Source organism: Faecalibacterium tardum (assembly GCF_040096515.1).
Taxonomy (GTDB): Bacteria; Bacillota; Clostridia; order Oscillospirales; family Ruminococcaceae; genus Faecalibacterium; species Faecalibacterium tardum.
The window spans coordinates 1-57671 of the sequence record NZ_JBBMEO010000004.1 but is presented as its reverse complement, the minus strand read 5'-3'; the positions used below and the strand labels follow the sequence as shown (position 1 = coordinate 57671).

General features: G+C 60.3%; 43 protein-coding genes (1 of these 43 running past the window's edge). 29 read left to right on the top strand and 14 right to left on the bottom strand.

The genetic code is table 11. The annotated features are described in order from the left end of the window. Both WMO44_RS04905 and WMO44_RS04900 read left to right on the top strand, forming a co-directional pair. Nucleotides 1-1323 carry the 3' portion of a TRAP transporter large permease gene (locus WMO44_RS04905; RefSeq protein WP_118657387.1) on the top strand. It extends 18 nt beyond the left edge of the window, so only the last 1323 of its 1341 coding nucleotides appear in the window; its start codon lies off the left edge, out of view; its stop codon occupies nucleotides 1321-1323. 168 nt (nucleotides 1324-1491) lie between these two features. Then, the gene (locus tag WMO44_RS04900) at nucleotides 1492-3198 is read left to right on the top strand and encodes a PASTA domain-containing protein (RefSeq protein ID WP_349151927.1); all 1707 of its coding nucleotides are present in this window, start codon (nucleotides 1492-1494) and stop codon (nucleotides 3196-3198) included. A gap of 76 nt (nucleotides 3199-3274) precedes the next feature. Here the strand turns inward: WMO44_RS04900 and WMO44_RS04895 are convergent, their stop codons facing one another. The 6 genes from WMO44_RS04895 to WMO44_RS04870 all read right to left on the bottom strand — a co-directional run bounded on the left by WMO44_RS04895 (nucleotide 3275) and on the right by WMO44_RS04870 (nucleotide 14250). Then, nucleotides 3275-4753: a glutamate synthase subunit beta gene (locus tag WMO44_RS04895; RefSeq protein ID WP_349151926.1), complete on the bottom strand. Its 1479-nt coding sequence runs from the start codon at nucleotides 4751-4753 to the stop codon at nucleotides 3275-3277. 14 nt (nucleotides 4754-4767) lie between these two features. Next, the gene (gltB, locus tag WMO44_RS04890) at nucleotides 4768-9303 is read right to left on the bottom strand and encodes a glutamate synthase large subunit (RefSeq protein ID WP_349151925.1); all 4536 of its coding nucleotides are present in this window, start codon (nucleotides 9301-9303) and stop codon (nucleotides 4768-4770) included. 334 nt (nucleotides 9304-9637) lie between these two features. Next, nucleotides 9638-9922: an LPXTG cell wall anchor domain-containing protein gene (locus WMO44_RS04885; protein WP_349151924.1), complete on the bottom strand. Its 285-nt coding sequence runs from the start codon at nucleotides 9920-9922 to the stop codon at nucleotides 9638-9640. Between the two features lie 56 nt (nucleotides 9923-9978). Next, nucleotides 9979-11556, bottom strand: coding sequence for a hydroxylamine reductase (gene hcp, locus WMO44_RS04880; RefSeq protein WP_044960262.1), 1578 nt, complete (start codon nucleotides 11554-11556; stop codon nucleotides 9979-9981). A 113-nt stretch (nucleotides 11557-11669) separates the two neighbouring features. Further along, entirely contained in the window at nucleotides 11670-13022 is a 1353-nt protein-coding gene (gene gdhA / locus WMO44_RS04875; RefSeq protein WP_249254200.1) for an NADP-specific glutamate dehydrogenase, read from the bottom strand. Between the two features lie 394 nt (nucleotides 13023-13416). Next, on the bottom strand, nucleotides 13417-14250 hold the full coding sequence (locus WMO44_RS04870; protein ID WP_015537868.1) for an Mrp/NBP35 family ATP-binding protein: 834 nt from the start codon (nucleotides 14248-14250) through the stop codon (nucleotides 13417-13419). Between the two features lie 209 nt (nucleotides 14251-14459). Here WMO44_RS04870 and WMO44_RS04865 point away from each other — a divergent pair, with 209 nt between their 5' ends. From WMO44_RS04865 to WMO44_RS04850, 4 genes are all read left to right on the top strand, one after another. Beyond that, the gene (locus WMO44_RS04865; RefSeq protein ID WP_349151923.1) at nucleotides 14460-16025 is read left to right on the top strand and encodes an oligosaccharide flippase family protein; all 1566 of its coding nucleotides are present in this window, start codon (nucleotides 14460-14462) and stop codon (nucleotides 16023-16025) included. Between the two features lie 149 nt (nucleotides 16026-16174). Further along, a complete protein-coding gene (locus WMO44_RS04860) occupies nucleotides 16175-18073 on the top strand; it encodes a polysaccharide biosynthesis protein (RefSeq protein ID WP_349151922.1) in 1899 nt (632 codons plus the stop codon). 84 nt (nucleotides 18074-18157) lie between these two features. Further along, nucleotides 18158-19444, top strand: a complete 1287-nt coding sequence (locus WMO44_RS04855; RefSeq protein WP_349151921.1) for a diaminopimelate decarboxylase — start codon at nucleotides 18158-18160, stop codon at nucleotides 19442-19444. A gap of 25 nt (nucleotides 19445-19469) precedes the next feature. Next, nucleotides 19470-19868: a hypothetical protein gene (locus WMO44_RS04850; protein WP_349151920.1), complete on the top strand. Its 399-nt coding sequence runs from the start codon at nucleotides 19470-19472 to the stop codon at nucleotides 19866-19868. Between the two features lie 89 nt (nucleotides 19869-19957). Here the strand turns inward: WMO44_RS04850 and WMO44_RS04845 are convergent, their stop codons facing one another. The 4 genes from WMO44_RS04845 to WMO44_RS04830 form a co-directional block, all read right to left on the bottom strand. Then, complete coding sequence (locus WMO44_RS04845; protein ID WP_005923470.1) at nucleotides 19958-20863, bottom strand: SPFH domain-containing protein; 906 nt, start codon at nucleotides 20861-20863, stop codon at nucleotides 19958-19960. A 15-nt stretch (nucleotides 20864-20878) separates the two neighbouring features. Then, nucleotides 20879-21340 carry an NfeD family protein gene (locus WMO44_RS04840; protein ID WP_055185021.1) on the bottom strand — a complete coding sequence of 154 codons (462 nt, stop codon included), beginning with the start codon at nucleotides 21338-21340 and terminating at the stop codon, nucleotides 20879-20881. 171 nt (nucleotides 21341-21511) lie between these two features. Continuing rightward, complete coding sequence (locus tag WMO44_RS04835; protein WP_270563894.1) at nucleotides 21512-23368, bottom strand: glycoside hydrolase family 13 protein; 1857 nt, start codon at nucleotides 23366-23368, stop codon at nucleotides 21512-21514. A 73-nt stretch (nucleotides 23369-23441) separates the two neighbouring features. Then, nucleotides 23442-25847 (bottom strand): glycogen/starch/alpha-glucan phosphorylase, encoded by a 2406-nt coding sequence (locus WMO44_RS04830; RefSeq protein WP_015537872.1) that lies wholly within the window; start codon nucleotides 25845-25847, stop codon nucleotides 23442-23444. Between the two features lie 427 nt (nucleotides 25848-26274). On the opposite strand from WMO44_RS04830, the gene WMO44_RS04825 reads away from it, so the two are divergent. From WMO44_RS04825 to mgsA, 9 genes are all read left to right on the top strand, one after another. After that, nucleotides 26275-26739, top strand: coding sequence for a cell division protein ZapA (locus WMO44_RS04825; protein WP_055185026.1), 465 nt, complete (start codon nucleotides 26275-26277; stop codon nucleotides 26737-26739). A 36-nt stretch (nucleotides 26740-26775) separates the two neighbouring features. Then, nucleotides 26776-28845: a U32 family peptidase gene (locus tag WMO44_RS04820; RefSeq protein WP_349151919.1), complete on the top strand. Its 2070-nt coding sequence runs from the start codon at nucleotides 26776-26778 to the stop codon at nucleotides 28843-28845. 24 nt (nucleotides 28846-28869) lie between these two features. After that, nucleotides 28870-29316, top strand: a complete 447-nt coding sequence (dut, locus tag WMO44_RS04815) for a dUTP diphosphatase (protein WP_349151918.1) — start codon at nucleotides 28870-28872, stop codon at nucleotides 29314-29316. A 126-nt stretch (nucleotides 29317-29442) separates the two neighbouring features. After that, entirely contained in the window at nucleotides 29443-30000 is a 558-nt protein-coding gene (locus WMO44_RS04810) for a Maf family protein (RefSeq protein ID WP_097779661.1), read from the top strand. A gap of 162 nt (nucleotides 30001-30162) precedes the next feature. Beyond that, on the top strand, nucleotides 30163-31185 hold the full coding sequence (locus WMO44_RS04805) for a rod shape-determining protein (RefSeq protein WP_005923497.1): 1023 nt from the start codon (nucleotides 30163-30165) through the stop codon (nucleotides 31183-31185). A gap of 174 nt (nucleotides 31186-31359) precedes the next feature. Further along, entirely contained in the window at nucleotides 31360-32190 is an 831-nt protein-coding gene (mreC, locus tag WMO44_RS04800; protein ID WP_349151917.1) for a rod shape-determining protein MreC, read from the top strand. Nucleotides 32191-32205: 15 nt separating this feature from the next. Beyond that, the gene (gene mreD, locus WMO44_RS04795) at nucleotides 32206-32739 is read left to right on the top strand and encodes a rod shape-determining protein MreD (protein WP_349151916.1); all 534 of its coding nucleotides are present in this window, start codon (nucleotides 32206-32208) and stop codon (nucleotides 32737-32739) included. A 19-nt stretch (nucleotides 32740-32758) separates the two neighbouring features. Then, nucleotides 32759-34996 (top strand): peptidoglycan D,D-transpeptidase FtsI family protein, encoded by a 2238-nt coding sequence (locus tag WMO44_RS04790; protein ID WP_349151915.1) that lies wholly within the window; start codon nucleotides 32759-32761, stop codon nucleotides 34994-34996. Nucleotides 34997-35153: 157 nt separating this feature from the next. Further along, complete coding sequence (gene mgsA / locus WMO44_RS04785; protein WP_005923510.1) at nucleotides 35154-35558, top strand: methylglyoxal synthase; 405 nt, start codon at nucleotides 35154-35156, stop codon at nucleotides 35556-35558. Between the two features lie 86 nt (nucleotides 35559-35644). On the opposite strand, the gene WMO44_RS04780 is transcribed toward mgsA, so the two are convergent. Continuing rightward, nucleotides 35645-36187: a hypothetical protein gene (locus tag WMO44_RS04780; RefSeq protein ID WP_349151914.1), complete on the bottom strand. Its 543-nt coding sequence runs from the start codon at nucleotides 36185-36187 to the stop codon at nucleotides 35645-35647. Beyond that, entirely contained in the window at nucleotides 36184-36648 is a 465-nt protein-coding gene (rnhA, locus tag WMO44_RS04775) for a ribonuclease HI (protein ID WP_015537876.1), read from the bottom strand. The genes WMO44_RS04780 and rnhA overlap by 4 nt, the downstream gene beginning before the upstream one ends. 402 nt (nucleotides 36649-37050) lie before the next feature. Here rnhA and WMO44_RS04770 point away from each other — a divergent pair, with 402 nt between their 5' ends. From WMO44_RS04770 to WMO44_RS04715, 12 genes are all read left to right on the top strand, one after another. Next, on the top strand, nucleotides 37051-38880 hold the full coding sequence (locus WMO44_RS04770) for a ribonuclease J (protein WP_349151913.1): 1830 nt from the start codon (nucleotides 37051-37053) through the stop codon (nucleotides 38878-38880). A gap of 49 nt (nucleotides 38881-38929) precedes the next feature. Beyond that, nucleotides 38930-40927 carry a DHH family phosphoesterase gene (locus tag WMO44_RS04765; protein ID WP_199680536.1) on the top strand — a complete coding sequence of 666 codons (1998 nt, stop codon included), beginning with the start codon at nucleotides 38930-38932 and terminating at the stop codon, nucleotides 40925-40927. 3 nt (nucleotides 40928-40930) lie between these two features. After that, nucleotides 40931-42034 (top strand): UDP-galactopyranose mutase, encoded by a 1104-nt coding sequence (glf, locus tag WMO44_RS04760; RefSeq protein WP_055185047.1) that lies wholly within the window; start codon nucleotides 40931-40933, stop codon nucleotides 42032-42034. Between the two features lie 94 nt (nucleotides 42035-42128). After that, entirely contained in the window at nucleotides 42129-42584 is a 456-nt protein-coding gene (rplI, locus tag WMO44_RS04755) for a 50S ribosomal protein L9 (RefSeq protein ID WP_005923531.1), read from the top strand. Between the two features lie 86 nt (nucleotides 42585-42670). Next, nucleotides 42671-44071, top strand: a complete 1401-nt coding sequence (gene dnaB, locus WMO44_RS04750; protein WP_097779667.1) for a replicative DNA helicase — start codon at nucleotides 42671-42673, stop codon at nucleotides 44069-44071. Then, nucleotides 44071-45507, top strand: a complete 1437-nt coding sequence (gene tilS, locus WMO44_RS04745; protein ID WP_349151912.1) for a tRNA lysidine(34) synthetase TilS — start codon at nucleotides 44071-44073, stop codon at nucleotides 45505-45507. The genes dnaB and tilS overlap by 1 nt, the downstream gene beginning before the upstream one ends. Then, nucleotides 45491-46039 (top strand): hypoxanthine phosphoribosyltransferase, encoded by a 549-nt coding sequence (hpt, locus tag WMO44_RS04740; protein ID WP_015537883.1) that lies wholly within the window; start codon nucleotides 45491-45493, stop codon nucleotides 46037-46039. Before tilS ends, hpt begins: the two co-directional genes overlap by 17 nt. A gap of 30 nt (nucleotides 46040-46069) precedes the next feature. After that, nucleotides 46070-48214 carry an ATP-dependent zinc metalloprotease FtsH gene (gene ftsH / locus WMO44_RS04735; protein ID WP_349151911.1) on the top strand — a complete coding sequence of 715 codons (2145 nt, stop codon included), beginning with the start codon at nucleotides 46070-46072 and terminating at the stop codon, nucleotides 48212-48214. 27 nt (nucleotides 48215-48241) lie between these two features. Next, entirely contained in the window at nucleotides 48242-49300 is a 1059-nt protein-coding gene (locus WMO44_RS04730) for a hypothetical protein (RefSeq protein WP_349151910.1), read from the top strand. Between the two features lie 75 nt (nucleotides 49301-49375). Further along, a complete protein-coding gene (locus WMO44_RS04725) occupies nucleotides 49376-50155 on the top strand; it encodes a hypothetical protein (RefSeq protein WP_349151909.1) in 780 nt (259 codons plus the stop codon). 194 nt (nucleotides 50156-50349) lie between these two features. Next, nucleotides 50350-51342 (top strand): LacI family DNA-binding transcriptional regulator, encoded by a 993-nt coding sequence (locus tag WMO44_RS04720; RefSeq protein WP_055185059.1) that lies wholly within the window; start codon nucleotides 50350-50352, stop codon nucleotides 51340-51342. Between the two features lie 13 nt (nucleotides 51343-51355). Beyond that, nucleotides 51356-52198, top strand: a complete 843-nt coding sequence (locus tag WMO44_RS04715) for an HAD family hydrolase (protein WP_349151908.1) — start codon at nucleotides 51356-51358, stop codon at nucleotides 52196-52198. A 143-nt stretch (nucleotides 52199-52341) separates the two neighbouring features. Here the strand turns inward: WMO44_RS04715 and WMO44_RS04710 are convergent, their stop codons facing one another. Both WMO44_RS04710 and pyk read right to left on the bottom strand, forming a co-directional pair. Further along, nucleotides 52342-52794: an S-ribosylhomocysteine lyase gene (locus WMO44_RS04710; protein WP_249240220.1), complete on the bottom strand. Its 453-nt coding sequence runs from the start codon at nucleotides 52792-52794 to the stop codon at nucleotides 52342-52344. Between the two features lie 22 nt (nucleotides 52795-52816). Continuing rightward, nucleotides 52817-54568: a pyruvate kinase gene (gene pyk / locus WMO44_RS04705; protein WP_249254224.1), complete on the bottom strand. Its 1752-nt coding sequence runs from the start codon at nucleotides 54566-54568 to the stop codon at nucleotides 52817-52819. A gap of 422 nt (nucleotides 54569-54990) precedes the next feature. Here pyk and WMO44_RS04700 point away from each other — a divergent pair, with 422 nt between their 5' ends. Continuing rightward, nucleotides 54991-56169 carry a phosphopentomutase gene (locus WMO44_RS04700; protein ID WP_349151907.1) on the top strand — a complete coding sequence of 393 codons (1179 nt, stop codon included), beginning with the start codon at nucleotides 54991-54993 and terminating at the stop codon, nucleotides 56167-56169. Nucleotides 56170-56207: 38 nt separating this feature from the next. Continuing rightward, a complete protein-coding gene (locus WMO44_RS04695) occupies nucleotides 56208-57527 on the top strand; it encodes a thymidine phosphorylase (RefSeq protein WP_349151906.1) in 1320 nt (439 codons plus the stop codon). The last annotated feature ends 144 nt before the right edge of the window (nucleotides 57528-57671 follow it).

Here is a 57671-nt window from a genome sequence, read left to right as displayed (position 1 = left end):
GCGATCATTGTCCTTCTTGTCAGCTTCTTTGTTATGATCTTCCTGCGCTTCCCCATTGCATACGCCGTTGGTCTGTCCAGCGTGCTGTGCATGCTGGTGCAGGGTCAGGCACTGACCGACGTCTGCCGTCTGATGGTCAAGGGTATCTCTTCCTTCAGCCTGATGGCAGTTCCGTTCTTCATCACCATGGGCGTGCTCATGGGCTCCGGCGGCATCTCTGAAAAGCTGATCGCACTGGCTGACGCCTGCGTGGGCTGGATGCGCGGCGGCATGGCCATGGTCAACATCGTGGCTTCCTACTTCTTCGGCGGCATTTCCGGTTCTGCTTCCGCCGATACCGCTTCCATCGGTTCCATCATGATCCCCATGATGGTGGATCAGGGCTACGGCGCAGACTTCTCCACCGCTGTTACCATTACCTCCTCCTGCGAGGGTCTGCTGGTTCCCCCCAGCCATAACATGGTCATCTACGCTACCACCGCCGGTGGTATCTCCGTGGGCAGCCTGTTCCTGGCCGGCTACCTGCCCGGCGCTCTGCTGGCTATCGTGCTGATGATCGGCTCCTACATCATCTCGGTCAAGCGCAACTACCCCAAGGGCGATCCGTTCAGCATCAAGGCTTTTGTCAAGCAGCTGGGCACTTCTATCTGGGCACTGGCCGCTGTTATCATCGTGGTGTTCGGCGTTGTCGGCGGTGTGTTTACCGCTACCGAGTCCGCTGCTATCGCCGTTATCTACTCTCTGCTCGTTTCCGTGTTCGTCTATAAGGGTCTGGACTGGAAGGGCGTGTGGCACGCTCTGGACGAGTGCGTCAACACCCTGTCCATCGTGCTGATCCTGATCGCTACCTCTGCAGTGTTCGGCAACTGCCTGACCATGCTGCACGTTCCTGATCTGGCAGCAACCGCCATCACCGACCTCACCGATAATCCCTACATCATTGCGCTGCTCATCGACCTGATCCTGCTGGTGCTGGGCATGATCATGGATATGGCTCCCATCATCCTGATCGCTACCCCCATCCTGCTGCCCATCGCCACCTCCATCGGCATCGATCCCATCCAGTTCGGTATCATCGTGGTTCTGAACTGCGGCATCGGTCTGCTCACTCCTCCCGTTGGCTCCGTTCTGTTCATCGGCTCTGCCGTTGCAAAGCGCCCCATGGAGAAAGTGGTCAAGGCAACCCTGCCGTTCTACCTGTGCATGTTCGTTGCACTGCTGCTGCTGACCTACATCCCCGACATCAGCCTTGCTATCCCCAAGCTGCTGGGCGGTTACGTCAGCCCCATCACAAACCCGCTGGGTCCTGTGTTCATCCACTAAGCGCAGCATAAGGAAATAACCTTGCACCCTATAAGACCGAAGCCTGTCAGCCCTTTGGGCTGCGGGCCCCGGTCTTTTTGCGTGTGCACCAAAATGCGGATAGCTTGCACGGCGGGGAACACTATGATACAATAAAGTGTATAGAAGCTGGGAAGGGGAGAGAACACTATGGAGCAAAAACGCCTGTGTCCGTTCTGCATTGGGGAGCTGCCGCCTGCGGCGACCGTCTGCCCCCATTGCGGGAAGATCTTAGAGGGCTGCAACCCGGCGGGCTGCCTGCCGGTGGGCACGGTGCTGGCTGGGCGCTATACCGTGGGCGAGATGCGCAGTCTGGACGGCGAGGGCGTGTTGTACAGCGGCGTGGAGAACCTGGGCGGCTTCCGGGTGACCATCAAGGAGTACCTGCCCGTCACCCTGTCTGCGGAGCGGGGTGCGGACTGCATCCTGCGCCCCAAGCAGGGCAGCGAAGTGCTGTTCAAGACCACCCGCATGGACTTTGCAGACCTGTACCGCGCCATCCAACGCATTACCCCCGCCAGCGGTCTGGAGGCCGTGCTGGACGTGGTGGAAGCCAACAACACCGTGTATGCGGTGCTGGAAAATTTAGGCGGCACCCCGCTGGAGCAGTGGCTGGAAAACCGCTCCGCCCCGGTGCGGGCAGAGGATGCCTGCGCCATGCTGCGCCCGGTGTTTGAGGGTGTGGCAGCCATGCACAAGGCAGGGCTGGTGCACCGCGGCATCTGCCCGGAGAATATCCGGGTAATGGCAGATGGCCGGTGCCGTCTGGCCGGGTATGCCACCGTGGGTCTGCGCACCGCAGGCAGCGGCCTGCACGAGCAGCTGTACGAGGGCTACTCCGCGCCGGAGCAGTACACCACCGCCGAGTTTGAGGGGCGCTACACCGATGAGTACAGCCTTGCCGCCGTCTTTTACCGCATGGTATGCGGGCAGGCACCCATGCCCGCTGCTCAGCGCGTGGTGTCGGACTCTAACCCCCGGGCACGCACCGTAGAGCCTGCCGTACCGGCCTATGTCTCCGATGTATTGCAGCTGGGGCTGCGGCTCAAGGTCATGGAGCGTATCCAGACTGTGCCGCAGCTGTATCAGGCACTTTCTTCCAAAGAATATACCGCCGAGTTGACCCGCACCATGAAGCCGGAGACCCCGATGCATCCGGTGCGGGCAGAGCAGAGCGCGCAGGGCAGGGAGCATCTGCTCAGTTTGAAGGGGCTGCTGGCGGGCATCCTGATCCTGCTTTCCGTTCTGATCTTGCTCACCCTGTGGGGCATTGTGAGCAGCAAGGAGGAACAAACTCCTTCTTCGGAGCCGAGCTCGGAAGCTGCCAGCAGCGAGGAAATGAAGCCCCAGAACCTTGTGCCCAACTTTGTGGGCATCGATTACGAGCAGATCAAGAATAACCGCGAGTACACCAGTATGTACCTGTTCCGCGCGGTGCTGGAGTACAGCGATACCGTGCCCTCCGGGCAGGTCATCCGGCAGGAGCCGGAGGCCGGCGAGGTGATGGAAAACGGCGAGGTGATCCAGATCGTGGTCAGTCAGGGTCCGGAGAAGGTGGAGATGCCCAAGATCATCGGTGCATCGCAGGATAAGGCCATTGAGATATTGAGCAGCCGGGGGCTTGTGGCCAGCTGCTTTATGGTGGTGAACGATGGCTCCTACGCCACGGGCTGTGTGGTCTCTGCCAGCGAGGAAGAGGGCGCTATGGTCACGGTGGGTACGGTGATCACCATATATATCGCCGCAGACCCCAGTGTGCAGATCACCGCCACCCCGGAAGAACCTGCAGCTACCGAGCCTACCACCCCGGAAACGCCCCCGGAGGGCGGCACAGAGCCGGAATACGATACAGATTAAAAAATAAAAGCAGAAGCGGGAGCCTTGCAACGGGCTCCCGCTTCTGCTTGTTTAGGATAGGAAAGAGAATGGCAAATTAAAGATTGGTGTAGCCCATCAGGCAGCGGTCTACTTCGGCGGCGCAATCGCGGCCTTCGCGCAGACCCCACACCACAAGGCTCTGACCGCGGCGCATATCGCCGCAGACAAATACCTTGTCCACGTTGGTCTTAAAGCTGTGGTCGGCCACGTTGCCCCGGGCGGTCAGCTCCACCCCAAAGGCATCGGCTGTGTAGTTTTCGCAGCCGGTAAAGCCTGCGGCGATAAACGCCAGCTGGCAGTCGTAGGTAAATTCCTTGCCGGTGGGCACCATGCTGGTGCGGCCGGTTTCGGGGTCGCGCTCTGGTTTCAGGCAGCTGATGACGGCACCGGTCAGGTTGCCGGCTTCATCCTTCAAAAACTCCTTGACGGTGGTCTGGTACACACGCGGGTCCTTGCCGAACTTGGCAATGCACTCGGTCTGGCCATAGTCCACCTTCAGCACCCGGGGCCACTCCGGCCACGGGTTTGCAGCGGTGCGCTCGACAGGGGGCTGCGGCATCATTTCCAGTGCCATCAGGTCGGTGCAGCCCTGCCGCAGGGCAGTGCCCTGACAGTCGTTGCCGGTGTCGCCGCCGCCGATGACCAGCACGTTTTTACCGGCTGCATTGATGGCCCTGCCGTCCACAAAACCCGAGTCCAGCAGGCTCTTGGTCACGCTGGTTAGGTAGTCCACGGCAAAGTGCACGCCCTTGGCATCCCGGCCGGGCACGTTCAGGTCCCGGGGCTTTTTTGCGCCGCAGCACAGCACCACGGCATCAAAATCAGCCAGCAGCTGCTCGGCAGGCACGGCACCGCCCACATCCATGCCGGTGCGGAACACCACACCCTCGGCCTGCATCAGCTTGATCCGGCGCTCGATGACCGCCTTATCCAGCTTCATGTTGGGGATGCCGTACATCAAAAGGCCGCCCACCCGGTCGGCGCGCTCAAACACGGTAACGGCGTGGCCGCGCTTGTTCAGGTACTCGGCCACCGAAAGCCCCGCAGGGCCGCTGCCCACCACGGCAACGCTCTTGCCGGTACGGGTCGGCGGCGGGGTGGCAGTCAGCCAGTTTTTGGCGTAGGCCGTCTCGATGATGGCGTGCTCGTTTTCGCGCACGGTGACACTGTTGCCGGTCACATCCCCGCAGGTGCAGGCGGCCTCACACAGGGCGGGGCACACCCGGCTGGTAAACTCCGGAAAGCGGTTGGTGGCCATCAGGCGGTGGAGCGCAAGCTCCCACTTGCCATGGTACACCAGATCGTTCCACTCCGGGATGAGATTGTTCAGCGGACAGCCGGAGGCCATGCCGCCGATCATCATGCCTGCCTGACAGAAGGGCACGCCGCAATCCATGCAGCGGGCGGCCTGCGTCTGCTGCTGCTCCCGCGAGAGCCAGATGTGGAACTCGTTAAAATTTTCAAGGCGCTCCAGCGGCGCAACGTCCGTGCTGGTCTTGCGCGCATAATCCATAAATCCTGTTGTCTTACCCATGCTGCTGCCCCTCCTTACTTATGCTTCTGCACTGCATAGAATGCTTCGATCTGTGCCTGCTCGCCGTCCAGACCACGCTCCTCTACCGAGGCGATGACCCGCAGCATACGGTCGTAATCGTAAGGCAGCACCTTTTTGAATTTGGGCAGGAACGCGCTGAAATTATCCAGAATTTCCTTGCCGCGCGGAGAGCCGGTGGCCTCCACATGGGCGCGGATCAGCTCCTTCAGGGTAGCAACATCGTACTTGTGCTCCACCGGCTCAAGGCTGACGGTCTCCTTGTTCACCCGCTGGTAGAAGTCCCAGTTTTCGTCCAGCACATAGGCAATGCCGCCGGTCATACCGGCTGCAAAGTTTTTGCCGGTCTGGCCCAGCACCACCACGGTGCCGCCGGTCATGTACTCGCAGCCGTGGTCGCCCACGCCCTCCACAACGGCGGTAGCGCCGCTGTTGCGCACGCAGAAGCGCTCACCGGCCACACCGGAGATGAACGCCTTGCCACTGGTAGCGCCGTACAGCGCCACGTTGCCGGTAATGATGTTTTCCTCGGGCTTGAAGTCGATGCCCTGCGGCGGGCGCACAACGATCTTGCCGCCGGAAAGGCCCTTGCCCATGTAGTCGTTGCAGTCGCCCACCAGTTCCAGCGTCAGGCCATTGGGGATAAAGGCGCCAAAACTCTGGCCGCCTGCACCGGTGCAGTGCACGGTGTACACATCATCCGGCAGATCGTTGCCGTATTTGCGGGTGATCTCGCTGCCAAAGATGGCACCAAAGGCGCGGTCCACGTTAGAAACATTCAGGCTGACGTTCTGGGGAGCTTTGCTGCCCAGCTTGAACTTCTTCATCAACACCTTCATGTCCAGCGTGTTTTCCAGATGGAAGTCGTAGCTGTCTTCCTTGATAAAGTGAACGTTACTGTTTGCAATGGCGGGGTTGTGCAGGATGCAGTCCAGATCCAGCTCTGCTGCACGGCTGCCCGGGGCGGCGGGCTTGACCCGCAGCAGGTCGGTGCGGCCCACCAGCTCGTCCACGGTGCGCACGCCCAGCTTTGCCATGTACTCCCGCAGCTCCTCGGCCACAAAGGTAAGGTAGTTGATGATGTACTCCGGCTTGCCCTTGAAGTTCTTGCGCAGTTCGGGGTTCTGGGTGCAGATGCCCATGGGGCAGGTGTCCAGATTGCACACACGCATCATCACGCAGCCCTCTGCCATCAGCAGGGTAGTGCCGAAGCCGAACTCCTCTGCGCCCAGCATGCAGCTGATGGCCACATCCCGGCCGGACAGCAGCTTGGAGTCGCTCTCAATGCGCACGCGGGTGCGCAGGCCGTTCAGGATCAGGGTCTGGTGGGTCTCGGCGATGCCCAGCTCCCAGGGCAGACCGGCGTGCTTGATGGAGGTGCGGGGTGCAGCACCGGTGCCGCCGTCATAGCCGGACACCAGAATGACCTGTGCGCCGCCCTTGGCAACACCGGCGGCAATGGTGCCGACACCGGCCTCGCTGACCAGCTTGACGTTGATGTTAGCGCTGCGGTTGGCGTTTTTCAGGTCGTAGATCAGCTCTGCCAGATCCTCAATGGAGTAGATATCGTGGTGGGGCGGGGGAGAGATCAGACCCACGCCGGTGGTGCTGTGGCGGGTCTTGGCAATCCACGGATACACCTTGGCACCGGGCAGATTGCCGCCCTCGCCGGGTTTTGCGCCCTGTGCCAGCTTGATCTGGATCTCCTCGGCACTGACCAGATACTTGCTGGTCACGCCAAAGCGGGCAGAGGCTACCTGCTTGATCTTGGAATTGCTCTCGCTGTGGTAACGCTCCTCAGGCTCGCCGCCCTCGCCGGTATTGCTGCGCCCGCCCAGACGGTTCAGGGCGATGGCAATGGTCTCGTGCGCCTCGCTGCTCAGTGCGCCGTAGCTCATGGCAGCACCCTTGAACCGCTTGACGATGCTGGAGACCGGCTCTACTTCTTCCAGTGGGATGCCGCCGTCTGCGGCATAGTTGAAGTCCAGCAGGCTGCGCAGATGCACGCCCTCGGCACCCATGTTGTCCACCGTCTGGGTGAACTGCTTGAAGGTGGCGTAATCGCCGGTGCGGCAGGCTTTCTGGAACAGGTGGATGGTCTGGGGGTTGAACAGGTGCTCTTCCTTGCCGCTGCGGAACTTGTGGGCACCGCTGTCGGCCAGCTCCATGTTGATATCCAGCCCCAGCGGGTCAAAGGCAGCGTTGTGCAGCGCCTCCACATCGGCCTGAATGTCTGCCATGCTGATGCCGCCCACACGGCTCACGGTGCCGGTAAAGTATTTATCAATGACCTCCTTCGAGATACCCACAGCCTCGAAGATCTGGCTGCTCTGGTAGCTCTGGATGGTGGAAATGCCCATCTTGGAGGCAATCTTCACGATGCCGTTGAGGATGGCGTTGTCGTAGTCCTGCACGGCGGCGTAATAGTCCTTGTCCAGCAGACCCTCGTCGATCAGCTGGCCGATGGTTTCGTGTGCCAGATAGGGGTTGATGGCGCAGGCGCCGTAGCCCAGCAGGGTGGCAAAGTGGTGCACCTCCCGGGGCTCGGCGCTTTCCAAAATCAGCGCCAGTGCGGTGCTTTTTTTGGTGCGGATAAGATACTGGGAAACCGCCGAAACCGCCAGCAGGCTGGGGATGGTCACATGGTATTCATCCACGTCGCGGTCAGACAGGATGATGATGTTTGCACCCTCCTTGTAGGCGCGGTCGACTTCCAAGAATACCCGGTCGATGGCCTTTTCCAGACTGGTGTTCTTATAGTAGTTGATGGACACCGTAGCCACCTTGAAGCCCGGCACGTTCATGTACTTGATCTTCAACAGGTCGGTGTTGGTCAGGATGGGGTTGTGCACCTTGAGCACCTTGCAGTTTTCGGGCTTATCCTCCAGCAGGTTGCCGTGGGCGCCGATGTAAACGCTGGTGGAGGTGACCACCTTTTCCCGGATGGCGTCAATGGGCGGGTTCGTCACCTGCGCGAAACGCTGCTTGAAGTAGTTGAACAGCGGGGGATGCTGGCTGCTGAGCACAGCCAGCGGGGTGTCGGTACCCATGGCACCGGAGGGCTCTGCGCCAGCCCGCGCCATGGCAAGGATCATGGTGTTCACGTCCTCGTACTTGTAGCCGAACACCTTCTGCAGCCGGGTCAGCTGCTCGCCGGTGTAGCTTTCCACCTTCACGTTGGGAATCTTCAGCCCGCTCAGCTGCACCAGATTGCGGTCGATCCACTCGCCGTAGGGCTCGCGGCTGGCGTAAAGCTCCTTCAGCTTTTCGTCGTCCACCACTTCGCCCTTGACGGTATCCACCAGCAGCATTTTGCCGGGGCGCAGACGCTCCTTGACCAGAATGTTCTCCGGGTCGCATTCCAGCACACCCACCTCAGAGGACAGGATCATGCGGCCGTCCTTTGTGATGTAGTAGCGGCTGGGACGCAGACCGTTGCGGTCCAGCACTGCGCCCATCACATCGCCGTCCGAGAACAGGATGGCGGCGGGGCCGTCCCACGGCTCCAGCATGGTGGCGTAGTACTGGTAGAAATCCCGCTTTTTCTGGCTGATGTTCTTGTTGTTCTCCCACGGCTCGGGGATGGTGATCATCACAGCCAGCGGCAGGTCCATGCCGTTCATCACCATAAACTCAAGGGTGTTGTCCAGCATGGCGGAGTCCGAACCGGAGGTGTTGATGATGGGCAGGATCTTGTTCATATCGTCCTGCAAAATGGGGCTGGAGATGCTCTCCTCGCGCGCCAGCATGGCGTCGGTGTTGCCCTTGATGGTGTTGATCTCGCCGTTGTGCAGGATAAAGCGGTTGGGGTGTGCACGCATCCAGCTGGGGTTGGTGTTGGTAGAAAAGCGGCTGTGCACCATGCCGATAGCGGACTCATAGTCCGGGTCCTGCAAGTCGGCATAGAAGCGGCGCAGGTCGTGCACGAGGAACATACCCTTATACACGATGGTGCGGCTGGACAGGCTGGGCACATAGGTGCCGTTGCTGGCCTGCTCGAACACGCGGCGCACAATGTACAGGCGGCGGTCAAACTCGATGCCCTTGCTTACCTTGGCGGGCTTTTTGATGAAGCACTGCCAGATGGCGGGCATGCAGTCCCGCGCCTTCTGACCCACGGCATCGGGGTCCACGGGCACTTCGCGCCATGCCAGAAACTCCAGTCCCTCCTTGCGGGTGACCACCTCGAACAGCTTCATGGCCTGTGCCCGCAGGTGCTCGTTCTGGGGGAAGAAGAACATACCCACGCCGTACTCCCGCTCGTTGCCCAGCCGGATGTTCAGCTCCTCGGCGACCTTGGAGAAGAACTTGTGGCTGATCTGCAGCAGGATGCCCACGCCATCGCCGGTCTTACCCTCGGCGTCCTTACCGGCGCGGTGCTCCAGCCGCTCCACGATGGACAGTGCATCGTCCACCGTCTGGTGGCTTTTACGTCCCTTGATGTCCACCACAGCGCCGATGCCGCAGGCATCGTGCTCGAACTGTGGGTCGTACAGACCAAGGGTGGTTTTCTGCTCTGTAAAGTTTTCCATAGTCTTTCCCATCCTTTTTACTTGTTTACCGGGGGCTGCGGCACCCTCCGCAGCTTTTTATCCCCTGCAAAAAGAAAAAAGCGCCCCGCAAGGGCACAGGATGCCCCTGCGGAACGCCTTTGTTCCGATACCTGATATTATACAGATTCCTGAAAAATTTTCAAGTGACAGCTGCACCAAATATGCTACACACATTGCGCCGCTTCTTGTGCGAAACGCCGCGAGCCCCCGCAGCTGTGCGCGGCATACAAACAAAACCGCCGCACCCGGCGTTGTGCACGCGGGTACGGCGGTTTGGAGGAATTTGCCCTGAGTGATGCGGAACACTCAGGACTCAGGAATGCTTTGATTTGCGGGTGAAGAACCATCCGCAGGCCAGCAGCAGGGAGCCCAGGCTTGCCAGCACACCGGCCATCCAGCCGGTGGTGCCGGTCTGGGGCAGGGTGGGCACTGCCGGGACAGCGGGCTGTGCGGCGGCGGGAGCTTCCGTGTGGGGAGCCTGAGCCGGAGCGTCGGATGCGGCGGCAGCTTCGGTGCCGTTGGTGTCGTCAGAGTCAGCCGGGGCTTCCGGGGCGGAGGCGTCTGCGTCGGGGTCCGGTGCCAGAGAGATCTCTTCCACCGGCAGAACCGCCAATTCTGAGTTGCGGGTTTGTTGTAAAATAACCAAACGAAACCTCACCCGCCCAGAATGGCCTGCAGGTCGGCTTCCGGGGTGGCAATGGGCTTGAGGCCGTACCGTTCCTGCAGGGTGCGCACCACCCCCGGCGAGAGGAACGGGGGCAGGGTAGGCCCCAGCCGGATGTTCCGGATGCCCAGCGCCAGCAGCGCGATGAGGATGCACACGGCCTTCTGCTCAAACCAGCACAGCACCAGCGAGAGGGGCAGGTCGTTGACGCCGCAGCCAAAGGCGTCGGCCAGCGCCAATGCGATGCGGATGGCGCTGTAGGCGTCGTTGCACTGGCCCACGTCCAGGATGCGGGGCAGGCCGGTGCCCGGCACGGTGCCAAGGGGCAGGTCGTTCAGGCGGAACTTGCCGCAGGCCAGGGTCAGCAGGATGGTGTCGGGCGGGGTAAGGCGGGCAAACTCGGTGTAGTAGCGGCGGCTGGGCCGGGTGCCGTCGCAGCCGCCCACCAGAAAGAAGTGCCGCAGCTTACCGTCCCGCACCGCCTGCACGATCTCGTCCGCGTGCTGCAGCACGGCGGTACGGGCAAAACCGGTGGTCACCGTGGAGCCGCCGTTCAGGCCGGGCAGCAGGGTGTCCTGCGCGTAGCCGCCCAGCTCCAGCGCCTTTTCGATCACCGGGGAAAAGTCGCGCCCTTCGTCGATGTGGGGCACGCCGGGGTAAGCCACCACCGAGGTGGTGAACACCCGGTCGGCGTAGCTGGCGCGCAGGGGCATGATGCAGTTGGTGGTGAACAGGATGGGCGCGGGGATGTCCTCGAACTCCCGCTGCTGGTTCTGCCATGCGGTGCCAAAGTTGCCCTTGAGGTGGGGGTAGCGGCGCTTCAGCTCCGGGTAGCCGTGGGCGGGCAGCATCTCCGAGTGGGTGTAGACGTTGACGCCCCGGCCTGCAGTCTGTTCCAGCAGCTGCTGTGCGTCGTAGAGGTCGTGGCCGGAAATCACGATGAACGGCCCCTTTTCAATGGTCAGGGGCACCTGCACCGGTTCCGGATCGCCAAACGCGCCGGTGTTGGCCGCGTCCAGCAGCTCCATGCAGCGGTAGCTGGCTTCTCCTGTGGCCTGCACCAGCTGCCACAGGGCGTCTGTGGTCTGGCCGGGGTCGCCCACGGCCTGCAGGGCGGTACAGAAGAACCGGTCCAGCTCCGGGTCGATGCGGCCCAGCACCCGGGCGTGGTAGTTGTAGGCGGCCATGCCCCGCAGGCTGAACAACACAAAGCATTTCAGGCTGCGCCGGTCGGCATCCGGTTCCCGCCAGAGGGCCTGCATGTCGTAGTCCGGGCCGGTGCCGGGGCTGGCGTCGTGCACCCGGCGGGTCAGCGCGTCCACGGCGGCGGGGTCAAAGTTCACGTTGGTAATGGTGGTGAACAGCCCCTGCATCAGCAGCCGGGCCTGTTCCGGGGCCGGGCCGCGCCCCGCCGCGATGAGCTGCCCGGCAAATGCGATGAGCGCCCCGGTGAGCCGGTCCTGTGCGGCGGCTGTCTCGGCCGACTTGCCGCACACCCCCGCTGCGCCGGTGCAGGCGGTGCAGCCCGCCGCCTGCTCACACTGAAAACAAAACATCTGCTCGTCCATACAAAACTCCCTTTCTGCCATAAGATACTGCCAGTGTGGGCAGAGCGGGGCGGGGTTATACCCAAAAAGAGCCGCACCCCTGCGGGCGCGGCTCTTGGACGATGCAGTATGACTTAGTAGGTGATGCCCTGTGCCATCATGGCGGTAGCAACCTTCAAGAAGCCGGCGCAGTTTGCACCGACCATCAGGTTGCCCTCAGAACCGGCAGCCACAGAAGCGTCGTAGGAAGCGTGGAAGATGCCCTCCATGATGCCCTTCAGCTTGGCATCCACTTCCTCAAAGCTCCAGCTCAGGCGCTCGGAGTTCTGGCTCATCTCCAGACCGGAGGTAGCCACGCCGCCTGCGTTGGAAGCCTTTGCGGGTCCGTACAGGATGCCGTTGGACAGGTAGACCTCGATAGCCTCCGGGGTGCTGGGCATGTTAGCGCCCTCGCAGACCACGGTGCAGCCGCCCTTTACCAGAGCCTCGGCAGACTCCTTGTTGATCTCGTTCTGGGTAGCGCAGGGCAGGGCGATGTCGCAGGGGACAGTCCAAACCTTGCTGCAATCAGCCACATAGGTTACACCCTCGTGGGTCTCGGCGTACTCCTTGATACGGCCGCGGCGCACTTCCTTCAGATCCTTGACGTAAGCCAGATCAATGCCGTTGGGGTCGTAGACGTAGCCGTTGGAGTCGGACATGGTAACCACCTTGGCGCCCATCTGGGTCGCCTTCTCGCAGGCGTAGATGGCCACGTTGCCGGAGCCGGAGATGACCACGGTCTTGCCCTCGAGGCTGTCGTTGCGCATGCACTTCAGGGCCTCAGCGGTAAAGTAGCACAGGCCGTAGCCGGTAGCCTGGGTACGGGCCAGAGAACCACCAAAGGTCAGGCCCTTGCCGGTGAGCATACCGCCCTGGAAGCTGTTGGTCAGGCGCTTGTACTGGCCGAACAGATAGCCAACCTCACGGCCGCCCACGCCGATATCACCGGCAGGGCAGTCCACGAACTGGCCGATGTGGCGGTACAGCTCGGTCATAAAGCTCTGGCAGAAGCGCATCACTTCCATGTCGCTCTTGCCGTGGGGGTCAAAGTCAGAGCCGCCCTTGCCGCCGCCCATGGGCAGGGTGGTCAGGCTGTTCTTGAAGGTCTGCTCGAAGCCCAGGAACTTCAGGATGCCCTGATTGACAGAGGGATGGAAGCGCAGGCCGCCCTTGTAGGGGCCGATGGCGCTGTTGAACTGCACGCGGTAGCCGCGGTTCACCTGCACCTTACCGGCATCGTCCACCCAGGGCACACGGAAGGTGATGATGCGCTCCGGCTCCACCAGACGCTCGATCAGACCGGCCTTCTCGTACTCGGGGTGCTTTTCCACAACGGGCTGGATGCTCTCCAGCACCTCGCGCACAGCCTGCAAAAACTCGGGCTCGTTGGCGTTGCGCTTTTCCAGACCCTCGTAAACACGCTTCAGGTATTCATTCGTCAGCATAATAGAATACTCCTTTTCCCAATTACTCTATAAATTTGAAAAAGCGGAAATGCCTTTGCCCGCCGCACAGCGGGGATATCCTTGCAGATGCCGGGCGCTTCCGGTTCTCCATGCTTGCACGGCACGCCCGCAATGGCGGGCAATGCTTACTTTATTATTATAAAGCTTTGCGGTGGGTTTTACAATAGCAAAAAGCAGAATTTGTTTAAAAAAACAGATAAAAAGTCACAGCTGCTTCACAAAACGAAAATTAAAAGCCGGAATGCGCCGCGAACCTTGTTTTTTAAAGTGCGCTGCCGCTCCAAAGCCCTGCGGAAAAGAATGCCTTTTGCGCGTCGGCGGGCTTATCTAAGCAAAAAGCCCTGTGTCGCAACGGGCACAGGGCGGGATGCAGTTACTTCTTCAGCAGCTTTTCGCAGGCGTCTGCGGCACCTTCCAAGAATTCGCCGCCATAGGTCTCGATCATGCCGGCATCGGAAAGCTCTGCCAGTTTGGGGTCGATGGGGCACTTGGCCAGCACAGGCAGATGATGCTTTGCGGCCACCTCGTCCACATGGCTGTTGCCAAACACATTGATGTGCTTGCCGCAGTCCGGGCAGACGATGTAGCTCATGTTCTCCACGATGCCCAGCATGGGCACCTTCATCATCTCGGCCATGTTCACGGCCTTTGCCACGATCATGCTTACCAGCTCCTGCGGGCTTGCCACCACAACGATGCCATCCACCGGCAGGCTCTGGAACACGGTCAGGGGCACATCACCGGTGCCCGGGGGCATATCCACGAACAGGAAATCCACGTCCTTCCAGACCACATCGGTCCAGAACTGCTTGACCGCGCCGGCAATGACCGGGCCGCGCCACACAACGGGGTCTTCCTCGTTTTCCACCAGCAGGTTGATGCTCATCACATCAATGCCCATGCGGCTCTGGATAGGCCAGCATCCCTTATCGTCCGCCATGGCACGGCCATGAATGCCGAACAGCTTGGGGATGGACGGGCCGGTGATATCGGCATCCAGAATGCCGCAGTGGTAGCCGCGGCGGGCCATGGCACAGGCCAGCAGGGCGCTGGTCATGCTTTTGCCCACGCCGCCCTTGCCGGAAACAACGCCGATGACCTTTTTCACACTGCTGTTAGGGTTGGGGGCATCGTGCTGCGGAGCGGCATCGCGGGAAGAACAGGCTGCACTGCAATTGGAGCAGTCATGGGTACATTCTTCGCTCATTCTCTTTGTCGCGCACGGCAGGGGCAGGACCCGGGCGGTGCGCTTCCTCCTTGCTCAAAATACAGGCAGGGAGCTTGCGCCCTGCCTGACCACTGTTAACTATACCATAAAAAGTGCGCAGAAACAACCCATAGTGCCGCTCATGTTTTGCAAAGCCGCTGCATAGGCTGAACCGTGAACGCCCGTTCCGGGGCAGGGGGAGGTGCAGGGTGCGGCAGAACTACTTTAAAAATGCGGCGCTGCTTACCGGTTCGGACGTGGTGCTGCGGCTGGCAGGCATGGGGCTGCGCATCTGGCTGGCAAACGCTTTGGGCGGGGCGGGTATGGGACTGTACCAGCTGGTGCTGGCGGTGTACGGGCTGTTCGTCACGCTGGCTACGGCGGGCATCTCGGTGGCGGCTACCCGGCTGCTGACCGAGGAGCTCAGCCGGGACAAGGCCGCTGCGCACGGGATGCTGGTGCGGCTGGTGCTGGCAGGGCTGGGGTTGGGCGGGTTTGCCATGCTTGTCCAGCTTGCCACCGCAGGCCTTGCGGCAAAATGGTGGCTGGGGGATATCCGCGCCGCTGCTGCGCTGCGCACCTCGGCGCTGGGGTTGCCGTGGATGGCTGTCTCTGCGGTGCTGCGCGGCTTTTTTCTGGCACGGCGGCGGGTAGAGCCCAACGTGCTCAGCCAGCTGGCAGAGCAGACGGTGCGCATTGCTGCCGTGGTGTGGGCGCTTACCCGCACGCAGGGCTGGCCGGACGGCAGCCGCTGTGCGCTGGTGCTGGCCGCCACCGCCCTGAGCGAGGCCGTATCCACCGTCCTGATGGGCCTGTTTTACCGGCGGGAGGCGGCACGCTGCTTCGGCAGCACAGCGCCGTGCCCGCCAAGAGAGGTGTCCCGGCGGCTGTGGGAGATATTATGGCCGGTGGAGGGCGGCAGGGCGCTTTCCAGCGCGCTGCACACCGCCGAGAATATGCTGGTGCCCGCCTGCCTTGCAGTGTATCTGGGGGCTTCTGGTGGGCGCACCGCTGCGCTGGAGCAGTACGGCACCTTAAAGGGCATGGCGCTGCCGCTGCTCAATTTCCCCTTCGGGCTGCTGGGCAGTCTGGCGGTTTTGCTGATGCCGGAAATCACGCAGGCGCATATCGAGGGGCAGACCGCCCGGCTGAACGCGCTGCTGGACCGGATGCTGCGGCTTACGGGGTACTTCTCCGCGCTGGCGGGTACGCTGTTCTGGGTGTGGGGCAGGCCGCTGGCGCAGCTGCTCTACCATAGCCCGGAGGCGGGGTTCTATCTGGAGACCCTTGCCCCGGCTATGCCGCTGATGTATCTGGAAAGCATGGTGGACGGTGCCATGAAGGGCATCGGGGAGCAGAAAGCTGCCTTCCGGTACAGCGTGTGGGACGCTGTGCTGCGCATTGGCGGGGTGGCGGTGCTGCTGCCCCGGTACGGGATGCGGGGCTTTCTGGCAGTCATCCTGCTTTCCAGTTTTTACACCTGCGCAGCCAACACCGGGCGGCTGCTGCTTTCCAGCGGTACAGGGCATGCTTTCCGGCGGTGGCTGGGTGCGCCGCTGCTGGCGGCTGCCGCCGCCGGTGCGGCAGGGCGGGGTGTGCGCCGGGCGCTGGCGGGCTTTCCGGCTCAAGGGTTGCCGGGGCAGCTGGTCGTACTGACGGCGGGCGGTACGGTGACGGCCCTCGTGTTTTTACTGGCGGCGCTGCCGCTGGGGCTTTGGGAGGAGCTGCGGGCGGTGCTGCGGCAGGCAAAGACCGGGAAAAACAGGGGAAAGTGATAAAAACGTAATTTTTCTGGACACAGGCGGGGATTGTGAGTATAATACAAACGTGTAGTTGTATCCTTCCGGCATATTGCCGGGGAGCACTGCCGAAAAAGCAGCGCAGGGCAAACCCTTGGCGCTGAGAGGAAAAAAGAGGATCGTAAGTGAAAGATAAAACCAAGAATACCCCGCAGGTGCTGCTGCGCCGTGCGCTGCTGGTGCTGATGGATGCAGCCATTGTGGCATTCAGCTTTTATTTTGCTCTGCTGCTGCGGGCAGACGGTGCCGTGGAGGCCGTGTGGTGGCCCCACAACCGCGCCCTGCTGTACGAAAATCTGCCGTGGATCGTGGCGGTGTATATCGTCTGCTTTCTGGCGGGCGGGCTGTACTCAGTGCTGTGGAAGTACGCCGGCGAGCGGGATCTGATCCGCCTTGCCGGTATGATCGTCGTGCCCACCGCCGTGGTGTATGTGGTGAACCGCTGCCTTATCCACGGTGTGCTGTTCAATTCCGCAAACTGCATGGCCTCGGTGCTCATCTTTTTGTTTATCGGCGGCAGCCGTCTGGCTTGGCGGCTGTTTTTGAACCACCCGCTGGGTGAGCAGCTGCGCAAGGTGCCCGCCAAAGACCCCAACCGCCCGGTGATGATCGTAGGCGCGGGCGAAGCCGGTGCATGGGCCATCAACGTGTGCAAATCCAACAAGGAATACGGTCACGCCGTGGTGGCGGTGGACGATGACCCCGCAAAGCTGAACCAGACCATCCACGGCGTGCCGGTCAAGGGCACGCTGGAGGATATCCCGGAGCTGTGCAATCGCTACGGCATCCACAGCATCATCATTGCCATCCCTACCTTAAAGGGCAGCAAGCTGAGCCATGTCATCGACCTGTGCGTCAGCACCCACTGCGCGGTGCAGGTGCTCAGCGACCCGCAGCTGGTGGGCAGCGGTGCACCCCAGCAGGAGGTGTTCCGCGAGCTGAACCCCGCCGACTTCCTCTCCCGCGAGGAGGTCACGCTGGATACCGACAAAATCTCCGGCTACCTCACCGGCAAAACGGTGCTGGTAACGGGCGGTGGCGGCTCCATCGGCAGCGAGCTGTGCCGTCAGGTCATGCGCTTCAAGCCCGGCAAGCTGCTGATCTTTGATATCTACGAAAACTGCGCCTACGAGCTGCTGATGGAACTGCAGCAGAAGTACGGCCGCGATATCCCGGTCACGGTGCTCATTGGCTCTATCCGGGATAAAAAGCGTCTGGACGAGGTTTTTGATACCTACCACCCCACGGTGGTGTTCCATGCTGCGGCGCATAAGCACGTCCCGCTGATGGAGGTAAGCCCTGCCGAGGCGGTAAAGAACAACGTGCTGGGCACCAAAAACCTGCTGGTCAGCGCCAGTGAGCACGGGGTAGAGCGCTTTGTGCAGCTTTCCACCGATAAGGCCGTGAACCCCACCAGCGTCATGGGCTGCACCAAGCGCATCTGCGAAATGCTCATCCAGACCTTTGCGGGCAACACGGATATGAAGTGCGTGGCGGTGCGGTTCGGCAACGTGCTGGGCAGCCACGGCAGCGTTATCCCGCTGTTTGAAGCCCAGATCAAAAAGGGCGGGCCGGTCACTCTGACCGACCCCAACATCGTGCGCTACTTTATGACCATCCCGGAGGCAGCCCAGCTGGTGCTGCAGGCGGGTGCGCTGGCCGAAAGCGGCAATATCTATGTGCTGGATATGGGCGAGCCGGTGCGCATTATGGATCTGGCCAAGCAGCTCATCCGCTTTTACGGCTACGAGCCGGGTGTGAATATGGAGATCAAGATCGTGGGTCTGCGCCCCGGTGAAAAGCTTTACGAAGAGCTGATGATGGACGAGGAGCAGGACAAGATGCGCCGCACCCAGCACAACAAGATCTTTGTGGCAAGCCCCCGCACCATTGATCTGGCCGAGTTCTACGAGCAGCTGCAGGCGCTGGAAGCCGCTGCTGCCCACAACGACGAGGGCGTGGTGCGCCAGCTGGCGGCTATGATCCCCACCTTTACCCCCACCCGGGAGAACCTGAAACTATAACAGCTGGAACTGCGGCACTGGGCCGCATGGGATAGACCGCAGGCCGGAACATGCCGGGCTGCGCAAAACGAGAGGGATGTTATTATGGAAAAGAAACCGTTTCTGACCGAGGCGATGGCACAGCAGATCATCGAGGATGTGCCCACGCCGTTCCACGTCTACGACGAAAAGGGCATCCGGGAGAATGTCCGCCGCATCAACAAGGCCTTCAGCTGGAACAAGGGCTTCAAGGAGTATTTTGCGGTCAAGGCACTGCCGAACCCTGTCATCCTGCAGATCCTCAAGGAGGAGGGCTGCGGCGTGGATTGCTCCTCCCTGACCGAGCTGATGCTCAGCGAGGTCTGCGGCTTTACCGGCCACGACATCATGTTCTCCTCCAACCAGACCCCTGTGGAGGATATGCAGAAGGCCTACGAGCTGGGCGCCTACATCAATCTGGACGACGCCACCATGGTGGAGTTTCTGGAGCGGGTGGCCGGTGTGCCGCAGGAGATCTTCTGCCGCTATAACCCCGGCGGAACCTTCCAGCTGGGCGAGAGCGAAGAGGGCTTTCAGGTCATGGACAAGCCCGGCGATGCCAAGTACGGTATGACCGAGCAGCAGATGATTGACAGCTACAAAAAGCTGATGAAGAAGGGCGCAAAGCAGTTCGGCATCCATGCCTTCTTAGCCTCCAACACCATCTCGGACGCCTACTACCCGGAGCTGGCAGCTATCCTGTTCCAGCTGGCTGTCCGGGTGCAGCAGGCTACCGGTGCGCACATCAGCTACATCAACCTGTCCGGCGGCGTGGGCATCCCTTACCGCCCGGAGCAGACCGAGAACGACATCATGGCCATCGGCGAGGGCGTGCGCCAGAAGTTTGAGGAGATCCTTGTGCCCGCTGGTATGGGCGATGTGGCCATCTTCACCGAGATGGGCCGCTTTACCACCGGCCCCTACGGTGCGCTGGTGTCCACCGTCATCCACGAAAAGCACATCTATAAGGAGTACATTGGTCTGGACGCTTGCGCCGCAAACCTGATGCGCCCCGCCATGTACGGTGCTTATCACCACATCACAGTGCTGGGCAAGGAGAACGAGCCCTGCGACCACAAGTACGACGTGGTGGGTGGACTGTGCGAGAATAACGACAAGTTTGCCGTTGACCGGATGCTGCCCAAGATCGACATCGGGGATATCCTTTACATCCACGATACCGGTGCCCACGGCTCTGCTATGGGCTACAACTACAACGGCAAGCTGCACTGCGCTGAGGTGCTGCTGTGCGAGGATGGCTCTCACCGGCTGATCCGCCGCGCCCAGACCCCGCGGGATTACTTTGCAACGCTGGACTTTTTGCCCTTTATGAAGCCCCTGTTTGAGGACTGATTCTGATAAAAACGAGGTATGACCCATGTTTTTTGGCTTTCAGCTTACCCTTGGCCTGATGATGGCCTTTTACGGTTTTTCGGTGATGAAAAATCCCCGCGTGTGGGGCGATCAGGGGCGCAGGGCGGTCAAGGCCGAAAACTTTGAGGAATACTGCCGCCAGAACGGCCAGTTCTTTTTAAAGGCGGGCTGTGTTGTGGCGGTGATCGGTGCACTGGATGCCCTGATCACGCTGGATGCCCTGCTGTACGCCCTGTTGTACATTTTTGGCTTGGCCTTTGCCTTCTACCCCCTTACCCGCTGGTGCAAGCAGAACGAGGGCTTCTCCTGGCCGTGGCCCCACGTCCGGAGCGAGAAAAAGCGCATCAAAGAGCTGCGCCGCGAGCAGGAAGAACAGCAGAATGAGGAAAAAGGGGAGAAGTGATCTCCCTGAATAGATAGCAAAAGAACAGCTCCCGGTCACGCCGCTGACGTGACCGGGAGCTGTTTTACTGTTTGCGGATAAGCGGGCGCTTATTCGGCGTCCTTCGGGTCGGTCATCAATTCCTTGATGCTGGGCACAACGCCGCCCAGATTCTGCAGCTCAGAGGGGATGATGATCTTGGTGGCCTTACCGTTGGCAACCTTTGCCAGCGCTTCAAGGCTGCGGATAGCCAGCACCTTGTCGCTGGGCATGGCCTCGTTCAGCAGACGGATGGCATCGGCGTTGGCCTTCTGCACAGCCAGAATGGCCTGCGCTTCGCCCTCGGCCTCCAGAATGCGCTGCTGCTTCACAGCATCGGCGCGCAGGATGGCGGCTTCCTTTTCGCCTTCTGCGGCGGTAATGGCGGCCTGCTTTTCACCGTCTGCCTTCAGGATGACGGCGCGCTTCTCGCGCTCAGCCTTCATCTGCTTTTCCATGGCTTCCTGAATTTCCCGCGGCGGGATGATGTTCTTCACCTCCACGCGGTTCACCTTGATGCCCCACTTGTCGGTGGCTTCGTCAAGGATGGCGGTGATCTTGCCGTTGATGACATCGCGGCTGGTCAGGGTGTGATCCAGCTCCATCTCACCAATGATGTTGCGCAGGGTGGTGGCGGAAAGGCTCTCGATGGCGGCAATGGGCTGGTTGACACCGTAGGTGTACAGCTTTGCGTCCATGACCTGAAAGAACACCACGGTGTCGATCTGCATAGTCACGTTATCGCGGGTGATCACAGGCTGAGGGGGAAAGTCTGCCACCTGCTCCTTCAGGCTTACCTTTTTGGCAATGCGCTCAATAAAGGGGATCTTGACGTGCAGGCCGGCAGTCCATGTATCGGAGTAGCTGCCCAGCCGCTCAATGACATATACCTTGGACTGCGGCACGATGACGATGTTGGAAACAATGACCAGCACCAGAACAAAAACAAGCGCAAGGATGACAAAAAACAGAACCATAATACATCTCCTTTGTCAGGTTGTTGTGTGGGGGTTACGGCTTTCGGTCAGAACAGGCTCTACGATGAGCAGGGTGCTGTGGATCTCGGTAACGCGGCAAAGCGCACCGGGGCCAAGGGTGTCGCCGGGGGTGGCGCAGCGGGCATTCCAGTCCACGCCGTCCAGCCGCACCCGGCCGGGGACTTCGGCGGTGACAGGGGAGAGCACGATGGCCTCCCGTCCCAGATTGCGGTCGCCGTTGGTGGCGGTATGTTTGAGCCGCAGCTTTGCCGCCAGCGGGCGGAAGGCTGCAAGGCACAGGATGCTTACCACCAGAAAGACCACCGCCTGAACCCGGAACGACCCGGTGAACACACAGCACAGTAATGCGGCGGCAGAGCCGATGGCAAACCAGATGGAGGTCATATTAAAGGTGCTGGCCTCCAGTGCCAGAAAGCCCACGGCTGCAGCCAGCCAGAGAATAGGGGAGATCTGCATGGTATGTTACCTCCTTATGCTGCTATTATACGGCATCCCCTTAGGGGAAGGTCAAGAGCTTTTTACTGGAACGTTGCACAGAAAACAAAATATAGACAAAAATGGAAAAGAAAGGATGAAAATGGGACAGAAAAACACCCAAAAGGTATTTCGCTGTCCCGAAAAATTGATTTACTGAATATCGTAGTAGCTGTGGTTGGGGTTGTGGCCGTTTTCCTCCACCACGATGGTAAAGCCCATGGGGTTTACCTCAGTGTGCTTGCCGGAAGCCAGCGGCTCCACGATGATGTGCTCAGAGCGGTTCACGATGATCTCCGCAGTCTCGGTCTTACCGATGCGCTGGTAGTGCAAAATGCCGTCCTCAGCCCGCAGCACCCGCAGTTCACCGGTGCGGAAGGCTTCGCAGCTGTGGCGCAGCTGCGCCAGCTGTGCCAGCACCGGGCGCAGCCGCTCCTCGTGGCTGTCCCAGCAGAAGAAGGCGCGGTTGAAGGGGTCGCGGTAGCCCTGCATCCCGATCTCATCGCCGTAGTACAGGCAGGGTACGCCGGGCAGGGTGTAGATGATGGCATAGGCCATGCGCAGGCGCAGCATCCCTTCCTCGTAGGCTTCGCCGGTCACGCTGCGGCCGCTCTGCCACTCCCGGCCGCGCCCGTTGGCGGGCTCGTCCGCGATCACGGTCAAAGCACGCTCGGTGTCGTGGGTGGACAGGAAATTCAGTGCCGTGTTGATGGCAGGGGCAGGGTAGTGCTCGCAGATGGAAAGGATCTCGTTGGCGGCCTGCTGGGCGGGCTTGCCCTTGACAAAATCCAGCACGGAGTTCTTGAAGGGGTAGTTCATCACGCTGTCCAGCCCCTTGCCCAGCAGGTAGGTGCGGCGGTGGTCAAAGCCGAACTTGGTTGTGGCGTCCTCCCACACCTCGCCCAGTAAAAACTTTTCCGGGCTTACCCGCTTGACGGCGGTGCGGATCTTCTCAATGAACGCGTCCGGCAGCTCGTCGGCCACATCCAGCCGGAAACCGGCAGCACCCCGACGCAGCCATGTGTCGATCACGCCGCCCTCGCCGGTGATGAATTCCACAAAGGAGGGGGTCTCCTCGTTGACCTCCGGCAGGGTCTCGAAGCCCCACCAGCTGCGGTAGCCGCCCTTGTACTTGGGGTCAAAATCGTACCAGCTGCGGTAGGGGGAGTTGGGGTCGCGGTAAGCGCCGCCCTCGCCGTAGCGTCCCTCGCGGTTGAAATACCGGCTGTCGGAGCCGGTGTGGCTGAATACACCGTCCAGCACGATGCCGATGCCGTACTTGGCGGCCTCGCGGCAGAGCACCTCAAATTCCTCGTTGGTGCCCAGCAGCGGATCCACGTTCAGGTAGTCGGCGGTGTTGTAGCGGTGGTTGGAGTGCGCTTCAAAGATGGGGTTCAGGTACAGGTAATCCACGCCCATCTCCCGCAGGTAGGGGAGCTTTATGCGGATGCCCTCTAAATCGCCGCCGAAGTAGTCCTCGTTCAGGTGGCCGCCGGTCTCGTTGGGCTGCCAGAAGGGCTCGGCGTGCTTATCGGCCTGATACAGCCGATCCGGGAAGGGCATGGGCTTGTTCTCAATGCCCTCGCAGAACCGGTCCGGGAAGATCTGGTAGAACACCTTGCCCTTGATGCACTCCGGCGTCTGGAAATCCGGCTCGTAGACCGTGATCTGCCAGCTTTCGCCCTCCTGCCAGCTGACAACGCCGCAGTTGTCTGCCCCGCGCACGATGCGGCGGAAGTCAGTATACAGGTCAAAGTAATAGAAGTATAAGCCCGGGTCGCCCAGCACAACATCCACCGAAAAGTGGTTCTGGTGGGGGGTCTGGCCGTCAAATTTCATGCGGTAGTGCACGGGCACATCGTATTTGCCCTCCTTTTGCAGTACAAGGTGCGGGTCCACATAGCCCAGCTCCTCGGGGATGCACAGGGTCAGGTGCACAGTCTGCCCGGCGCGCACGGCACCAAAGGGCTGCTTAAAGTAGGGGTCGTAGCTGTTGAACAGACAAGACAAAAAGATCGTCCTTTCTCAAAAAAGCCCCGGCGGGCGAAATGCCACCGGGGCTTTGCGGTTTTACAAAGGGAAATTACTTGCCCATGGGCACGGGGGAAGCGTACCAGATATCGCGGGCGTAGTCCAGCACGGCGCGGTCTGCGCTGAAGATGCCGCTGTTGGCAATGTTCTTCAGGCTCATGCGCGCCCAGGTCTCGCGGTCAGCATACAGCTTCTGCAGGTCGGCCTGTGCACGGCGGTAGTCCTTGAAGTCAGCCATGACCATGTACGGGTCGCTGCTGCGCAGGTTCTCGGTGACCTCGTGGAAGTTCTCGCCGTTCCAGCCGCGCTCCAGGAAGTTCAGGGCGCTGTTGGCAACGTCGTCGCCCATGATAAAGGCGTTGGGGTGGTAGCCCACCCGCTTCAGGTTGTTCACCTCAGGGGTCAGCATACCGAAGATCAGCTCGTTCTCCTTGCCGGCAGCATCGGCGATCTCCACGTTTGCACCGTCCAGAGTGCCCAGCGTGATAGCACCGTTCAGCATGAACTTCATATTGCCGGTACCGGAAGCCTCGGTGCCTGCCAGAGAGATCTGCTCAGAGACCTCAGCGGCGGGCATCAGGTGCTCGCTCAGGGAGACGCAGTATTCCTCCAGATAGACCACGCGCAGCTTGTCGCGCACAGCGGGATCGTTGTTGATCAGATCGCCCAGCTTGCAGATCATGCGGATCATCTGCTTTGCCATGTAGTAGCCGGGAGCAGCCTTTGCGCCGAAGATGTAGGTCTTGGGGATAAAGTCGGCGTTGGGGTTCTCCTTCAGGTACAGGTACTGTGCAGCGATGTTCAGCGCATTCAGGTGCTGACGCTTGTACTCGTGCATACGCTTGACCTGGCAGTCAAAGATGGAGTTGGGGTCGATGACCTGACCGGTGCTCTTTGCCAGATAGCTTGCAAAGTCCTTCTTGTTGGCCAGCTTGATCTCGTTCAGCTTCTTCAGCACGGTCTTGTCATCGGCGTACTTGTTCAGCTTGGTCAGATCGGAAGCATCGTGCTTGTAGCCGTCGCCAATGGTCTCGTCCAGCAGCTTGCACAGACCGGGGTTAGAGGCCAGCAGCCAGCGGCGGTATGCAATGCCGTTGGTCACGTTCTTGAAGGCGTTGGGCTTGAACAGGTAGTAATCGTGGAAAACGCTCTCCTTGATGATTTCGCTGTGCAGCTTGGAAACGCCGTTGATGCTGTTGGCAGTGTAGGCGCAGATATTAGCCATGCGCACCTGATTGTCGCCGATCAGTGCCATGTAGTCGATCTTGCCCTGATCGCCGGGGAAGGCCTTTGCCAGCTCCTCGCGGGCGCGGCGGTCCATCTCCACCACGATCTGGTAGATGCGGGGCAGGGTCATCTTGAAGATGTCCACGTTCCACTTTTCCAGAGCTTCGGCCATAACGGTGTGGTTGGTGTAGGAGAACACCTTCTGGCAGATGCTGAAGGCCTTGTCCCAGTCAAAGCCACACTCGTCCAGCAGGATGCGCATCATCTCGGGGATGGCCAGGGTGGGGTGGGTGTCGTTCAGCTGGATGGCGACCTTGTCGGGCAGGTTCTCCAGCGTAGCGTAGCTGGACAGGTGGTTCTGCACGATATCGCCGATAGAAGCAGCGGACAGGAAGTACTGCTGACGCAGGCGCAGGATCTTGCCCTCAACGTGGTTGTCGTTGGGGTACAGCACCTTGGAGATGAGCTCGGCGTTGGCGTTCTTGCTCATGGCGGTGTTGTAGTTGCCCAGAGAGAAGCTGGACATATCAAAGTCCGGGGCCTTTGCCTGCCACAGACGCAGCTTTGCAACGCCCTTTCCATCGTAGCCCTGCACATACATATCGGAGGGGATGGCCATGACGCTGTTGTAGTTGGTGTGCTGGATGTAGTGGAAGCCGTTGTCCCAGTTCTCGTGGATCTCGCCGTCAAAGCGGATCTCCACAGCCTGATCCGGGTGGCTCTTCAGCCACACCTGACCGCCGGGCAGCCAGTTGTCGGCGCGCTCCTGCTGCCAGCCGTCCACGATCTTCTGCTTGAAGATGCCGTACTCGTACAGGATGGAGTAGCCGGTGCCGCAGATATCGGTGGTGGCCATGCCGTCCAGATAGCAGGCTGCCAGACGGCCCAGACCGCCGTTGCCAAGGCCTGCATCGGGCTCTTCCTCAAAAATGCTGTCCAGATTGATGTCGGCATCGGCCAGTGCCTTCTTGGCCACCTCGTCCAGACCCAGATTGAACAGGCTCATCTTCAGGCTGCGGCCCATCAAAAACTCCATGCAGAGGTAGTAGACCTGCTTGGTGCCGGTGCCGATGGCCTTGGACTGGAACTTTTTGTGGTTCTCGCTCATCATCTGACGGCAGATCAGAGCCAGAGAACGGTAGATCTGCTGGTTGGAGGCAACATTCAGCTCCACACCGTACTCACTGGTGAGCTTGTCCTGAAGAATTTTGCCAAATTCTTTTGATGTCATAGTGTGCTCCTATCCGCATAAGCGTTTGCTTTGCTAAAATAATTGAGTAGATAATAGCAGCAGAAACGTTCCCTCTTTCGCCCGGCTGCCAACATAACAACGTTATTATAATATGAACGATTTATAAATGCAAGGAAACAGGCGCTTTTTTTCCGTAACTGCTATTTTTTCAGGCCACTTTCTGACAAATATGCCGAAATTTCAAAAATTCCACTTTTTCTTGCGGCGCATTTATATTATAATAGAAGGTAGAACTGAACCGCGAAACGCTTTTCGGGGAGTAATTCCGGCAGTAATGGCACAGGAAACTCCATCGAAACGTTTTCGAATGCAGAAACGTTACCGGGAACGGTTTCAAATCCCGGTAAAATGCAGAACAAACGGCCTTGCGCCGTACAGATACAGGATAAAAAAAGGGGAAAACACCATGGTAAACAAGGTAAGGGTCAACATTGCAGGCACACCGTATGCCATCGCCACCACAGATTCGGAAAAGTACATCCTTGGTCTTGCCAAAAAGCTGGATGAGGACATCACAAAGCTGCTGGACACCAACGACAACCTCTCGGTGACCAAGGCGGCGGTGTTCTGCGCGATGGATTATCTGGACGAATACCGCAAGAGCACCGGCAGCGCTGAGAATATGCGCAGTCAGATCCAGGACTACATCGCAGATGCAGCCCGGGCAAAGCTGGCCGAGGACAAGGCACTGGCCGAGAATGCCGTGCTGCGCCGGGAAGCTGCCGCCCTGCGGGAACAGCTGGCCAAGGAGCGTCAGCGCGAGACCCGCCGGGAGGAGCGCGCCGCCCGCGCTGCGGCAGAGACTGCACAGGAGCAGCCCGCCCCGGAAGCCCCGGCGGCAGACAGTGCGCAGGCAGACGAGACCAATTGAATGTACCTTATATAAATAGAAGTCAGAAGGAGAACTATGGCAAGGATCGAGATCTTAGCCCCGGTGGGCAGTGAAGAAATGCTCCGCGCGGCGGTGTTCAGCGGCGCAGACGCGGTATATCTGGGCTTTTCGGGTTTCAACGCCCGCACGGGTGCCGGCAACTTTGACGCAGACAGTCTGCAGGAGGCCGTGCGCTTCTGCCACGCCCGAGGCGTGGCGGTGCACGTTGCGCTGAATACGACTGTGTATGGCACCGAACTGCCGGCGCTGGAACAGGCTATCCGGGCGGTAGCAGCCAGCGGTGCGGATGCGGTCATCTGTCAGGATCTGGCAGTGGCTACTTTAATTGGTAAAATTGCCCCGCAGCTGCCCCGGCACGGCTCTACCCAGATGAGCGTCCACACCCTGCAAGGTGCACTGGAACTGAAGGAGCTGGGCTTTACCCGGGTGGTGCTGGCGCGTGAGCTGAGCCTGCCCGAGGTGGAGCACATCACAAAGCACTGCGGCATCGAGACCGAGTGTTTCATTCACGGTGCGCTGTGCATGAGCGTGAGCGGCCAGTGTTATATGTCCGCCTTTCTGGGCGGGCGCAGCGGCAACCGGGGCTCCTGTGCGGGCCCCTGCCGCCTACCGTTCGAGGCCAATGCTCTGCCGGAGGGCAAGCCTGGGCGGCTGCATCACCTCTCCCTCAAGGATAACTCTGCCATCGACAAGCTGGACAAGCTGCAGGCGCTTGGCGTAGCATCGGCAAAAATCGAGGGCCGTCTGCGCACGCCGGAGTATGTGGCGGCGGCGGTCAGCGCCTGTCTGGCAGGCCGCGAGGGCCGCGCCTACGACCGCGACCTGCTGAAGAACGCCTTCAGCCGCTCCGGTTTCACCTCCGGCTATCTGGACGGAAAAATCGATGGCACTATGTTCGGTGTGCGCAGTGAAGCCGACGCCGAACTGACTAAAAAGACCCTGCCCATGCTGCGCGAACTTTACCGCCGCGAGCGCTCCCGCGTGCCAGTGCAGATGAAGCTGGAAATTGAAGAGGGCGGCGAAAAGCTGACCGTCACCGATGCCGACGGTAACAAGGCCTTTGCCTATGGGGATGCCGAGCCGCAGCCTGCCCGCACCGACCCCACCGAGAGCCTGAACCGCAGCCTGACAAAGACCGGCGGTACCCCCTTTACGGCAGAGAAGATCACTGTGGAAATGGACGGCGGGCCGTGGTTCATCCCCGGCAGTGCCGTGAACGAGCTGCGCCGGGAAGCACTGGATGCCCTGCTCAAAAAGCGGGAGGTGCTGCGCCCTTGGCCGACCACCGAGGAGCACGTCGCCGCCCTGCCGCAGCGCACTCTGCCGCCCCATCGCACCCTGCGCGCCCGGTTCGAGCGCTGGGAGCAGGTGCCGGAACGGGCGCTTGACGGGGTGGAGTACCTCATTCTGCCCGTTGCGCAGGCCGACCGCGTGCCCCGGGAATGGCGGGCAAAGACCCTTCTGGAGCTGCCCCGGGTCATGTTCGGTGCGCTGGAGCAGGACACTGCCCGCCGCATCGCAGCCACGCAGGACGCGGGCTTTGCCGGGTACGAGGTCAGCAACATCGCCCACCTGCGGCTGTGCCGTGGGCTGCCTATGACCGGCGGCTTCGGGCTGAACATCACCAACAACGTAGCGGCGCAGTTCTATGCAGAGCAGGGGCTTTCCAGTCTGCTCATCCTGCCGGAGGTGAAGGACAGCGATATTGCGTCCATTGCGCCCACCCGGAACGGTAAGCCTGTGCCCACCGGCGTGATGATCTACGGCCACATGCCGCTGATGCTCACCCGCGCCTGTCCGCTGCAAAATATCCACGACTGCGCTCACTGCGATAAGACCGGTGTACTGACCGACCGCAAGGCCAAAAAGTTCCCGGTGCGGTGCGGCCTTGGGGTGCGCACCATCTATAACCCGGTGCCCATCTATATGGGCGATAAGCCCGGCGCACTGGCGGTGGACTACGGTGTGGCCTACTTTACGCTGGAATCCCGCGAGGAGGCGGCGCAGGTTCTGGACAGCATCCGCACCCACGCCCCCTTTGAGGGCGAGTTTACCCGCGGTCTGTATTTTAAAGGAACGAACTAACAAAAAATGAAACGAGGTTATACGATGGAACCCATCACTGTAAAATATAAGGTACTGGATGCCCGGGCAAAGGTGCCTGCCTATGCCACCCCCGGCGCAGCTGCCGCCGACCTGTGCGCTGTGCTGGACGCACCGCTGACCGTTGCCCCCATGCAGCGGGTGCTGGTGCCCACCGGCCTTGCCATCGAGTTGCCGGGTGCCCATAGCGTGGCGCTGGTGTACGCCCGCAGCGGCCTGTCCATCAAGCACGGCCTGTGCATGGCAAACGGCGTGGGCGTGGTGGACAGCGACTATCGCGGCGAGTTGAAGGTGCCCATGGTCAATCTGGGTGCCGAGGCTTATACCATCCAGTCCGGCGAGCGGGTGGCGCAGCTGTGCATCGCCCCGGTGTACACCGCCGCCTTTGTGCCCGCCGAGGAGCTGGGCGACACCCAGCGCGGTGCGGGCGGCTTTGGCTCTACCGGAAAATAACCCTCTCCGCCAATGCTTCGCATTGACACCTCCCTGAGAAGGGAAAACGTTAGAAGAGTAAACTGACTGATAGAAAAAGCTCTCCCATTCGGGAGAGCTGTCACCGCAGGTGACTGAGAGGGTTTTATGAATCATTTGATCTTAGCTTCCGGCAGCCCCCGCAGACGGGAACTGCTCTCCCTGTACACCACCGATTTCACCGTCTGCGTCAGCGATTTTGACGAGAGTGCTGTTACCGCCCCCACCCCGGCGCAGTTGGTAGAGCAGCTGGCTATCGGTAAGTGCCTCGCGGTGGCAAAGCAGCACCCGGATGCTGTGGTCATCGGCTGCGACACGGTGGTGGATGTGGACGGCACCGTGTTCGGCAAGCCCCACGATGCCGAGGACGCCAAGCGGATGCTGCGCGCCCTCTCCGGCAAGACCCATCAGGTGCACACCGGTGTGTGCATTGCAAAAGGGGACAGGGCAGAGCATTTTGTGGACAGTTGCAAGGTGACCTTTTTCCCGCTGGGGGAGGAGGAAATTGAACTCTACACCACCACCCCGGAACCCTACGATAAGGCTGGTGCCTACGCCATTCAGGGGCGCGCGGCTCTGTGGCTGGACCGCATCGAGGGCGATTACTACACCATTATGGGGCTGCCGGTCAGCCGCACCGTACAGCTGCTGGCGCATTTTTTGTGAGAAAAATGGAAAAATGATAGAAAACTTGCCGAAACGCTTGAGAAATGAAGCACTTGCGGCTATAATAGAACCGTGTTATTCTGCGCAGGAGGGTCTGTTTACCGCAGACTGTCCGGCATTCTGGGATAGATTTAAGGAACGATCGTAAGGAGAATTGGAACAATGAGTTTTCTGTCAAAGGACGTTGGCATTGATCTGGGTACTGCCAATACTCTGGTCTACATGAAGGGCAAGGGCATCATCATGCGTGAGCCCTCGGTCGTGGCGGTGGACACCAAGACCGACGAGGTGCGCTGCGTGGGCGGCGAGGCAAAGGCTGTCATCGGCCGTACCCCCGGCAGTATCGTGGCGGTGCGTCCCCTGAAGGACGGCGTCATCGCTGATTTCGACATCACCGCAAATATGCTGGAGAACTTCCTCAAAAAGGCCTGCGGCAACAGCATGTTCTCCCGTCCCCGGGTGGTCATCTGCATCCCCTCCGGCGTTACCGAGGTGGAGCGCCGCGCAGTGCGCGAGGCTACCCTGAAGGCCGGTGCCCGTCAGGTGTCTGTCATTGAAGAGCCCATGGCTGCTGCCATCGGTGCAGGCCTGCCCATCAGCGAGCCCACCGGCAGCATGATCGTGGATATCGGCGGCGGCACGGCGGAGATCGCTGTCATCTCTCTGGGCGGTATCGTGGCTTCCCGCAGCGTGCGCATGGCCGGTGATATGTTCGATCAGGCCATCATTGCTTTCATCAAGCGCAAGTACAACCTGCTCATCGGTGAGCGCACTGCCGAGCAGATCAAGATCGAGATCGGCTCTGCCTATGCGCTGGACCCGGAGCTGACCATGGAGATCAAGGGTCGCAACCTTGTGGACGGTCTGCCTAAGAACATCGTGGTGCACTCTGAGGATGTGCGCGGCGCGCTGCTGGAGTGTCTGGTCAAGATCACCACTGCCATCAAGGAGACGCTGGAGCGCACCCCGCCGGAACTGAGCGCAGATATCATCGACCGGGGCATCACCCTGACCGGCGGCGGCGCTCTGCTGCGCGGTCTGGATCAGCTGATCCAGAGCGAGACCGGCATTGACGTCCATATTGCGGAGGACCCGCTGGATTGCGTGGCCAAGGGTGCCGGTGCGGTGCTGGATCATGTGGATGTGCTGCATGATGTACTGGACACCGATGGAGGACATATGTAAGAGCGGCTCTCTGCGGAGAGAACTGCTTTAAATGCGGAAAAGTTTCAGACACAGCAGCTGTGCGTTTTTCCGCTGCAAACACTGCATCTTGCGCGGATGGCACGGCTGTCCGCGCTTTTTTCATGCAAAGGCCTGCGGTAGGGCGCGGGCACCCCGACAGGAGGGAAGCACCCTTTGAAAGATTTTTTTGATACTTGGAAATTCAAGATCCTTGTGGCCGTAGCAGTATTTCTGGTGGGCATCATGGCCTACGCCGGTGCCAACGGCCGCCTGACCGCTGCCCCGCAGGAGCTGCTGGGCGTGATCCTGACCCCTTTCCAGAAGGCGGCGGCTGTGGTCGGCGGCGGCGTGGGTGCGGTGTGGGAAAAATACACCAGCATCGATGAAGTCATGGAGCAGAACGAGCAGCTGGAAGCGGAAAACGCCGAGCTGCGCCAGCAGATGGTGGACTACGACCGCATCAAGGCCGAGAACGATGCCTACAAGGCGCTGGCGAACATTCAGAAAAAGAACAGTAATGCCACCTATGTGTCCGGCTTTGTCATTGGCCGCGACCCGCTGGACGAGTTCGGCGGCTTCACGCTGGACAAGGGCACCGCAGACGGCGTAGCGGTGAACGATGCGGTCATCAGTGACCGGGGCTATCTGCTGGGCATGGTGGTGGAAGCCGACCCGACCAGCTGCAAGGTGATGACCATCCTGCACCCCAGCTTCAACGCGGCAGGCGTGGTCTCCCGCACCCGGGAAAACGGTATCCTGAACGGCAATACCACCTATGCGGCGGATGGCCTGTGCACCCTGACCAATCTGGAGCGCAGCACCGAGACCCGCGCGGGCGATCAGGTCATCACCACCGGTCTGGGCGGGGTGTTCCCGCCGGATCTGCTGGTGGGTACGGTGCAGGATGTGGTGCCGGAGGCCAGCGGCAAATCCTCCATTGCGGTGGTGCGCCCCGGCGCCGACCCCCGCACCGCCAAGCACGTTTTTATCATTACTGCGTACTAAGGAGGGCACACTGCTATGGAATCTCGCCGCAAGCGCAGCCGCAGCCAGCTGCTGAAGTGGGGCTGCTATGTGCTGGCGCTGTTTGTGTGCGCCGCTTTGCAGACTACGCCTGGGCTGTTTCAGCTGGGGCAGGCAAAGCCGCTGCTGGTGCTGCCGCTGTGTCTGGCGGTGGCAGTATTTGAGGGAGAGTTTGCCGGGGCGCTGTTTGGCACGGTAGGCGGTCTTTTGTGGGACTACGCCGCCGGGCGCACGGTGGGCATGCTGGCGCTGGAACTGCTGCTGCTCTGCTTTGGGGTATCGGTGCTGGTGCAGCTGTATTTGCAGGTAAACCCCGGCAACTTTGCCGCAGTAAGCACCGCAACGGCGCTGGTGGTGCTCTCGCTGGACTGGCTGTTTTTCTATTATATGCCGGGCTATGCCAGCGCTGCGCTGCGGTACATTGCCTTTGTACTGCCCAGTGCAGTGCTGACCATCCCGGCGGCGCTACTGGCCTTCTGGCTGGTGCAGCGCATCCATGACGGGTTTGGGATCGACAACGGTGTGGTCTAACCCGCAAAAGGAGAACCAGATGAACGAAAATGAACGCAAGGTCGTGGTGCGGCGGATGCTGCTGCTCATTGCAGTGGCCTGTATCATCATGGGGCTGTATACCTTCCGGCTGATCTTTTTGCAGCTGGTCAACGGAGACAGCTTCAAGGCAAAAGCCACCACCACCACGGATTATAAGTTCACGGTCACCGCCGCGCGCGGCAATATCGTGGACAGCACCGGCAAGCGCATTGCCACCACCAGCACCGGCTATAATGTGGTGCTGAACAAGCTGCAGATGGGAGATCAGGATCTGGACACCATGTTGCAGCAGATCGTGGAGCTTTTGCGCCAAAACGATGAAAAATGGCTGGACACCCTGCTCATCAGTGAGCCGGACGCCGTCGGCAACTATACCTTTACGGACAGCGCCGACAGCACCAGCGACCAGAAAACGCTGGCAGACATGAAGGAGACGCTGGGCTTGCAGCAGTACGCCACCGCCAACGATGTGATGGAGATGCTGGTGGAGAAAAACCATCTGGAAAGCTTTTCTCTGCCGTGGCAGCGGGTACTGGCGGGTATCCATTATGAGATGGACCGGCAGGCCTTTTCCAACGTGAACAACTTCATCATGGCAGAAAACGTCAGTCAGGTGACGGTTGCTGCCATCAAGGAACATTCCCTCACTTTGCCGGGCGTGGAGATCGTGGAGACCAGCACCCGTAGCTATGAGCAGGGCGATATCCTCCCCGCTGTGCTGGGGCGTGTGGGCAAGATCACCGCCGAAAAGTGGAAGGTGACCGACGAAAACGGTCAGGTGACCTATCCGCTCAAGGAAAAAGGCTATAACATGAACGATGTGATCGGCATCTCTGGCCTTGAATCCGTGTACGAGGACGAGCTGCGCGGCAAGGACGGTGTGGAGACTATTACCCGCAATTCGGACGGCGTGATCGTGGATACCAAGATCACCACTGTGCCGGAGCCGGGGCATACCGTGCAGTTGACCATCAACAGCGACTTTCAGCGGGCGGTAGACAAGGCCCTTGCCAATAACATCGATATGATCAACCGGGTGTACAACACCGGCGATATGAAAGCCGCCGCCGGTGCTGCGGTGGTGCTGGATGTGAAGGACGGCAGCGTGCTGGCGGCTGCGAACTACCCCAGCTTTGACCAGAACCTGTACGCCACCAACTATTCCGAGTACAGCGCTGACCCCAGTCTGCCCCTGTTCAACCGGGCGCTGCAAGGCCTGTACACTCCCGGTTCTACCTTTAAACCTGCTGTGGCAGTGGCGGCGCTGGACAGCGGCCTGATCAACCAGTACTCCACCGTCAACTGCACCGGCGTGTACACCTATTATAAGGATTACCACCCCCGCTGCACCCGCCACGGCCACAGCGGCAACATTGATGTAGTCACTGCCATCAAGTGGAGCTGCAACATCTTCTTCTACGACGTGGGCCGCCGCCTGACCAGTGACGTCTACGATGCCTACGCCTACAAGCTGGGTCTTGGGCAGCGCACCGGCGTGGAGGTCAACGAGGCTGTGGGACGCCTGACCAAAAAGACGGATAAAAACTACACCTCATCGCTGGATATTCAGGCCGCCATCGGGCAGGGCAACACGGTGGTAAGCCCCATCCAGCTGGCTACCTACGCCGCCACACTGGCCAACAACGGCGTGCGCTACCGCACCCACTTTGTCAAGGCCATTCTGGATACCAACACCGGCGAGGTGCTCAGTGAGACCCAGCCGGAGGTGATGGATATCATCGAGGGCAACGGCAACACCTTTGATCTGGTGCGGCAGGGCATGACACTGGTGCCCAGCACCATCAGCGGCAAGATCTCCAGCTACCCCATTGCCATCGCCTGCAAGACCGGCACCCCCCAGCGCAGCGAGACCTACGCCTCTGGCAAGCACTACCTGAACGCCATGATGATCGCCTATCTCCCGGCAGACAACCCGGAGATCGCCATCGGCATTACGGTGGAGTACGGCGGCTACGGTGCCCGCACCGGTGATCTGGTGGTGGATATCGCCAACGCCTACTTTGCCATGAAGGACGGCACGCTGGAGGTTGACCCCTATGTGGACCCGCGCACCGTGGTGCAGGAGGATGCCGCAGCATCGGATACCGCTGCCCAGACCGCCCCGGATGCTGCGAATGATGCACAGACCGATGCGGCCGCCGCAGAACCGCAGCAGACGACCGCGCCTGCAGGGGTGACAGAGGAAGAAAACAACGATGCAATGCTTGCGCAGTAAAGCGCAGCTGCGTGCAAAGTGCTGAATTTGAACGAAAATTTGAATATTGTGTCCAAAAACCTGTTGTAAATGAGTTGCGTTTGTGATATCATGTATAACAAAGGAAATTTATCAAGCGTTTTATATATAAATGTTTCAATAGAGGAGAGATCTACAGATGACGATTGCCCTGATCGCGCATGACTCCAAAAAGGAGCTGATGGTTCAGTTCTGCACGGCATACTGCCGTATTCTGAGCCAGCATAAATTGGTGGCGACCGGCACGACCGGCAAACTGATTTCCGAGGCCACCGGCCTGCAGGTACAGCGTTTTCTGGCCGGTGTGCAGGGCGGCGACCAGCAGATCGCGTCCCGCATTGCCTGCAACGAGATCGACCTGCTGCTGTTCTTCCGCGACCCCATCAATGCAAAGCCCAGCGAGCCGAACGAGATGACCCTGCTGCGCCTGTGCGATGTGCACAACATCCCCATGGCTACCAACATTGCTACTGCTGAGGTACTGATCCATGGACTTGAGCGCGGAGATCTGGACTGGCGCGATATCGTGCACCCGCAAAACTAAGATATGCAAAAGAAGCGCTGCATCGTACAGATGCGGCGCTTCTTTTTGCTTTGCCGGTAAAAATGCAATGCGTGTTTGCCGTGGTGTCAGACCGTTCCGTTCACTTTAAAATCCTGTGCCATCTCCTGCACGTCGGCGGCGGTAAACTCGCCCAAGGGCAGCAGCAGCCGGGCAAGGGTGTCCTGCGGCAGCGCCGCCAGTGCGGCGCTTTCGTCCAGTGCAGCATCCACGGCGGGGCAGACGGTGTGCACACCATCGCTGCCCAGCTCTACCCGGGCGTGGTGCCCGGTGGCAACGTACTGGATGCCCAGCTTGTCGGCAGCGGTCAGCAGGGCGGCAAAACGTGCATCGTTGCCGCTGCCCAGCACCTCGGCGGGCTGGTCTGCCAGTGCTTCTGCCTTCAGTACGATGCACTCGATGCCAAGAGCCTCGGCAGCCTGCCGTGCGGCTGCGGCCCAAGTGCTCTGGTCAGCAGCCAGCTGCACCACAGCTCCGGCCACGCCGAAGCCCTGCTGCTGCAAAATGCGCACCACAACGCCGCAATCCACGGAGCCGTCCATGCTGACAAGCACTTTGTCCTGTGTTTCGTAGGTGTCGAACCCGTTGCCGGGCAAAAATGCGTCGCTCATGTTCCTTGCCTCCCGCCATGTGCTTTGCTTTGTGCTACGGCCAGCTGGTCGCAGCGTTCGTTTTCAGGGTGGCCTGCGTGGCCCTTTACCCAGACGTAGGTGATCTTGTGCCGTGCCTCCTGCTCCAGTGCCTGTGCCCATAAGTCCGGGTTCAGGGCAGGGGAGCCGTCGGCTTTTTTCCAGCCCCGGCGCTTCCAGCCCTTGGCCCAGCCCTTTTCCAGCCCGTTGATCACATACTGGCTGTCGGAGCACAGCCGCACCTCGCAGGGCTCCTTGAGCTGGCGCAGCGCCTCGATAAAGGCCGTCAGCTCCATGCGGTTGTTGGTGGTGCTGGCGTCGCCGCCGCTCAGTTCCTTTTCGTACACCTTGCCGTCAAAGCGGTAGCGCAGCACCGCACCCCAGCCGCCCGGGCCGGGATTGCCGCTGCAAGCGCCGTCTGTGTACACCTCTACCTGTTTCATGGGGTTCTCCTTATAGAATAGAATACCTTTATTTAGCGCTATTTTGCCCGGGATGTCAAGAGCCAATGTATACGCCGGCCCGGTTTTGCCAAACCTTGGAATTGACAAAACCGGTGCGAGATACTATACTTAGCGTAACAAAATGCGTATAGGGGTGCACCAAAGGTGTGCGCCCGGCTGTTCCGGCAGAAACGCCACGGTCGCATCGAACAGATGGACTTACCTGGCCAAGAATCTCTTGCGGAACCAACAGCGCTGCTGCAAAAAGCACGCTGAACGATAAATTCTATACGATGCATCAACCGGAAGCCGATGCAGTTTCAGGTGCTTCCCTTGTGCAAGGTACGGCTGCTCTCCCCGGCGGAGCGCGGTCTGGCTTGCAATTGAATCTGGAGGTAAAGAATGGCTCAAGCAAAAGAAAATAACCCCGCACCCCGCGCAAAAGCTCCGGCAGCGCCCAAGGCAGCCGCCGCAAACGGCACTGCTCCCGCAGGGGAAAAGCGTGCCCGCCCCACCACCCGCCGCCCCTACTATAACCGCCGCCCGCGCCGTGCGCAGCAGCCCAAGGAGGCAGCGACCCCCATCCATATCTACCCGCTGGGCGGTCTGGGCGAGGTCGGCAAGAACATGACCGTCTACGAGTGCAACGGTGATATGATCATCGTGGACTGCGGCTTGGTGTTCCCGGACAGCGAGATGTTCGGCGTGGATATGGTCATCCCGGACTTCACCTTTGTGGTGCAGAACAAGGACAAGATCAAGGGTCTGCTCATCACCCACGGCCACGAGGACCACATTGGCAGCATTCCCTATCTGCTGCAAAAGATCAGCCTGCCGGTGTACGGCACCCGCCTGACCTGCGGTCTGATCAAAAACAAGCTGGAGGAGTTCGGCCTTGCCGGCAAGACCAAGTTTGTGGAGATCGTGCCCCGTCAGAAGATCAAACTGGGCTGCTTTACCGTGGAGCCTATCCATGTGAACCACTCCATCCCGGATGCCGTGGCCTTTGCCATCGACAGCCCCGCCGGTACCATCATCCAGACCGGCGACTTTAAAATCGACTACACCCCGCTGGCCTGCGGCGTGACCGACCTGTCCACCCTGTCCGAGTACGGGCAGCGCGGTGTGCTGGCTTTGCTGAGCGACTCCACCAACGCGGAGCGCCCGGGCTTTACCGCCACCGAGCAGAAGGTGGCCGCCGGTGTGCGCAGCCTGTTTGCCCGCGCCCGCAATAAGCGCATTATCATTGCGACCTTTGCCTCCAACATCTACCGCGTGCAGCAGATCATTGATCTGGCCGTGGAGGATGGCCGCAAGGTGGCCTTCAGCGGACGCAGCATGGTCAACAACACCGCCATGGCGCAGGAGTTGGGCTATATGCACATCCCGGAGGGCACCCTGATCAGCGTAGACGAGCTGAACCAGTACCCGCCGGAGCAGGTGGTGCTGGTGACTACCGGTAGTCAGGGCGAGCCCTTGAGCGCGCTGAGCCGTATGGCCTCCTGCAGCCACCGTCAGGTGCGAGTAGGCCCCGGCGACTTCATCATCATTTCCGCAAACCCCATTCCCGGCAACGAAAAGAGTGTGACCAAGATCGTCAACGGTCTGCTGCTGCTGGGCGCAGAGGTCATCTACGAGAGCATGTACGATGTGCACGTTTCCGGCCACGCCTGTCAGGAGGAGCAGAAGCTGATGCTCACCCTGACCAAGCCCAAGTACTTCCTGCCCGTGCACGGCGAATATAAGCAGCTGAAAAAGCACGCCCTCACCGCTGCAAGTCTGGGCATTCCCACCAGCAATATCCTGATTGCCGAAAACGGCTCCAACGTTATCCTCTCGCAGGACGAGATGAAGCTGGGCGAGCCGGTGACCGCCGGTGCCGTCATGGTGGACGGCCTTGGCGTGGGCGATGTGGGCAACGTGGTGCTGCGGGACCGCAAGCACCTTTCTGAGGACGGGCTTGTTATCATCGTGGCCACCGTGGACAGCAAGACCGGCAAGGTGCTGGCCGGGCCGGATCTGGTAAGCCGGGGCTTCGTGTATGTGCGCGAGAACGAGAGCCTGATGGACGGCGCCCAAAGCATTGTGGAAAATGCACTGGAGCGCTGTGTGGACGAGCACGTCCGGGACTGGAACAGCGTAAAGACCCGTGTGCGTGAGGCGCTGAGCAGTTATATCTACCGGCGCACCAAGCGCAGCCCGATGATCCTGCCGATCCTGATGGAGGTCTGACCCGGGCGCACCGCAAGGCGGTGCAGCGTCTGAGGAGGCAAAAAAACCAATGAAACGTAAACCAAGATGGACACTGGAAATGCTCACGGCCAGTCTGGCGGTGCTGTGCGGCCTTTTGCTGCTGGCGCTGCTGGTGCAGCGCCCCATGGCATGGCCGCTGCTGGCTGTGCTGGTGGTGCTGTGGGGCATAGGGGCAACCCTGTTCCGCTGCAAGCTGCGCAGCTGGGTGGTGCGCTGGACAAGCGGCACCACCTTTGAAAAATCCAAGGTGCAGTTCAGTCTGGAGCCCCTTTCCCAGCCTGCGGCGCTGCTTTCCGGCGAGACGGTGCTGTGGTACAACAGCCAGTTCCGCACCCGTCTGCTGGGCGGGCAGGATGTGCTGGCCAGCCGGGTGCAGAAGCTGCTGCCCGGGCTGGATCTGCAATTGTGCCGCAAGCGTGAGGGACAACTGCTGACCCTTGCTGACGGCTACTGGAGCGTGCACAGCTCCACCGTGCCCGGCGAAGCCGAAAGCATGACCCTGCTGGTGCTGAACGAGGAGACTGAGCTGCGCCGCATCGAAGCAGAGTACAAGGCCAGCCGTCCGGGGTATCTTGCCTTTCAGCTGGACGGCTACGATGATGTGTTCGGGGATCTGATGGACAGCGAGCGCGCCCGCCTGCTGGAGGGCGTCAACCGCATTCTGGAGGATATGATCGGGCGCGGCAGCGGCTTTCTGCGCCGGGTAGGCAGCGGCGGCCGCTACATCGCAGTGGTGGAGGAGCGCCAGCTGGAGCAGTTCGCCAACCGCGGCTACGATGTGCTGGATAAGATCCGCGCACTGGACCCCGGCGTGAGCCTTTCGATGTCCATTGGTATCGGACGCGGGGCACGCACCCTGCGGGAAGCGCAGGATATGGCCGAGCACGCGCTGGATATGGCGCAGGGACGCGGCGGCGATCAGGCCGCTGAGATGACGCTGGACGGCTTTACCTTCTACGGCGGCGTGAGCCATGGTGTGGAAAAGCGCAGCAAGGTGCGCAGCCGCCTTGTGGCCGACCAGCTGGTCAAGCTGATCAAGGAAGCCGACCATGTGGTCATCATGGGTCACCGCATGAGCGATCTGGATGCTATCGGCGCAGCCGAGGGCGTGCTGCGCATTTGTAAGATCTGCGATGTGCCGGCGGTCATCGCCGTCCGGCGGGACGCTACGCTGGCGGCCAGTCTGATCGATGCGCTGTGCAAGGCGGGGCAGAAGGATGACTTCATTGACCCCAAGGACGCCCTGCCCATCATTTCTAAGCGTACCCTGTGTATTGTGGTAGATACATATCAGGTTGGTCTTGTGGAAAGCAAGGACATTCTGGAAAAATGCGGCAAGGTTGCTGTTATCGACCACCACCGCAAGGGCGTGGGCTACATCGAAAACCCGGCGCTGGTCTGCCACGAGCCCTATTCTTCCTCGGCCAGCGAGCTGGTCACCGAGCTTTTGCAGTATGTGGGCGAGCGGGACGACAAGCCCAACCGCATCGAGGCCGAAGGTCTGCTTGCCGGCATTCTGCTGGATACGCAGGACTTTACCCTGCACACCGGTGTGCGTACTTTTGAAGCCGCTGCTGCACTGCGCCGCTACGGCGCAGAGACCGAGCGGGTGCGCAGGCTGTTCGATGTGACCATGGTGGAGTACAACGCCAAGGCTGATCTGGTGGAAAAGGCGCAGATGTACAAAAACTGTGCCATCTCCATTGGCGGCGAGGTCGCCCCGGAAGCCCGGGTCGCCATTGCGCAGGCCGCCAACGACCTGCTGCGCATTCAGGGCGTGGACGCCAGCTTTGTGGCAGTGCAGGTGGGCAATGGGGTAAACATCTCTGCCCGCAGCATGGGTGCCGTGAATGTGCAGGTGATCATGGAGTCGCTGGGCGGCGGCGGTCATCAGACCATGGCAGCAGCCCAGCTGAAGCATATCACCCCGCAGGCGGCCCGCAGCCGCATTCAGGATGCCATCGACCAATATTATCTCTCCCAGAAAAAGACTACGCCGGAAGCACGACCGGCAAAAGGGGAATAAAACATGAAACAGTACGATTATCTCATCGTTGGTGCCGGTCTGTTCGGTGCCGTGTTTGCCCACGAGGCAAAAAAAGCAGGCAAAAAGTGTCTGGTCATCGATAAGCGCGACCATATCGCGGGCAATATCTACACCGAGAATGTGGAGGGCATCAATGTGCACCGCTACGGTGCGCATATCTTCCACACCAACAACAAGGCTGTGTGGCAGTATGTGAACCAGTTTGCAGAGTTCAACCGCTACACCAACAGCCCGGTTGCCAACTACCATGGCCAGATCTACAATCTGCCCTTCAACATGAACACCTTCAACAAGATGTGGGGTGTTGTGACCCCTGCCGAAGCCAAGGCCAAGATCGAAGAGCAGAAGGCCGCTGCCGGCATCACCGACCCGCAGAACCTCGAAGAGCAGGCCATCAGCCTTGTGGGCACCGATATCTACGAAAAGCTCATCAAGGGCTACACCGGCAAGCAGTGGGGACGCCCCTGCACCGAACTGCCCGCTTTTATCATCAAGCGCCTGCCGGTGCGCTTTACCTACGACGACAACTACTTCAACGCCCTGTATCAGGGCATCCCCAATGGCGGCTACACCGCCATGGTGGAAAAGATGCTGGCTGGTACCGAGGTGCGCCTGAACGTGGATTATCTGGCCGACAAGGCTGCGCTGGACGCACTGGCTGAGAAGGTGGTCTACACCGGCCCGGTGGATGCCTACTTCGGCTACCGTCTGGGCGCGCTGCAGTACCGCAGCGTCCGCTTTGAGACCGAGGTGCTGGATACCGACAACTATCAGGGCAACGCGGTGGTCAACTACACCGATGCCGAGACCCCCTATACCCGCATCATCGAGCACAAGCACTTCGAGTTCGGCACCCAGCCCAAGACCGTCATCAGCCGGGAGTACAGCGCCGAGTGGAAAAAGGGCGACGAGCCTTATTATCCCGTCAACGACGAGAAGAACGGTGCATTGTATGCGCAGTACAAGGCACTGGCCGATGCCGAGCCGGGTGTGATCTTCGGCGGCCGTCTGGGCGAGTATAAGTACTACGATATGGACAAGGTCATCGAGGTAGCACTGGACGTGGCCGCAAAGGAACTGGCGTAAATGCCCCGCTTCCTCTTGCCCAAAAACGACAAATGCGCTATACTATTACCATAAGACTGCACCGGTTTTCCGGTGAGAAGTGAGGGATACTATCATGAAAGTGATTCTGAAGCAGGATATCAAGGGCATCGGCAAGAAGGACGAGATCCACGAGGTCTCCGACGGCTACGCCCGCAACTACCTGTTCCCGCGCAAGCTGGCCGCTGTGGCGGATGCCAGCGCTGTGAACATGGCCCGCGGCAAGGAGGCCGCAGCCGATTTCCACGAGGCTGAGAATGTGGCAGCCGCCAAGGCTCTGGCTGCCAAGATCGAGGGCAAGACCGTGACCATCAAGGCCAAGGGCGGCGCATCCGGCCGTCTGCACGGCAAGGTGACCGGCAAGGAAGTTGCCGAGGCACTGGCTGCGCTGGCAGGTGCACCCATCGACAAAAAGAAGATCGAGCTGGAGACCAAGGACATCAAGGATGCCGGCGTGTTCAATGGCAAGGTCCGTCTGTACGTTGGTGTCGTGGCTTCCTTCAAGATCCAGGTGGAAGTGGAACAGGCCTGATCTGTGTGCCGTTTGCGCCCCCTCACAGCAGGGGGCGCTTTTTGGCTTTACAGGAAGCTTTGGATTTTGGATAAGGACAAACTACTATGCCGAACGAACGACGTTATTCCAATGAACTGAATCTGGAGAGCGTGGGCATCAATCTGCCCTACAATATGCAGGCAGAGCAGAGCGTGCTGGGCGCGGTGCTGCTCAAGCCCGACACCCTGACCGATCTTGTGGAGATCCTCAAGCCGGAAATGTTCTACACCCGGCAGAATGCCCAGATCTGGACCGAGATGCTGCGCCTGTTCACCAACGACCAGACCATTGATTTTGTCACCCTGCTGGATGCAGTGGTGTCCGATGGGGTGTTCCCCAGCGCAGACGAGGCCAAGATCTATCTGACCGGTCTGGCAGAAACGGTGCCCAGTATCTCCAACGTAAAGGCCTATGCCCAGATCGTGCAGGAAAAATATCTGGTGCGCCAGCTGATGGGGGTCGCCAAGGACATTTTGCAGGACGCCGGGGACGAGCCGGACGCCGACCTTCTGCTGGAAAACGCCGAGCAGCGCATCTACGAGATCCGCTCCGGTCGCGATTCCAGCGCCCTGACCCCGCTTTCGTCCAGCATGGTGGAAACACTGACCAATCTGCAAAAGATCAGCGGCCCGGATGCGGATAAGTACAAGGGCATCCCCACCGGCTTCCGTCTGCTGGATACCGTGCTTACCGGCCTTGGCCGCGGCGATCTGATCATTCTGGCAGCTCGTCCTGGTATGGGTAAAACCAGTTTTGCACTGAACATCGCCACCCGCGTGGCCATGCAGCAAAAGGTGCCGGTGGCCATCTTCAGTCTGGAAATGACCAAGGAGCAGCTGACCAACCGTATCCTCTCGTCGGAGGCCGGTATCGACAGTCAGGCCTTCCGTACCGGTGCGCTGCGCGCCGAGGACTGGGAGTATCTGGCACTGGCCACCGAAAAGCTGCACGATGCACCGATCTATATGGACGACACCTCCGGCATTACCATCACCGAGATGAAGGCCAAGATCCGCCGGGTGAATCAGGACCCTGCCCGCCCCAATGTGGGCCTGATCGTCATCGACTATCTGCAGCTGATGACCACCGGCCAGCGCAGCGAGAACCGCGTGCAGGAAATCAGCTCCATCACCCGTAACCTGAAGATCATGGCCAAGGAGCTGAATGTGCCCATCATCGCGCTGAGCCAGCTGTCCCGTGCGGTGGAAAAGCAGGGCAACAACTCCAGCCACCGCCCGCAGCTTTCTGACCTGCGCGACTCCGGTTCTATCGAGCAGGACGCAGACTGCGTTCTGTTTTTGTACCGCGATTCCTACTACGCCAGCCAGAACCCGGACGGCGCCGAGGTGGATGCCGATACCGCCGAGTGCATCGTGGCAAAGAACCGTCACGGCGAGACCAGCACCGTGCCGCTGGGCTGGGATGGTGCCCACACCCGCTTTATGGATGTGGACTTCAAGCGCTGATGGATGCCGCGATCCTTGCCCGGGTGGAGGATTTCTGCACCCGGGAGGGGCTTTTGCAGCCCGGCGCACCGCAGCATCTGGCAGCGGCAGTCTCTGGCGGCGCGGACAGCATGGCACTGCTGCTCTTGCTGCGGCAGCTGCAGCCGAGGTTCGGCTATACGCTCTCTGCCTGCCATGTGAACCACGGTCTGCGCGGGCAGAGCGCCGACCGGGACGAAGCCTTTGTGCGGGCAGAATGCGCCCGCTTGGGCGTGCCGCTGCGGGTGTTCCATGCCGCAGAGCTGGCCTCGCCCCCGGCACATGCCGGGGAGGACTGGGCGCGCCGCCTGCGCTATACGGCCTTTGCGCAGCTGCAAGGGCAGGGGATAGATGCCATCGCTACGGCCCATACTGCAAATGACCAGGCCGAAACGCTGCTGCTGCGGCTGGCGCGCGGCACCGGGCTGCACGGCGCGGGCGGCATCCGGCCAAGGCGCGGGTGCTACCTGCGTCCGCTGCTCTGCCTGAGCCGCGCCGAGACCGAGGCCGTCTGTCGGGCAGCGGGGCAGACGTGGGTCACCGACGAGACCAACGATACCGATGCCTACGCCCGCAACCGGCTGCGCCACAGCGCTCTGCCTGCGCTGGAAAGCACCAACGCAGCGGCGGTGCAGAATCTGGCACGGTTCTGTGAGAAGGCCGCGCGGGCGGATGCCTACCTTGCCGCCGGGGCTGCAAAGCTTCTGGCGGCGGCACGCCTGCCCGGCGCAGAACCGGCGTGGCAGCTGGCACCTTTGCAGGCGGCAGACCCGCTGCTGCTGGAAACTGCGCTGCACAGCCTTGTGGCTCCGGTGCGGGACGCAGAGGAAAAATATGTGCAGCTGCTGTGTGCCGTGGTGCGGCAGGGCAGCGGCGCAGTACAGCTGACCGGACAGGTGCGCTTTTGCGCCGGGAACGGCTGTCTGCGGCAGGAAACGCTGCCGCAAGCGCTGCCCGGACAGCCGGAGAACCTGCCGCCGCAGCTGCCCTTTTTGCCCGAAAAACAGCCGGAATTCCGGCTGCGCGGGGGCTGGAAAGGGAAAGCAGAGCTGTTAAAAGCCGATTTTGAAGAAAAAATACAAGTCGTTCATAAAAAAGACTTAAAAAATCGGGCGGATTATGCTAGAATAACTACGTTGTACACTAGTCTTGTTCTGCGTGCCCGACAGCCGGGAGACCGCTTCCGGCCTGCGGGGCGGGGCTTGAGCAAGCCGCTGCGTAAGTGGATGAACGAGGCCGGTGTCCCGAACGAACTGCGGGATACGCTGCCGCTGCTTGCCAGCGGAAGCGAAATTTTATGGGTGTGTGGAGAAGGCTTTGCCGATGGCCTTGCACCGGACACGGAAAGCAGATGGATCCTGCACTTGGATGCAGAGATCGAAACACAGGAGGAAAAAACAAATGAGTATGCACGATGATATCAAGACCGTTCTGGTCAGCGAAGAGCAGCTGAAGGCCAAGGTGGCAGAGCTGGGCGCTCAGATCAGCCGGGACTATGCCGGTAAAAATCTGGTGCTAGTGTCCATCCTCAAGGGCTCGGTGGTCTTTATGGCCGACCTGATGCGGGCTGTGAGCATCCCCTGCAATATCGACTTTATGGTGGTCTCCAGCTACGGCGGCAGCAACACCACCACCAGCGGTCTGGTCAAGATCATCAAAGATCTGGACGGTGATCTGTCCGGCAAGGACGTGCTGATCGTGGAGGACATTCTGGACACCGGCGTCACCCTGTCCAACCTTGTGCCTATGCTCAAGATGCGCAACCCGAACTCCGTCAAGATCTGCACGATCCTTGATAAGCCCAGCCGCCGCAAGGCCAATATCCAGCCGGATTACGAGGGCTTTCAGGTGCCGGATGAGTTCGTGGTGGGCTACGGTCTGGACTACGATGAAAAATACCGCAACCTGCCCTATGTCGGCGTGCTGAAACCCGAGGTCTACACGAAGTAACGTGTCCATTATAAAAATCCAGAACTGGAGTTGATTTTTTTGCAACCGAAGAAACCCCGTTTCAATCCGCTGGTGATCGCCATTGTGCTGGCAGCCGTGCTGATGGTGTGGTCGGTGCTGGGCGGCACCGGCGGCAGCGCCAACGGCTCCTCTATGGCATATTCCACGGTGGTACACTATTTTGAGAGCAATCAGGTCACCAAATTCTCGCTGGATCTGAATACCGGCGTGATCACCATGACCCTGAAGGAGGGCGCACAGGAGCTGCCCAACGCTGCCGAGCAGAGCACTGCCCAGTCCACGGGCGGGCTGCTTTCCGGTCTGCTGTCTTCCTCTTCCTCCGCCCCCACCGGGGTAAAGAAGAACGAGGACGGCACCGAGACGGTCAGCTACAAGCTGCCCTACGCCCGGATGTTCGTGGACCATGTGTCGGACTACATCGCCCAGTACGATGCAGCCAACCCCGATGCGCCCATGGTGTACGACTATGTACCTGCCAAGGAGACCATCCCCTGGATGGAGATCCTGTTCTATCTGGCCATGCTTGGCTGCACCGGCTTTTTGCTGTTCTCCATGATGCGCGGCGGTGCTGGTGGCGGCGGCATCATGAACGTGGGCAAGGCCAAGGTAAAGGACGAGCACGAGAACAAAAAGACTGCCACCTTTGCCGATGTGGCCGGTGAGGACGAGGAAAAAGAGGAGCTCAAGGAAGTTGTGGAGTTCCTCAAGAGCCCGGATAAGTTCAATACGCTGGGTGCCCGCATCCCGCATGGTGTGCTGCTGGTGGGCCCTCCGGGTACCGGTAAGACCCTGCTGGCGCGTGCCTGTGCAGGCGAGGCCGGGGTGCCCTTCTATTCCATCTCCGGCTCTGACTTTGTGGAGATGTATGTCGGCGTGGGCGCCTCCCGTGTGCGTGACCTGTTCGATAAGGCCAAAAAGACCATGCCTTGCATCATCTTTATTGATGAGATCGATGCCGTGGGTCGTCAGCGCGGCGCAGGTCTGGGCGGCGGTCACGATGAGCGCGAGCAGACTTTGAACCAGCTGCTGGTGGAGATGGACGGCTTTGAAGCCAACGACGGCATCATCGTCATGGCTGCCACCAACCGTGCTGATATTCTGGATAAGGCGCTGCTGCGCCCCGGCCGCTTTGACCGTCAGGTCTATGTGGGTCTGCCGGATGTCAGGGGACGCGAGGAGATCCTGAAGGTGCATACCCGCAACAAGCCCCTTGCACCGGACGTCTCCCTGAAGGTCATTGCCCAGCGCACTGCCGGTTTTGCCGGTGCAGACCTTGAGAACCTTGTCAACGAAGCCGCGCTGCTGGCTGCCCGCCGCAACCGCAAGGCCATTACCATGGAGGATATCGAGGAAGCTTCCATGAAGGTGATGGCTGGCCCCGAGAAGAAGAGCCGCGTGGTCACCCCGGAGGAGAAAAAGCTCACCGCCTACCACGAGGCCGGTCATGCAGTGGCAGGCTTCTACTGCAAGCACCACCCCCGCGTGCACGAGATCACCATCATCCCGCGCGGTCAGGCCGGCGGCTACACCATGTATCTGCCCGAGAAGGACCGCAGCTATGTGACCAAGGGCGAAATGTTTGAGGACATCGTGTCCAGTCTGGGCGGCCGCGTGGCCGAGCAGCTGATCTTGGAGGATATCTCCACCGGCGCCTCCAACGACCTGCAGCAGGCTACCAACATCGCACGCCAGATGATCACCCGCTACGGCTTCTCCGAGCGTCTGGGCCCCGTGGTCTACGGCACCTCGCAGGAGGAGACCTTCCTTGGCCGCGACCTTGGTCAGGGCAAGGGTTACAGCGAGACCACCGCTGCCGAGATCGACAGCGAGACCCGTGATATCATCGACGAGGCCTACGAGACCTGCCGCCGCACCCTGACGGAGCACATCGACCAGCTCCATGCGTTGGCCAAGGCTCTGATGGAGCGCGAAAAGCTCAACGAGGAGCAGTTCAACACCATTATGGCCGGCGGCACTCTGCCCCCCTGCGAGGATGCAAAGCCTGAGCAGGCGCAGCCCGACCAGACCGTGCAGCCTGCCCCGGTGCAGCCCGCAGAACCTGCCCAGACCGCTGAGCGCGCCGAACCCGCCGAGCAGGCCGAGCCTGCCCAGCCGGAAGCGCCGCAGCCAGACGCCCCGGAGCAGCAGGACTAAGCTTTTTTAAGAAAAGGAGCGAACATCGTGGAGGAAAATTTTAACCCGGTCGCCCAGACCCGCGCAAACTACTATACCCCCGGCAGCCCGGTGCAGTTCGTCTGCGTGGAGCTGCTCAAGGGGGACGTCAGCGGCGAGCACGCTGTCTGCCTGACCTTCAAGAATATTTCCCGCGTGACCCTGACCGCACTGGAGATCCACTTCAAATGCAAAGGCGTGGACGGTGTGATCCTGTGCGAGGATAAGTTCGAGTATCGGGATCTTCAGGTAAAGCCCGGCGAGCTGTTCGGGCAGGACGATGCCGTGTTCATCACGGCAAAGGCCATCACCAGCGTGGATGTTTCGCTGTGCAATGTGTACAACGGCAAGCGTGTGGTGCATCTGGACGGTATCAAGCGTGTGCGCCTGCCCGCACCCCGCCGTCTGGCTCCAGAGCTGCAAAAGACGCTGGAAGCCCGCATGAACCGCACCGGGCTCAAGTATCAGCCGCAGGTGTTTGAAAACGGCTGGTACTGCGCCTGCGGTGCCTTCCACCCCACTGAGGAGGACACCGTTTACTGCTCGGAGTGTGGCTGTGACCGCATTCTGCTGCAGAACGCGCTGAATACCCTGTTGCAGCCCGCCGCCCCGGCAGATGAGATGGAAATGCCCCTCAGCGCCCCGGCGGCGCCCGCAGCGTCCGCTGCGGTGGAGGAGCCTACCCGCATCGTGGGTGTAGCCCCTACCGCCCCGACAGCGCCCGTAGAGGAGCCCACCCGGGTCATGGGCGCAGCGGCTTACCAGCCGAAGGCTGCCCCCGTCCAGCCCATCTCGGAGCCTACCCGTGTGCTGGACGCCGCTGCCCGCGCACCGATTTCCGGTGCTGCTGCGGCAGACGAGGGCACCCGCGTGATGCCCGCCGCTGCCCACCGTCCGGCACCGGCTCCGGTGCGTCAGCCCGCGCCTGTGGAGGACGATGACGAGGAGTACGAGGACAGCCGGGACAGCGTGGCAGAAGCGCTGATCCGCTGGGTGCCGCCCATTACGGCCATCCTGTGCGCAGCCATTGCGCTTTGCGGCTTTGTGTACTACCAGTTCGTGCTGTAAAATAAGATTCATCCCGGCGGAGGGGGCAGCGTGCCTTCTCCGCCTTTTGTGTGCATTGCACAGAAAGGAAATGCCATGCCGGAACAAGCTTTACAGGTGGCTTTTGAAATCAAGACCGCCTGCGATGAGATCAGCCGCCGCCTGCTGCGCTGGCACTGGGAGCGCAAGCCCGGGGCGCACAGTCTGGACGCGCTGCTGGAGCATATTGCCGCCCGCAAGCAGGAAAGCCCGGATTATTATGACCGTATGCCGGATCTTACCGGCAAGACCAGCTGGCAGCAGCTGGACACTACCCTGTGTATGCGGGTACTGCTGGACCCGGAGACTGATGCTGCCAGCCCGCTGGACTTGCTGGGCAACACGGCGCACCCCTCTGCCGCCCGCCATGCCTGCAACGCCATCCGCACCGCCCGCAACGAAGCTGCCCACGCGGCAGTTGCAGCAGACGGCGCACAGGCGGCGCTGCTGTTCAACGAGGCCATCGAGGCGCTGGAAGAGGGCTACGCCGGTACCGCCTTTAAGGAGAACGAACTGGCGCAGTATTACCGCGAAGCCGAGGACTACCTGAGCCGGTGCAGCGAGGGCAAACCTCTTAAAGCGCGCCAGAGCAGCCCGCAAAACACACAGCAGGGGAAAGCTGCTGCCCGCAGCAAGCCCCGCAGTGCACAGCAGACCCGCAGCACCAAAAACACTGCCGCCCGCAGCCGCAGCACCGGTACAAAGCAGAGCCGCGGCACAGCCTCCCGCAGCAAAAAGCAGCAGACCGGCGGCGAAAGCAAGGCAGCGCTGGGCATTATTTTGGCGGTGCTGGTGCTGGGGCTTATCGCACGCGCCATTAGCATGGGTTTGCTGTAAACGCAACGTTTTTTGCAAATCTGGAGGTAAATTGGAAAGCGAAAACGGCTGCGTTGTACAAAACAACCAAAAAAGTAGCGGATAGCCCCGCAGAAAAACGGTCATTGCACCTCTTGCGGGAAATATGAAACGGATTTATAATAAGCATGAAAACGTTTACACATTACCGCCGGAGAGGGAACGGAGAAAAACCCATGACCATCAGTGATATTGCAAAGCTGGCAGGCGTTTCCAGTGCTGCGGTCAGCCGCTATTTGAACGGCGGCCCTCTCAGCGAGCAGAAGCGTGCCGTGATACAAGCTGTAGTAGAGCAGACCGGCTACAGCCCGGACACTGCCGCCCAGACCCTGCGCACCGGCAAGGTGCGTCAGGTGGGGGTCATTGTGCCCAGCATCAGCTCCCAGTCGGTGGGGCAGATCACCAGCGGCATTGCAACCGAGCTGGGCGCAAGCCGCTACCTGATGCTGCTGGCTGACACCGAGCTGGACGAGCAGATGGAACTGGAATACCTTACAGCATTGCAGCGCAACCATGTGGCCGGGATCATTTTGCTGGGCTATGATTCCAGCCCGCAGCTGTGCAAGGCGCTGAAGGACTGCCGTGTGCCTGTGGTGGTAACAGGGCAGCGCTTTGCAGACCTGCCCTGCGTTTATAACGACGACCGCTCTGCCGCCCGCGACCTGACCCGGAAGATGCTGGAGCATGGCCGCAAAAATATCGTGTACATCGGCGGCAGCGAGCAGGACGCTGCCACCGGCGCGGCCCGCCGTCAGGGTGTGCAGGATGCGCTGCGAGAGGTGGGACTAAATGCAGATGGTCTGCCCCGCGCCTGCTGCGCTGTCTTTTCCATGGAAGAAGGACAACGCTGCATGGAGGAGCTGCTGGCGCGCTGCCCGCAGCTGGACGGTGTGATCTGCGTGACCGACACCGTGGCCTTTGGCGCTTTGCAGGTGCTGCGCGCTGCCGGACGCAGGGTAGGGGAGGATGTCGGCCTTGCAGGCATCGGAGATAACTGGGCGAGCAAGGTAGTGCAGCCCGGCTTGACCACCATCCGCTTCTACCAAAAGCAGGTAGGGCAGGAGGCCGCCCGGATGTTGCTGCAAAGCCTGGAGCATACCGGGCCGGACGCTGCGCCGGTGCGCCAGACCACGCTTGGCTATACGCTGGTAGAGCGCGGCTCGCTGTAAAAAAGAGGAACAAATGAAACAAAAACTGATCTTTTTAGATATCGATGGCACTCTGCTGCCCCCGGGCGAGATGCTGATTCCCCAAAGCACGGTGGAAGCGCTGCGCAAGGCGCGTGCCAACGGCCATAAACTGTTTCTGTGCACCGGGCGCAACCTGCGCATGACCCAGCCGCTGCTGCACTACGGCTTTGACGGCGCGGTATGCAGTGCCGGCGGTTATGTGTTCTGCGGGGACAAGGTGCTGGTAGACCTGCCTATGGAGCCGCAGCTGGCAGAGGGTGTGCGCAGCGCCATGGAGCGCCACGGTGTAGAGTGCACGCTGGAAGCGCGGGACGCCACCTACGGCAGCCTGAAGATGATCGAGCGCTGGAGCTTCACCCACCGGGATGCAGGCCCTCTGAACAGCGAGGCCGCCCGCTGGCGCAAGGCCATGGAGGACGGCATGACCATCAGTCCACTGGCTGATTACAAGGGCGAGCCGCTGTATAAGATCGTGTATATCGCGGAGCACAGCGAGGACTTGGACGAGGCCAAACACCTGTACGAGGATCGCTTTGTGTTCTGTGAGAGCAAGCTGGACGGTCTGGACGGCGGCTATGTGAACGGTGAGCTTATCAACCGTAAATTTGACAAAGGACGCGGTATCAAGGCTGTCTGCGACTATTTGGGCGTGCCCCTGCAGGACAGCATCGGCTTTGGCGACAGCGACAACGACCTGCAAATGACCGATGTGGTCGGCATCAGCGTCTGTATGGCCAATGGCTCTGCAAGCCTGAAGCAGCGCTGCGACCGCATTGCTCCCTCGGTGTATGAGGATGGCATTGCTAAGGAGTTTGCAGCTTTGGGGCTGATTTGAAATTTCTTTTTGTGAAAATAGGGCAGGAGAACGTCCGCAGACGTTCCCCTGCCCTAATATTATAAATAATACTTTTGCATCATTTTGTAACAAAAAGAGCGCTGCACGGTATTTTTGTGCGGCGCTCTCTTTATATTGACAGATCAGTAGTGCAGATCCTCTGCGGTCAGGCCTTCCAGCACGGGCAGCATAGCAGCGGCCTCGGCCTTGGCAGCGGGCAGATCCATATCGCGGTAGTTGCCGCACTCCACCTCGCTGGCACCGGGCACGGCGCCCTCAAAATCAGCCATAAAGCGGTAGGCGTCCACCGTCAGCTGCAATGCCTGCGCCGGGGTCAGACCCCGGGTCAACAGGTAAAAACCGGTGCGGCAGCCCATGGGGCCAACATAAATCACCCCGTCCTTCACGGCACTGTTGCGCGCGTAGGTGGCAAATAGGTGCTCCAGCGTGTGGGCAGCGGCGGTGGTCAGGTAATCGCCCTGATTGGGCTTTTTCATGCGGATGTCCCAGGTGAGCACATCGCCGTCCTGACGGCTCAGATACATTCCGCGCTCCAGCCGGGTGTGATCCACGCAAAAGCTTGCGATACGTTCCATACTACGGTTCTCCTTTTATGTCTTAGCCCTGCAGGCGCTGCACACTGCCGTGTGCGCAGTCCACAGCCACCATCAGACCATCGCGGATGTGGCTGGTAGCACCGGCGGCACCCACAACGGTGGGCTTCAGCAGTGCCTTGCCGGCAATAGCAGCGTGGCTGTTCAGGCCGGGCTCCTCTACCACCAGAGCGGCAGCATCGCGTACAAAGCTCAGCATCTCGTTGCTGGTGGAAGGAACCACCAGCACCATGCCGGGCTTGAACTTGGCGCGCACCTCGTCCATGGTGCGGCAGACGCAGGCCTTGCCGCTGGCAACATCGTTGTTCTCGGGGCCGACACCCACGCCGGTAGCCAGACAGTTGCCCACCATGTGGATCTTGATCATGTTGGTGGTGCCGGAAACGCCCACGGGCACGCCTGCGGTCACAACAGCCAGCTCACCGTTGTGCAGGTAGCCGTTCTCCTTGGCCAGAGCGGTGGACATCTCGATCAGCTCATCGGTGCTGTGTGCCAGAGACATCATCAGCGGGGTGATGCCCCAGCTCAGGGACAGCTGACGCTGCACCTGCTCGCGCATGACGCAGGCAATAATGGGCTGCTGCGGGCGGTACTTGCTCAGCAGGCGGGCAGTAGTTCCGGACTCGGACACGGTAACGATGGCGGCGGCGTTCACATCCCGTGCAGTCAGGCAGGCGGCATGGGCGGTAGCGTCAGAGACGCTGATCTTGCCGGGGTTGGAATCCATCATGCGACCGCGCAGATGGAAACCCTCCTGCTCGGTGCGCTCGGCGATGGCAGACATGGTCTTGAGCGCCTCCACAGGGTAGGCACCGGCAGCGGTCTCACCAGACAGCATAATGGCAGAGGTGCCATCGTAGATGGCGTTTGCTACGTCCGAGATCTCGGCGCGGGTGGGGCGGGGGTTCACTATCATGCTGTCCAGCATCTGGGTAGCGGTGACGATGGGCTTGCCAAAGGAGAAGGAGCGGTCGATGATGGTTTTCTGGATGCCGGGCAGCTCGGTGAAGTCGATCTCCACGCCCAGATCGCCACGGGCCACCATCACGGCGTCGGCAGCAGCCAGAATGCTGTCGATGTTGTTCACGCCCTCGCGGTTCTCGATCTTTGCAATGATGCGGATGTTGGAATCGTACTGGTTCAGCAGGTTGCGGATATCGTACACGTCCTGTGCGGTGCGCACAAAGGAGGCGGCGATGAAATCGTAACCCTGCTGGATGCCGAAGATGATGTCATCCTTATCGCGCTGGCTCATATACGGCATGGACAGGTGCACGCCGGGAACGTTGACGCCCTTCTTGTTCTTGATCTTGCCGCTGTTCAGTACGGTGCAGACGATGTCGGTGTCGTTCACGGTCTGGATCTGCAGCTTGATCAGGCCGTCGTCCAGCATGATGGTGCCGTTCGGCTCCACGTCCATGGGCAGATCCTTGTAGGTGATGGAGCAGATCTCGTTGGTGCCCTCCACATCGCGGGTGGTCAGGGTAAAGGTCTGGCCTGCAACCAGATTCTCAACGCCGTTCTTGAAGTCCTTCAGGCGGATCTCGGGACCTTTGGTGTCCAGCAGTGCGGCCACGGGCTTACCCAGCTCCTCGCGCAGAGCCTTCAGCTTTTCAAGGCGACCCAGATGCTCCTCGTGGGAACCGTGGGAAAAATTGAAGCGGGCCACGTTCATGCCGTTGGCGATCAGATCGCGCAGCACGCCTTCCTTATCGGTGGAAGGGCCAAGGGTGCAAATAATTTTCGTCTTTCTCATGCAATATACCTCCGTCAACTCTCTCTTACCTATATCCGGCACAGCATCCCTGCAGGCTGCTGTGTATGACCAATGGGAGCCAAAGCTCTCGGTACAGCGGGTTGGTTTGTATGGCAGAGTGGAAAAACCCAAAACTCTACCACCTATTATTATAATCATTCCGGCGCAAGAGAGCAAGAGGAATTTTTGCTTGAATACAAGTTTTTGCATCTGCTGATGCCCAAAGAAAAGATTGTAAAACTTTTAACGATGCGCCGCAGCTTTCTGTGTGCTGTCTGACAGGGAAAACTGCTGCAAAACGCAAAAACGGATAAGACCGCACAAGGCTGCTTCCTCTTGCATCCGAAGGGCTTTTTGCTTATAATAAGGGTAATAAAGTAGTACTGTTCCGGGGTGCGCCCCGGAGAAATGGAGTGACCATTATGGAAAAACGCGTTTTTCTGATCGTTCTGGACAGCTTTGGCATTGGCGCAGAGCCGGACGCCGCTGCCTTTGGCGATGCAGGCACCAACACCCTGGGTGCCATTGCGAACCACCCCAATTTCAATTGCCCCAACCTGCGCAAGCTGGGCTTGTTCAACATTGACGGCGTGACCGCAGGGGAGAGAACGGATGCCCCGGCGGCTGCCTTTGCCCGCCTGCAGGAGCAGAGCATGGGCAAGGATACCACCATCGGTCACTGGGAGATCGCCGGTGTGGTCAGCCCGGAGCCGCTGCCCACCTTCCCCGAGGGCTTCCCGGAGGAGCTGATCCGGGAGTACGAGCAAAAAACCGGCCATAAGGTACTGTGCAACAAGCCCTATTCCGGCACGCAGGTACTGAAGGACTACGGCGAGCAGGCCATGCGGGAAAACGCCCTCATCGTCTACACCAGCGCTGACAGCGTTTTTCAGGTGGCTGCCAACGAAGAACTGGTGCCGGTGCACGAGCTGTACCGCTATTGTGAGATCGCCCGGGAAATGCTCAAGGGCAAGTACGGCGTGGGTCGTGTGATCGCCCGCCCCTTCTTGGGCAACAGCGCCGACACCTTTTACCGCACCACCAACCGCCACGACCTGAGCCTGAAGCCGCCCCGCGCCACCATGCTGGATCTGTTAAAGGATGCCGGTAAGGACGTGATCGCTGTGGGCAAAATCTACGATATCTTTGACGGCGAGGGCGTGACCGAAAAGATCAAGACCACCGGCAACACTAATGGCATCGCCTTTACCAAGGCTTTGCAGACCCGGGATTTTGAGGGTCTGGCTTTCGTGAATCTGGTGGACTTTGATATGCTCTACGGCCACCGCCGCGATGTGGCAGGCTACGCTGCCGCCGCCACCGAGTTCGACCGTTTTCTGGCTGATTTCCTGCCGGGGATGCGGGAGGGTGACCTGCTTATGATCACCGCCGACCACGGCTGCGACCCCTCCTACACCAAGACCACCGACCATACCCGTGAGTATGTGCCGTATCTGGTCTGCGGCAAGGGCGTAAAGGCGGGTATGGATCTGGGCACCAAGCTGTGCTTCGGCACCATCGCCAAGACCATCTGCGAGTATCTGGAAGTGGACGCTTCCACGCTGGACGGCAAGAGCGTATGGCAGGAGATCCGGGCATAAAACGCCCCCAAAAACAGTAAGAACAGGAGCGTGAAACGATGCGTATTTATGATCTGATTGCAAAAAAGCGGGATGGCGGCACCCACACCCGGGAAGAGCTGGAAGCTATTGTCAACGGCTTTGTCTGCGGAGATGTGACCGACTACCAGATGGCTGCATGGATGATGGCGGTGTATCTGCGCGGCATGACCAATGAGGAGACCGCTGAGCTGACCGATGTGATGGCGCACAGCGGCGTGATGGTAGATCTTTCGCCCATTCCGGGCATCAAGGTGGACAAGCACTCCACCGGCGGCGTGGGCGACAAGACCACGCTGGTCATCGCGCCCATCGTGGCAGCCTGCGGGGTGAAGATCGCCAAAATGAGCGGCCGGGGTCTCGGCCACACCGGCGGCACCATCGACAAGATGGAGAGCGTGCCCGGCACAAAAACTGCCCTCTCGCAGGAGGAGTTCTTTGCACAGGTGAACCGGATTGGTCTGTCGGTCATCGGCCAGAGCGAGGGTATTGCGGTGGCGGATAAAAAAATGTACGCCCTGCGGGACGTTACTGCTACTGTCAGCTGCATCCCGCTGATCGCGTCCAGCATCATGTCTAAAAAGCTGGCCTCCGGTTCGGACGCCATTCTGTTGGACGTCACCACCGGCACCGGTGCTTTTATGAAAACTGTTGACCAGAGCATTGAGCTGGCGCAGCTGATGGTTGCCATCGGTACCCACCACGGCCGCCGGGTAGCTGCCATGATCACCGATATGGACACCCCGCTGGGGCACAACATCGGCAACAGTCTGGAAGTGATGGAGAGCATGGACGTGCTCAAGGGCCACGGCCCGGCAGACCTGACCGAGGTGTGCCTGCAATTGGCGGCCAACATGCTGGTACTGGCAGGCAAGGGCGATGCCGCCCACTGCCGCGCTATGGCCGAGGCGGTCATTGCGGACGGCTCTGCCTTTGCCAAGTGCAAGGAAATGTTTGCCGCACAGGGCGGCGACATCCGGGTGCTGGATGATTACAGCCTGTTTGCACAGCCCGCCGCCAGCTATGAACTGCTGGCTGAACAGGACGGCTACATCGTGGCCAACGATGCCGAAAAGATCGGTTCTGCCAGTGTGCTGCTGGGCGCAGGCCGCCAGAAAAAGGGTGACCCGCTGGATTTTGCCGCCGGCATCACTCTGCACAAAAAGCGCGGCGACTATGTGCATAAGGGCGAAAGCCTTGCCACCTTCTACGGCGCAGCGGACAAGTTTGAAGCCGCTGCCGCCGAGTACCGCAGCGGCCTTGTGTACGGCGCGGAAAAGCCGGAGGAAGCTCCGCTGGTGTACGCCCTTGTCACCAAGGACGGCGTAGAGCGGTACTGAGAAACTCCCTCAGTCGCGGCGATTGCCGCGCCAGCTCCCTCTGGGAGGGAGACCAAGGAAAACTGCATTTTCCTTGGGATGGAATCGGGCTGGCGCACAAACGCCAGCTTCGATTTCATCGAGCCGTCTGCAAGACCGCAATTT

Bases quoted from the DNA above. Each gene is read 5' to 3' on its own strand.
- dnaB (WP_097779667.1), top strand. From the start codon at position 42,671: ATGCCGAACGAACGACGTTATTCCAATGAACTGAATCTGGAGAGCGTG.
- WMO44_RS04770 (WP_349151913.1), top strand. From the start codon at position 37,051: ATGGCTCAAGCAAAAGAAAATAACCCCGCACCCCGCGCAAAAGCTCCG.
- WMO44_RS04820 (WP_349151919.1), top strand. From the start codon at position 26,776: ATGGCAAGGATCGAGATCTTAGCCCCGGTGGGCAGTGAAGAAATGCTC.
- mgsA (WP_005923510.1), top strand. From the start codon at position 35,154: ATGACGATTGCCCTGATCGCGCATGACTCCAAAAAGGAGCTGATGGTT.
- pyk (WP_249254224.1), bottom strand. From the start codon at position 54,568: ATGAGAAAGACGAAAATTATTTGCACCCTTGGCCCTTCCACCGATAAG.
- WMO44_RS04810 (WP_097779661.1), top strand. From the start codon at position 29,443: ATGAATCATTTGATCTTAGCTTCCGGCAGCCCCCGCAGACGGGAACTG.
- WMO44_RS04725 (WP_349151909.1), top strand. From the start codon at position 49,376: ATGCCGGAACAAGCTTTACAGGTGGCTTTTGAAATCAAGACCGCCTGC.
- WMO44_RS04855 (WP_349151921.1), top strand. From the start codon at position 18,158: ATGGAAAAGAAACCGTTTCTGACCGAGGCGATGGCACAGCAGATCATC.
- dut (WP_349151918.1), top strand. From the start codon at position 28,870: ATGGAACCCATCACTGTAAAATATAAGGTACTGGATGCCCGGGCAAAG.
- mreD (WP_349151916.1), top strand. From the start codon at position 32,206: ATGGAATCTCGCCGCAAGCGCAGCCGCAGCCAGCTGCTGAAGTGGGGC.
- WMO44_RS04895 (WP_349151926.1), bottom strand. From the start codon at position 4,753: ATGGGTAAGACAACAGGATTTATGGATTATGCGCGCAAGACCAGCACG.
- WMO44_RS04900 (WP_349151927.1), top strand. From the start codon at position 1,492: ATGGAGCAAAAACGCCTGTGTCCGTTCTGCATTGGGGAGCTGCCGCCT.
- WMO44_RS04715 (WP_349151908.1), top strand. From the start codon at position 51,356: ATGAAACAAAAACTGATCTTTTTAGATATCGATGGCACTCTGCTGCCC.
- gltB (WP_349151925.1), bottom strand. From the start codon at position 9,303: ATGGAAAACTTTACAGAGCAGAAAACCACCCTTGGTCTGTACGACCCA.
- WMO44_RS04870 (WP_015537868.1), bottom strand. From the start codon at position 14,250: ATGAGCGAAGAATGTACCCATGACTGCTCCAATTGCAGTGCAGCCTGT.
- WMO44_RS04805 (WP_005923497.1), top strand. From the start codon at position 30,163: ATGAGTTTTCTGTCAAAGGACGTTGGCATTGATCTGGGTACTGCCAAT.
- tilS (WP_349151912.1), top strand. From the start codon at position 44,071: ATGGATGCCGCGATCCTTGCCCGGGTGGAGGATTTCTGCACCCGGGAG.
- gdhA (WP_249254200.1), bottom strand. From the start codon at position 13,022: ATGCTGACGAATGAATACCTGAAGCGTGTTTACGAGGGTCTGGAAAAG.
- WMO44_RS04830 (WP_015537872.1), bottom strand. From the start codon at position 25,847: ATGACATCAAAAGAATTTGGCAAAATTCTTCAGGACAAGCTCACCAGT.
- hcp (WP_044960262.1), bottom strand. From the start codon at position 11,556: ATGGACGAGCAGATGTTTTGTTTTCAGTGTGAGCAGGCGGCGGGCTGC.
- WMO44_RS04720 (WP_055185059.1), top strand. From the start codon at position 50,350: ATGACCATCAGTGATATTGCAAAGCTGGCAGGCGTTTCCAGTGCTGCG.
- WMO44_RS04765 (WP_199680536.1), top strand. From the start codon at position 38,930: ATGAAACGTAAACCAAGATGGACACTGGAAATGCTCACGGCCAGTCTG.
- WMO44_RS04710 (WP_249240220.1), bottom strand. From the start codon at position 52,794: ATGGAACGTATCGCAAGCTTTTGCGTGGATCACACCCGGCTGGAGCGC.
- WMO44_RS04840 (WP_055185021.1), bottom strand. From the start codon at position 21,340: ATGCAGATCTCCCCTATTCTCTGGCTGGCTGCAGCCGTGGGCTTTCTG.
- hpt (WP_015537883.1), top strand. From the start codon at position 45,491: ATGAGTATGCACGATGATATCAAGACCGTTCTGGTCAGCGAAGAGCAG.
- WMO44_RS04845 (WP_005923470.1), bottom strand. From the start codon at position 20,863: ATGGTTCTGTTTTTTGTCATCCTTGCGCTTGTTTTTGTTCTGGTGCTG.
- WMO44_RS04700 (WP_349151907.1), top strand. From the start codon at position 54,991: ATGGAAAAACGCGTTTTTCTGATCGTTCTGGACAGCTTTGGCATTGGC.
- WMO44_RS04695 (WP_349151906.1), top strand. From the start codon at position 56,208: ATGCGTATTTATGATCTGATTGCAAAAAAGCGGGATGGCGGCACCCAC.
- glf (WP_055185047.1), top strand. From the start codon at position 40,931: ATGAAACAGTACGATTATCTCATCGTTGGTGCCGGTCTGTTCGGTGCC.
- WMO44_RS04850 (WP_349151920.1), top strand. From the start codon at position 19,470: ATGTTTTTTGGCTTTCAGCTTACCCTTGGCCTGATGATGGCCTTTTAC.
- WMO44_RS04780 (WP_349151914.1), bottom strand. From the start codon at position 36,187: ATGAGCGACGCATTTTTGCCCGGCAACGGGTTCGACACCTACGAAACA.
- rnhA (WP_015537876.1), bottom strand. From the start codon at position 36,648: ATGAAACAGGTAGAGGTGTACACAGACGGCGCTTGCAGCGGCAATCCC.
- rplI (WP_005923531.1), top strand. From the start codon at position 42,129: ATGAAAGTGATTCTGAAGCAGGATATCAAGGGCATCGGCAAGAAGGAC.
- WMO44_RS04790 (WP_349151915.1), top strand. From the start codon at position 32,759: ATGAACGAAAATGAACGCAAGGTCGTGGTGCGGCGGATGCTGCTGCTC.
- WMO44_RS04825 (WP_055185026.1), top strand. From the start codon at position 26,275: ATGGTAAACAAGGTAAGGGTCAACATTGCAGGCACACCGTATGCCATC.